The sequence below is a fragment of the Thermomonas flagellata genome, assembly GCF_022419185.1.
GTDB classification, from domain to species: Bacteria; Pseudomonadota; Gammaproteobacteria; order Xanthomonadales; family Xanthomonadaceae; genus Thermomonas; species Thermomonas flagellata.
The window spans coordinates 1-56,511 of the sequence record NZ_JAJOZK010000008.1 but is presented as its reverse complement, the minus strand read 5'-3'; the positions used below and the strand labels follow the sequence as shown (position 1 = coordinate 56,511).

Genomic DNA, 56,511 nt, shown 5'->3' with positions numbered 1-56,511 from the left:
CGGCTTGAGCTCGCCCTGCACGGCGTGGGCTGGCAGGCGGGGCACGGGGCTTTCTCGGACGCGGGCCGGCGCAGGCGCGGCCCGGACGTGGTGGGCGGGGCGTGCATCCTGCCGCCGGCGCGCGCCGGCGGCAAGCCCGGCCCGGCCTGCGCGGTTCAGGCGCGGTAGCGGGCGGCCATCTTCTCCAGCGGCACCGGCTTGATCCGGCTGGCCTGGCCGGCGCAGCCGAACGCCTCGAAGCGCGCCCGGCAGATGCCCTGCGCGGCGCGGGTGGCGGCCGCCAGCGCCTTGCGCGGGTCGAACTCCGACGGCTGCTCGGCGAACACCTTGCGCATCGCCCCGGTCATCGCCAGGCGGATGTCGGTGTCGATGTTGACCTTGCGCACGCCGCTCTGGATGCCGCGCACGATCTCCTCGACCGGCACCCCGTAGGTCTCCTTGATGTCGCCGCCGTACTGGCGGATCACCGCCAGCCATTCCTGCGGCACGCTGGAACTGCCGTGCATCACCAGGTGGGTGTTCGGGATCGCGGCATGGATCGCGGCGATGCGGTCGATGGCGAGGATGTCGCCGGTCGGCTGGCGGGTGAACTTGTAGGCGCCGTGGCTGGTGCCGATCGCGATCGCCAGCGCGTCCACCCCGGTCTGGGCGACGAAGTCGCGCGCCTCGTCCGGATCGGTCAGCAGCATGTCGTGGCTGAGCGTGCCCTCCGCGCCGATGCCGTCCTCCTCGCCGGCCTGGCCGGTCTCGAGCGAGCCCAGGCAACCCAGTTCGCCCTCGACCGAGACCCCGACCGCGTGCGCCATCTCCACCGCGCGGCGGGTGACGTCGATGTTGTAGGCATAGCTGGACGGGGTCTTGCCGTCCTCCAGCAGCGAGCCGTCCATCATCACGCTGGTGAAGCCGGAACGGATCGAGGCCTGGCACACCGCCGGCGAGGTGCCGTGGTCCTGGTGCAGCACGATCGGGATGTCCGGGTACGCCTCGACCGCGGCCAGCACCATGTGCCGCAGGAACGGCTCGCCGGCGTATTTGCGGGCGCCGGCGGAGGCCTGCAGGATCACCGGCGCGTCCACCTCGGCGGCGGCCTGCATGATCGCGTGGATCTGCTCCATGTTGTTGATGTTGAAGGCGGGTACGCCGTAGTCGTGCTCGGCGGCGTGGTCCAGCAGCTGACGCAGGGAGATCAGGGCCATGGCGGGGCTCCGTGGGTGGCGGTGGCAGGTTCGGGAAGGGAGGCGGCGGCATGCCAGGCCGCAAGATCGTCCAGGTCGACCGCGCCCTCGCGGCCGCCGGCGGCTGGCGGTGTCCAGCCGGCGCGGGTGTGCAGGCCGGGACCGACCGCGCAGGCACCGGGCACCGGCGCGTCGGCGAAATAGCGGCTGCGGGTGACGACCACCGCGATCCCGGCCGCGCGCGCGGCGGCGACGCCCGGCGGGGCGTCCTCGATCGCCAGCGCCGCGTCCGCGGGCAACCGCAGGCGCGCCAGCGCGATCCGGTACACCTCCGGGTCGGGCTTCTTGCGCGCCACGTCCTCGCCGCACACCACTGCGTCGAAGCGCCGCGCCCAGTCGGCACCGAAATGCGCGCGCAGCAGCGTATCCAGATTGGCGCGGCTGGTGGTGGTCGCGATCGCCTGGCGCCAGCCGCGCGCGGCAGCGGCGGCGATCAGCGCCGCGACCCCGGGCCGCAGCGGGATGCCGGGCGCGCGCACGCGCTCGGCGTATAGGCGGTTCTTGGTCGCATGCAGCTGCGCCGCCAGCGCCGCGCGCGCCGCCGGGTCGGCCGGCGCGTCCGCGCGCGCCTGCATGTCGTGCAGCAGGCGCTCGCGCCCGCCGGTGACCGCGAGCAGCCGGCCGTAGCGCGCGTCGTCCCAATGCCAGGGCAGCCCATGCGCGGCGAAGGCGGCGTTGAACGCGACCCGGTGACCCTCCGCCTCGGTCTCCGCGAGGGTGCCATCGACATCCCACAGCAGCGCCCGCAGCCGGCTCATGCGTGCAGCGCCACCTCCGGCAGCAGGCGCGCCTGCAGTGCGGGAAAGTCCGCGACCACCGCGTCCGGCCGCGCGTCCGCGACCGGCACCCCGCCGTTGTAGCCGTGCGGCAGCAGCCAGCAGGCGATCCCGGCGTTGCGCGCGGTGGCCGCGTCGATCGCCGAATCGCCGACCAGCAGCGCGCGGTACGGGCTGACGCTGAACCAGTCCAGGCAGTGCCGCGCCACCGCCGGGTCCGGCTTGCGCACCGGCAGGGTGTCGCCGCTGACCACCAGGTCCAGCAGCGGGCGCAGCCCGTGCGCGGCCAGCAGCGCATGGGTGTAACGCCCTTCCTTGTTGGTCAGCACCGCCAGCCGCACGCCGTCCGCGCGCAGCGCCTGCAGCAGCTCGCGCGCGCCGGGATAGACCCGGCTGCGGCTGCCGCAGCGGGCGGCGTAGTGGTGCTGGAAACGCGCCGCGACCGCCGGCAGGCGCGGGTCCGCGCGCACCGCCTCCAGCGGCAGGCCCCAGCCGGCCGCCAGCGCGCGCAGCAGCAGCACCCCAGTGCCATGCCCGATCCAGGCCTGCACCTGCGCCGGCGGCTGCGCCGGCAGGCCCAGCTCCTGCAGGGTGTCGTTGACCGCGTCGGCGATCTCCGGCGCGCTGTCCACCAGGGTGCCGTCGAGGTCGAACAGGATGAGATCGAAGCCGCAGTTCATGCCTCCGCCTCCGCTTCCGCCAGCCCGAGCAGCGCGCGCACCGCATCGCGCACCCGCTCCGGGGTGAACCCGAAATGCCGGAACAGCTCGGCCGCGGGCGCCGACTCGCCGAAGCGGTCGAGGCCGATTACGCAGCCGTCGCGGCCAACGTACTTGTGCCACAGGTCCGGGTGCGCGGCCTCGATCGCCACCACCGGCAGCCGGCGCGGCAGCACCGCCTCGCGCCAGGCGCGGTCCTGGCGGTCGAATACGCTGGTCGAGGGCATCGACACCACCCGCACCGGGATGCCGTCGGCCGCGAGCAGGTCGCGCGCCTGCAGCGCCAGCCCGACCTCGGAGCCGGTCGCCAGCAGCACCGCGCGCGCATCCTCGGCGTCCGCCAGCACGTAGCCGCCGCGGCGCGCCGCCGCCAGCCGCGCCGGGTCCGCCGGCAGGGCCGGCAAGGCCTGGCGCGACAGGCACAGCGCGCTCGGCCCGTCCCGGCGTTCGATCGCGTGCATCCACGCGACCCCGGTCTCCAGCGCATCGGCCGGGCGCCAGACGTCGAACTGCGGGATCAGGCGCAGGCTGGGCACGTGCTCCACGCTCTGGTGGGTCGGGCCGTCCTCGCCGAGGCCGATGCTGTCGTGGGTGAACACGTGGACCACCCGCAGGCGCATCAGCGCGGCCATGCGCAGGGCGTTGCGGCTGTAGTCGGAAAAGGTCAGGAAGGTGCCGCCGTAGGGCAGCAAGCCGCCGTGCAGGGCGATGCCGTTCATCATCGCCGCCATCCCGAACTCGCGCACGCCGTAGGACAGGTGGTTGCCGGGCCGGTCGCGTCCGGCGCTCACGCAGCCTTTGAAGTTGGTCAGGTTGGAGGCGGTCAGGTCGGCGCTGCCGCCGAACAACTCCGGCAGCAGCGGCGCCAGCGCGTCCAGCGCGAGTTGGCTGGCGCGGCGGGTGGCGACCGCACCGGCCCCGGCCGCCATCGCCAGGATGCGCGCCTCCGCCTGCGCCGCCCAGTCGGGCGGCAGGTCGCCGGCCATGCGCCGCTCGAACTCGGCGGCCAGCGCCGGATGCGCCGCGCGGTAGCGTGCGAATGCCGCCCGCCACGCGGCCGACTGCGCGGCGCCGCGCGCGCGCGCGTCCCAGGCGCGCGCGATCGCCTCGGGCACCACGAAGGGCGGGGCGTCCCAGCCGAGCGCGGCGCGCGTGGCGGCGACCTCCTGCGCGCCCAGCGGCGCGCCGTGCACGTCGTGGCTGCCGGCCTTGTTCGGCGCGCCCTGGCCGATCACGGTGCGGCAGCAGATCAGGCTGGGCTTGCCGTCCGGCGCGCGCGACTGCGCCAGCGCCGCGCGCAGCGCGGCCTCGACCGCGGCCGCATCGTGCCCGTCCACGCCGCGCAGGACATGCCAGCCCTGGGCTTCGAACCGGGCCGGGGTGTCGTCCGCGAACCAGTCGGCGACGTGGCCGTCGATCGAGATGCCGTTGTCGTCGTAGAACACCACCAGCTTGGACAGGCGCAGGGTGCCGGCGAGCGAGGCCACCTCGTGGCTGATGCCCTCCATCAGGCAGCCGTCGCCGGCGAACACATAGGTGTGGTGGTCGACGATGGCGTGGCCGTCGCGGTTGAACTCGGCCGCGAGCAGCTTCTCCGCCAGCGCCATCCCGACCGCGTTCGCCAGGCCCTGCCCGAGCGGGCCGGTGGTGGTCTCCACCCCCGGGGTGACGCCGTATTCCGGGTGGCCGGGAGTGCGGCTGTGCAGCTGCCGGAACGCCTGCAGCTCCGCCATCGGCAGGTCGTAGCCGGTCAGGTGCAGCAGCGCGTACAGCAGCATCGAGCCGTGGCCGTTGGAGAGCACGAAGCGGTCGCGGTCGGGCCAGCGCGGGTCGGCCGGGTCGTGGCGCAGGAACTGCCGCCACAGCACGCAGGCGATGTCGGCCATGCCCATCGGCGCGCCCGGATGCCCGGAACGCGCGCGCTCGACCGCGTCCACCGCCAGCATGCGCAGCGCATCGGCCAGTGCGCGCGGGCCCGGCTCCGCGGCGGCGGGCGCGGCCTGCGTCGCCGGCGCGCTCACAGCGCCCCCAGCGCGCGCCGGCGGCGCTCCATCATGCGCGCGATGAACGGGGTGAAGATCAGCTGCATCGCCAGCTCCATCTTGCCGCCGGGCACCACGATGGTGTTGGCGCGCGACATCCACGAGTCGTGGATCATGTTGAGCAGGTAGGGGAAGTCGATGCCCTTCGGGTTGCGGAAGCGGATCACGCAGATGCTCTCGTCTGCGGTGGGGATGTCGCGCGCGATGAACGGGTTGCTGGTGTCCACGCACGGCACCCGCTGGAAGTTGACGTGGGTCTGGGTGAACTGCGGGCAGATGTAGTTCACGTAGTCGGGCATCCGCCGCAGGATGGTGTCGGTCACCGCCTCGGTGCTGTAGCCGCGCTGCTTCTTGTCGCGCCACAGCTTCTGGATCCATTCCAGGTTGATCACCGGCACCACCCCGATCAGCAGGTCGGCGTGCCGCGCCACGTTGACCTCCGGGGTCACCACCGCGCCGTGCAGGCCCTCGTAGAACAACAGGTCGGTGTCCGCCGGCAGGTCCTCCCACGGAGTGAAGGTGCCGGGCGGCTGGCCGTAGGGCTTGGCCTCTTCGTGGTCGTGCAGGTACTTGCGGCAGCGCCCGGTCCCGGTCTCCGCGTAGGTGCGGAACAGCGCCTCCAGCTCCGCGAACAGGTTGTTCTCCGGCCCGAAGTGGCTGAAGTGGCGGTTGCCGTTGCGTTCGGCCTCGGCCATCTTCTCCTTCATCTCGGCGCGGTCGTAGCGGTGGAAGCTGTCGCCCTCGATGATCGCCGCCTTGATCGACTCGCGCCGGAAAATGGCCTGGAAGGTACGGGTGACCGAGGTGGTGCCGGCCCCGGAGGAGCCGGTGATCGCGATGATGGGATGGCGTTCGGACATGTCAGGCTCCGGGCGGTCGCAGGCTCAATCGCGGAACAGGCCGCGCTCGGCGAACAGCGGCTCGGGCAGTTCGCGCGAGGCGGGATCGGTGTGGTAGCGCTGGATGCGCTCGACCTCGTTGCGCGAGCCGAACACCACCCCGATGCGCTGGTGCAGCTCCCGCGGCTGGATGCCCAGCATCGGCTGACGGCCGGTGCTGCACAGGCCGCCGGCCTGCTCCATCAGGAACGCGATCGGGTTGGCCTCGTAGAGCAGGCGCAGGCGCCCCGGCTTGGATGGATCCTTGTTGTCGCGCGGGTACAGGAACACCCCCCCGCGCATCAGGATGCGGTGCGCTTCGGCCACCATCGAGGCGATCCAGCGCATGTTGAAGTCCTTGCCGCGCGGCCCGCTGCGGCCGGCCAGGCATTCGTCCACGTAGCGCTTGACCGGTGGCTCCCAGAAGCGGCTGTTGGAGCTGTTGATCGCGAACTCCTGGGTATCCGGGCGGACGCGCATGTCCGGGTGGGTGAGCCGGAACTCGCCGATGTTCGGATCCAGGGTGAAGCCGGCCACGCCGTTGCCGACCGTCAGCACCAACATCGTGCTCGGCCCGTAGATGGCATAGCCGGCCGCCACCTGCGTATGCCCGGGCTGCAGGAAATCGGCCTCGGTCACGTCCCGCCCGCTGGCGACCACGTCGTCGGGCGCGCGCAGGATCGAGAAGATGCTGCCGACGCTGACGTTCACATCGATGTTGGAGGACCCGTCCAGCGGATCGAACACCAGCAGGTACTTGCCGCGCGGATAGCCGGCCGGGATCTGGTAGGGCGCGTCCATCTCCTCCGACGCCATCCCCGCCAGATGCCCCGACCACTCGGTCTGGCGCAGAAACACCTCGTTGCTGGCCACGTCCAGCGGCTTCTGCGCCTCGCCCTGCACGTTCACCTCGCCGGCCGCCGGCAGTTCCGCCAGCGCGCCGGAGGCGACCTCGCGGGCGATCGTCTTGCAGGCGATCGCCACGTCCAGGATCAGCCCGTTGAGATCGCCGCTGGCCGAGGGGAAACGGCGGCGCTGGTCGATCAGGTATTGAGTGAGGGTGTGGCGGGTGGACACCGGCATGGCTGGCCTCGCTGCGATGGGGAACCGGTGCACGGCCCGCCCGCGCCCTGCGATCCCCGATGACCCCTGCCCCGGCTGCCGCATCGGCCGCCGCCCCGGGAGGGGCGTCATGCCGGGCCTATCGCCGACCCTACTGCGGGCCTCGAATAAGGTAAATTCAATTCGTATGAACCTATGATTCAGGGCTTCTGAATGAAGGGCCTGACCCTGCGCCAGCTGCGTACCTTCGCCGAGGTCGCCCGCCACCTCAGCTTCGTGCGCGCGGCCGAGGCCCTGCACCTGACCCCGCCGGCGGTCACCATGCAGATCAAGGAGTTGGAGACCCTGCTCGGGCTGCAGCTGCTGGTCCGGCGCGGACGCCAGGTCTCGCTGACCACCGCCGGCGAGTACCTCACCTTCCACGTCCGCAGGATCCTGGCCACGGTCAAGGACGCCGAGGATGCGATGGCACGCTTCCGCGGCGCCGACAGCGGCCTGCTCAGCATCGGCCTGGTCGGCACCGCCAAGTACTTCGTGCCGCAACTGCTGGCCCGCTTCCGCGAAGCGCATCCTGGCGTCGAGCTGCGCATGCGCATCGGCGGCAACCGCGAGCAGCTGGTGGCGATGCTGGCTGCCAACGAGATCGACCTGGCGATCATGGGCCGCCCGCCGCGCGAGCTGGCCACCCGCTCCGAGCCCTTCGCCGCGCACCCGCTGGTGTTCATCGCCGGCGCCGGGCACCCGCTGGCGACCAGCGGCGAGCCGGTCACCCCGCGCGCGCTGGCGCACTGGCCGTGCCTGGCGCGCGAGCCGGGCTCCGGTACCCGCAAGGTGATGGAGGACTACTTCGAGGCGCGCCGGATCGAGCCGCACCTGGCGATGGAGATGCCCAGCAACGAGATCATCAAGCAGGCGGTGATCGCCGGCATGGGCATCAGCTTCCTCTCGCTGCATACCCTCGGGCTGGAGCTGCGCACCGGCCTGCTGCGGATCCTCGACGTCGAGGGCACCCCGGTGGTGCGCACCTGGAACCTGGTACACCGGCTGTCCAAGGTGCTCTCGCCGGCGGCGGAGGCGTTCCGCTACTTCATGCTGAGCGAGGCCGAGCCGTTCCTGCGCGCGCAGGACGAGGCGCTGCTGGGCGCGCCGGCGATCGCACATGCGCGCGACGACGCCGACTGAATGGCCGCAGCGCGACGCGGCGGCGGCAACCGTCGGCACTTGACACCGCGCGTCGCATATCGGTCAGAACGCCACAGCACACGCTGCACTGCGAGCACATCCAACCGCACACGCGTCCGCGCGAATCCCGCGCAACCCGCACCAGCGCTTGCATCGCGACGCGGCAACCGGCGCGCGCCAGCTCGCGCCGTCAGGCTGGCATGCGATGAAAATCGCGTTGACGTCGGTGAACCTGCACTGAAACGCATGCCATTGCGCGCCATCGCACGCGACATGTGGAACGGCATGGGTTGGCGGCACGGTTAAGTTCTTGTTACGGTGCCGTGGGGGCTACATGCAGTGTCCGTTTCGCGCGGGCGCCATGCATGTGGCCCTTGTCTTTTCACAAGAACAGAAGGATTCCCCCATGCCCCACACGATTGCCCGCCGACTGCACCGCAATCCGCTGACCCTCGCGCTGGCCGCCGCGCTGCTGCTGCCGGCCGCCGCGCTGGCGCAGGATCAGGCGGCGCAGGCCGGCCAGACCAGCAAGGATCAGGCCGCCAACAAGGCCGACAGCAAGCCCAAGGACCTGGACAAGGTCGTGGTGACCGGCTCGCTGATCCCGCAGACCCAGATCGAGACCGCCACCCCGCTGACCGTGATCAGCGCCGAGGACATCCAGGCACGCGGCTTCAATTCGGTCGCCGAAGTGCTCCAGAAGAGCTCGTTCGCCACCGGCGGCGTGCAGAACAACCAGAGCTCGGCCTCGTTCACCCAGGGCGCGGAGACCCTCAGCCTGTTCGGGCTGTCGCCGAGCTACGTGAAGTACCTGATCAACGGCCGCCCGATGGCGAACTACCCGGCGCTGTACAACGGCACCGACGTGTTCAACAACATCAGCGGCATCCCGGTGGACCTGGTCGACCGCATCGAGATCCTGCCCGGCGGGCAGTCCTCGCTGTACGGCTCCGACGCGATCGCCGGCGTGGTCAACATCATCCTCAAGAAGAACGTGGACGGTGCCGTCCTCGCCGCGCGCCTGGGCGGCTACGCCGACGGCGGCGGCCGCAGCGGCCGCCTCAGCTACGCCGACAGCTTCAGCAGCAAGGACAACCGCTGGAACACCCTGGTCGGCATCCAGGCCGAAAAGAGCGATCCGGTGTGGGCCTACCAGCGCGAGCTGACCAAGCAGTTCAACCAGAACGCCTACAACGGCGCAGCGCCGATCGCCAGCCGCGACTGGCTGGTGTACAGCCCGTTCACCAGCTACAACTTCCTGGATCCTGCCAACTGCGCCAACGTGCAGGCCGGCTTCGGCGGCACCGAGGCCAAGCAGACCCGCCCGGGCTTCGGCGACACCCACTACTGCGGCTCGTTCTACACCCCGGGCTACCGCACGCTGAAGAACCAGAAGGAAGGCATCCAGCTCTATACGCACACCACGTACGAGCTGAACGACCTCGCCCAGGCCTATGCCGACGTGCTGCTCAACCACGAGAAGGTGAAGTACCACATCGGCTCCAGCTACACCTGGTGGGGCACCAGCGTGAAGTGGGGCTACTACTACGACCCGAACCTGGATGACTTCCTGAACCTGCAGCGCGCGTTCACGCCCGAGGACATGGGCGGCTGGAAGAACACCATGGAGGAGAACAAGAGCACCTCGTACGCCATCACGGTCGGCGTGAACGGCACCCTGAGCGAGGGCTCGAACTGGGACTACGACGTCAGCGTCAGCCGCACCCACTACAAGCTGGACGAGATCAGCCTGGCGCGCCTGGCCGATCCGATCAACGACTACTTCCAGCAGAAGGTGCTGGGCCCGCAGCTGGGGCTGGACCCCTACTACGGCGCCTACCCGGTGTTCACCCCGAACTACGCGGCGTTCTACACCCTGATGTCGCCGTCGGACTTCTACAGCTTCATGGGCCGCACGGTCTCGCGTAGCAGCACTTACGACAACCTGCTGCGCGCGCAGTTCACCAACAGCGCGCTGTTCCCGCTCAAGGGCGGCGACGCCGGCGCGGCGATCGCGCTCGAGGCCGGCACCGAGGGCTGGCGCTACGACCCCGATCCGCTGCTGCTGAACGGCCAGATCTGGGGCACCACCGCGGTCAGCGGCGGCGGCCAGCGCTCGCGCTATGCGCTCACCGGCGAGCTGCGCCTGCCGCTGCTGCAGTCGCTGACGGTGACCACCTCCGCCCGCTACGATGCCTACCGCGCGGCCGGCCGCACCATCGACAAGCCGACCTACAGTCTGGGCCTGGAGTTCCGCCCGGTCGAGTCGCTGCTGTTCCGCGGCAAGTACGGCACCGCGTTCAAGGCCCCGACCCTGGCCGACCAGTTCCAGGGCGTGAGCGGCTTCTATAGCTTCACCACCGACTACTACAACTGCGCCCTGCTCGGCTACGACGCCGGCAACGTGGACCAGTGCCCGCAGCGCTATTCCAGCCTGCAGTACTTCGGCCAGCAGTCCGGCAACCCGGACCTGAAGCCGATCAACGCCACGGTGTGGAGCTACGGCATGGTGTGGGCGCCGACCGCCAAGTTCTCGGTCAGCGCCGACTACTACCACTGGAACATCAAGGACGAGGTGGCGCTGCAGAACGTCGACCAGCTGATGCGGGACGAGGCCAACTGCCGCCTGGGCGCGCTGGACATCAACTCCGGCACCTGCCAGGCCGCGCTGAGCCAGATCCACCGCGGGCCGAGCGGGAACGTGCAGTCGATCGACGTGAAGAAGGTCAACATCGCCAGCGAGACGCTGAACGCGGTGTCGCTCGGGCTGAACTACCGCCAGGGCCTGGGCGCGTGGGGCGAGCTGAACCTGTCCGGCAACTGGACGCGCAACCTCAAGCACGACTTCCAGCAGTACCCGACCGACCCGGTGGTGGATCTGCTGAACGACCCGTACTGGAGCACGGACCCGAAGTACAAGGCCAACGCGGCCGTGGGCTGGAACATCGGGCGCTGGACCACCACGCTGTACGCCAACTACATCGGTCCGACCCCGAACTACCGCGCCACCCTCACTCCGGCCGGCTATGCCTATGCCGGGGCGGGCAAGATCGGCTCGTACACCACCTACAACGGCAGCCTCAACTTCGACGTCACCGAGGACCTGAAGCTGTCGCTGATGGTGACCAACCTCAGCAACCGGATGCCGAACATGGACGTGCGCTCGTATCCGGGCACCAGCGGGGCGCCTTACAACAGCAGCAACTTCGACGTGCTGGGCCGCGCCTACTACCTGGAAGCGAAGTGGAACTTCGGCCGGGCCAAGTAAGCATCCATTGCCCGTCCTTCGAAACCCCGCCGCATGGCGGGGTTTCTTTTTGCGCGGCACAGCGGTGCCAGTCCCCAAGGCGACCCTGGTCGGCGCCACGCCGACCAGCGGCGGACGAAGCCTGCACGCGCAACCCTCCGCCCTCCCGCAGCCCCAGGCCGCGGTCCGGCTGCAGGGGCGGCCGCGCGCAGGCTCACTCCACCTGCACGCCTGCCGCCTCCAGCAGGGCACGCAGGCCATCCAGCGCCGGGCCGTAGCGCTTCCAACGCGCCAGCGCCCGCCGATGCAGCGGCTCGCGCACCTGCACCGCACTGGCGGTGGCGACCGGCGCTGCGTTGTCGGTGAAGCGCAGGCAGGCCGGATCCCACTCCAGTCCGCAGTGCGCCAGCAGGCGCCGGGTCTGGCCCTCCTGGTCGTCCACCAGCGCCTCGTAGTGCAGCTCCAGTACGCGCCCGGGCAGCACCCGCTGCCAGTGCCGCATCAGCGCATCGAATTGCAGGTAGTAGCGCCCGGTGTCGAGCAGGTCGAACGAGTAGTCGTAGTACGGGCTGGTCTGCGCGAACAGCTGGCGGAAGTTGCCGAGGCAGGTGTCCATCGGGTTGCGCCGCAGGCAGACGATGCGCGCGTTCGGCAGCGCGCGCGCGATGTGGCCGAGGTAGAGGAAGTTGTGCGGCAGCTTGTCCACGAACCGCGGCCGCACCGCGGTGCCCGGCCGGGTGCTGGCGACGTAGGCCTCCCCGAGCGCACGCGGATCGACCGCCGCGCCACGGCGCAGGGTGTCCTGATCCAGAAGCTCCGGGGTGGCACTGCCCGACAGCCGCTTGAGCACCACCCCAAAGTTCTGCAGTTCCCCGGCCGAATGCACCTGCGGATGGCAGGACAGGATGCGGTCGACCAGCGTGGTGCCGCTGCGCGGCATGCCGACCACGAAGATCGGCGCCGGATCGGGATCCCCGGCCGTGGCATCGACCGGATCGGGGAACAGCGCGCGCAGGGTCTGGAACAGCGCGGCATCGCGGTCGCTGGTGTAGCGGCGTCCCTCGCCTCCCGCCGCCTTGCCCGCGACCAGGTGCCGGAAGGCCTGTGCATACTCGCCCAGGTCCTCCAACTCCTTGGCCAGCGCCAAGTTGAGGTACAGCCGCGCCTCCGCACTCGCTGCCTGCCGCAGCAGCGCGCGCAGGCGCGCGAGATGGTGGTGCTCCGGGGTCGCCTTGCGCAGCTGGGCCAGCGCCAGGTGCGCCTTCCAGAACGTGGGGTCGGCGGCGATGCAGGCCTCGTATTCCTGCTCGGCGCGATCCAGCGCGCCGCTGAAGGTCAGCGAGGTGGCGAAGTTGAAGCGTGCCGGCGCGTGCCGCGGCCAGTGCGCGGCCACCCGCTCGAACAGCCCGACCGCGCGCGCGTGTGCGTTCGCCTGGCTGTACACCACGCCGAGGGTGTCCAGCGTGGTCGGGTCCTGCGGGCCCATCGCCAGCGCGGCATCCGCCGCGACCAGCGACTCCCTGGTCAGGCGCGCCATCGCCAGTGCCCGCGCGAACTGCGCGGCATAGTCCGGCCGCCCCGGGCTGTGGTGGACCGCCAGCTGCAGGTGGCGCAGCCCCTCCGGGACGCGCTCCAACTGCAGGGCTGCCACTCCGGCCACGAAGTGCACCCCGCCATGGCCGGGGACCCGGGCCACCAGGCCGCTGGCGAGGGCATGGGCCTGCGCCCACTGGCCGCGGTTGAGCGCGTCCACCGCGCGCGCGTAGATTTCCGGGGGCGTCTGCATCCGTGCATGCTAGCGCGCCGCCTGCTACGCTTGTGTCGGGGAATTGCACGTTCACGAGGGGACCCAAGATGCCTTTGTCCACCCACGGCCGCCGGCTGGCCGTTTCCGTCCTATGCCTGGGCCTGGCCTTCACCGGCCGTCCGGCCCATGCCGTCGAGCCCATCCCGGCCGCGGTCGTGGCCAAGACCCCGGCCATGCAGTCGGTGTCGATGAGCAGCGACGGCAAGACCCTGGTCGCCCTGGTGGTCGCGCCCGGCAGCAAGGACGGCGACACCGCGCTGGCCAGCTGGGATCTCGACCACCTCGACGCCGGCTCGCGCATCACACCCTCGGCCGACCGCATGAAGTTCATCGCCGCCAGTGCGCTCAAGGCCGGGCGCATCCTCGCGGTGGCCCGCCAGGAGTGGACCGGCCAGCTCGGCGGCTGCGGCGAAGGCAAGCAGACCGGCGCGACCAAGACCTTCGTCACCAAGACCTACATCACCGACGCCGAGCACAAGAAGTTCTACGAGGCGTTCGCGGCCAAGACCAGCAAGCTCGACATGGACGAGCAGCTGCGCCGCTGCCTCGAACTCGTTGGCACCGCCTCGCTGGTGAGCACGCTGCCGCTGGATCCCGACAACGTCATCATCCGCCAGCTCGACACCGGCTCGATGGCCAGCAACTACCTGCTGTACAACCTGCGCACCGGACAGAGCAAGCTGCTGTTCAAGGGCGGCGGCCGCAGCGAGCCGGGGCTGTTCGACCCGCGCACCGGCGAGCTGCTGACCCGTACCCAGCTGGAACCGATCGGCGGCGGCGACTACGAGCAGCAGGTGCTGATCCGCGACCCGCAGAGCGGGCAGTTCGTGGTCCATCCGAACCTCACCCGCCGCCTCAGCGAGCGCTACACCGTCGACATCGTCGGCCGCGACGAGGCCAGCGGCAAGTTCTACGTGCTCACCGACCTGTTCTCCGACAAGGTGCAGGCGTGGATGTACGACCCGGCGACCCGCAAGTTCGACGACGAGCCCCTGCTGGCGCATCCGCAGTACTCGATCGCCAGCCTGATCTTCGGGCGCAACAAGGGCAACTTCGGCCGCGTGCTCGGCTTCGCCGTGGACGGGCCGCAGGTCGAGGTCACCTATGTCGATCCGTCGCTGAAGGCGGTGCAGGCCCTGCTGGAGAAGAACTTCCCCGGGCAGCGGGTGTCCCTGCTCGGCTACGACGAGGGCCTCGGCAAGGTGCTGTTTGCCACCTCCAGCCACCGCGACCCGCCGGCCTGGCACCTGCTGCTCGACCGCAAGCGGATCGTCACCCTGGGCAGCGCCAACCCGGACTTCAAGCCGGAGTGGGTGGGCGAGCAGCGCTGGGTGGAGTATCCGGCGCGCGACGGCCTGACCATCCCTGCGATCCTCGACCTGCCGGCCGGCTGGACCCCGGCGCAGGGCCGCCTGCCGGCGATCGTGCTGCCGCACGGCGGGCCGTGGGCGCGCGACTACATGGGCTGGGACGCCACCGGCTGGGTGCCGTTCCTGACCTCGCGCGGCTACGCCGTGCTGCGCCCGCAGTACCGCGGCTCCACCAACCTCGGGCGCAAGCTGTGGCTGGCCGGCGACGCCGAATGGGGCCAGAAGATGCAGGACGACCTCGACGACGGCGCCGCCTGGCTGGTGCGCGAGGGCATCGCCGACCCCAAGCGCGAGGCGATCTTCGGCTATTCCTACGGCGGCTTCGCCGCCGCTGCGGCGGTGGTCCGCCCCGGCGGGCCGTTCAAGTGCGCGATCGCCGGCGCGCCGGTGACCGATCTGGCCAAGCTGGGCTGGTCGTGGAGCGAAAACCGCCTGCAGCGCATCCTGCAGGGACGCACGGTGAAGGGCATGGATCCGATGCAGAACACCGCCAAGGCCAGCATCCCGGTGCTGCTGTTCGTCGGCGACCGCGACGTGCGCACGCCGTCCTTCCACGCCGAGGATTTCTACAAGGCAGTCAAGGACAAGGTACCGGCCAAGTTCATGCTGATCCCGGACATGCCGCACAGCATGCCCTGGTACCCGCGCCACCGGGTGCAGACCCTCGAGTTGATCGACGCGTTCCTGCGCCGGGACTGCGGTTCCGGCGGGCTGTGAGCCGCGCCGGGGGGCGGCCGGCACCCACAGCCTGGGGGATAGTTGCATCCGCATGACATCCGCCTTTACACTCAGTTAACGTTTTACCAACCGTGCCGGGAGGGGTCCCGGCACTCCACGAGGGGAACCATGAAGAAGACCACCCAGCGGGCGCAGCTCCGCAAGCTGCCGTTGTTCGTCGCCATGATCGGCTGCCTGTACGGGGCCCCGGTGCTGGCCGAGGAGGCCGCGCAGGCCAACCCGGACCAGGCCAAGCAGCAGGAAGAGGCCAAGAAGAAGGCCGAACCGAAGGAACTGGACAAGATCGTCGTCACCGGCTCGCTGCTCAAGCGCCTGGAGTACGACACCGCCGCCCCGGTACAGGTGATCACCGCCGACGTCAGCGTCGATGCCGGCCAGATCAACACCGCGGAGATGCTGCAGAAGTCCAACGTCGCCGCCGGCTCGACCCAGATCAGCAACCAGTTCGCCGGCTTCGTGGTCGAGGGCGGCACCGGCGTGCAGACGATCTCGCTGCGCGGCCTCGGTGCCCAGCGCACGCTGGTGCTGCTGAACGGCCAGCGCCCCGGCCCCGCCGGCACCCGCGGCCAGGTGCTCGCCTTCGACCTCAACGTGATCCCGCAGTCGATCCTGCAGCGGGTCGAGATCGTGAAGGACGGCACCTCGTCGATCTACGGTTCGGACGCGCTCGGCGGCGTGGTCAACCTGATCACCCGCAAGAACTTCAGCGCGCCGGAGTTCAGCTTCACCGCGCGCGCACCGCAGCACGGCGGCGCCGAGACGGTCAGCTTCTCCTTCTCCAACGGCTGGAGCTTCGGCAACGGCAGCATCGCCGCGGCCGCGGAGTACTACCTGCAGGAGCCGCTGCGCTTCGGCGACCGCGATTACCTGCGCTGCGCCCAGGACCGCGTGTGGGACCAGAGCGGCAACCGCATCGACCGCCAGGACCGCTCGATCCTCGCCGGCACCCCGCTCGGCGGTTGCAGTGCGGGCAACTTGTATGCGAACACCGTCATCGACGCAGTCACCGGCACGCGCTACATCCCCTCGCCGACCGGCAACACCATTGGCCTGCTGCCTGGCTACCGCCCGCGCACCAACGCCAACTATGGCCCCGGCAACACCGGGCAGGCCTACTTCGAGGACGTGCTGAACTTCGACTTCTTCGGCGAGCAGCAGCTGATCGACCGCCAGGAGCGCGCCAGCGTGTTCGCCACCGCCGACTTCAACTTCGGCGGGATCAACTGGAGCACCGACTTCCTGTACAACCGCCGCGGCACCGATACCCACCGCTGGCGTCAGTTCTTCCCGCTCACTGGCGGCACCACGGCGGTGTTGTCGGCCTACCGTTATACCGACGGCTCCAGCTTCGCCAGCCCGGTCCCGAGCGGGATTGCGCAGCCGGTGATGCCGTTCCCGTCCGACCAGAAGATCCGCATCAACTACTACTACCTGCGCACCGGGCTGGACGGCCTGATCGGCGGCACCGACACCTGGGCATGGTCGACCAACCTGTCCTACACCCGCTCGGACGGCGACTACAGCGTGCTGTCCATCCTCAAGTCCAAGTCCGGTGACATCGATCCCAACCTGCGCCCGTGGACCGGCGGGCGCTCGCCCCTGGTGAACTACTTCGACCCTGGCTTCCTGAGCGGGGCGCGGATGGCAGAGTTGGTGGCCGCGGTCGGCACTTGGCACACGGGTAATACCGTGTACGACCAGTACCTCGCCAATGCGGTCGTGACCGGCGAAGCCTTCGACCTGCCGGCCGGCCCGGTCGGGGTGGCGATCGGCGCCGAGTACCGCAACTTCGGCATCAACGACCAGCCCAGCCAGCAGGAGCGCAGCGGCGACCTCTGGGGCCAGAGCTCGGCGGTGGTGACCAAGGGCCGCGACCACGTGAAGGAGGTCTTCAGCGAGATCGAAATCCCGGTCCTGAAGGGCAAGACCCTGTTCGAGGACCTGACCTTCAACATGTCCGGGCGCGCCTTCAACTACGCCTCGGTCGGCAACTGGGAGCACGTCTGGAAGGCCGGCCTGAGCTGGCAGGTGATCCCGGCGGTGCGCCTGCGCGCCACCAAGGGCACCTCCTACCGCGCGCCGGGCCTGTACGAACTGTACCTGGGCAACCTGTCCAGCTTCATTTCGCAGGCCGCGATCGATCCCTGCATCAACTGGGGCCAGAGCACCAACACCTACCTGCGCGCCAACTGCGCTGCAGCCGGCATCCCAGACACCTATGCGGGCGCCGCGTCGTCGGCCACGGTGATCAGCCAGGGTGGCGCCGGCGTGGTCAAGCCGGAGACCTCCAACGCCAAGACCGCGGGCATCGTGTTCACCCCGGCCTCGATCCCGGTCAGCATCGCGGTGGACTACTTCGACTACACCGTGCGCGACCAGATCGCCCAGCTGACCGCCGCCAACATCCTGGGCGGCTGCTACGGCGCCGAGGTCTACCCGAACCAGTTCTGCACCCTGTTCGTGCGCAACCCGGGCAACCACCCGACCGCGCCGTACAAGATCGAGACGGTCTACCAGAAGTACGTCAACATCAACCGCCAGAAGGTGCGCGGCTACGACATCCTCGGCCGCTACGACGGCGACTTCGGATTCGGCAAGCTGGAGATGGAAGGCCGCGCCACCTACGTGCTGGAGGACTTCGAGAGCCTGTTCAGCACCGCCTCGGCCAGCGGCTTCGCCACCTCCGAGCGCCGCGGCGCGATCGGGCGTCCGAAGCTGGTCGGCGACTTCCGCACCACCCTCAAGCGCGGTGACTGGAACTGGACCTGGTTCATGCAGTACGTCGGCAAGACCCAGTCGCTGACCCTGTCGCCGAACTTCACCTACTTCGGCTGGACCAACGCAGTGCGCGACATCGTCGCCGAGGCGCGCCTGTACCACACCGTCTCGGTGCGCTACAACCAGCCCAAGTGGTCGGTGCTGTTCGGCATCCAGAACGTGCTGGACAAGGATCCGCCGATGATCTCCAGCGGCGTGGCCACCCGCTACGGCAACATCCCGGCGTTCGCGACCCAGTACGACCTGCTCGGCCGTACCTTCTACACCCGCGTGGACTTCAAGTTCTAAGCGGGCGATCGCCAAGCGCTGCCACGAAGGCCCGGTTCTGCCGGGCCTTCGTTTTTGCGGCCGCGGCCGGGTGCCGCCCGCGGGCGCGCACCGTGTCCGCGCCAGATGGCATCGGGCAAGCGCCGTGCGGCATGACCTTCGACGCTGCCGCCGGCCATCCGCCGCGCGCTACGCTGACTTTTCGATGCCTCCGGATCGCACGCAATGCCGCTGCCCCGCCCCCTCCTCCTGCTGCTGCCGCTGACGCTCGCCCTGGCGCCGCCGGCCATCGCCCAGCAGCGCGCCGCGCCCGATCCGATCAGCCAGGAGGCGCTGGTCGCCGCCGGCTTCCTCGACGGCCACCCCGACCTGCGCTACCGCACCGAGGGCTTGCAGGCCTGGGAGGCACAGGACTACCCGCGCGCGCTGGAGCGTTTCCGCCGCGCCGCGTGGTATGGCGACAAGCCGTCGCAGGCGGTGGTCGGCGAGATGTACTGGGACGGCACCGGCGTGCCGCAGGACCGCGTGCTCGGCCTGATCTGGATGGATCTGGCGGCCGAGCGCGGCTACCGCTTCTTCTCGCAAAAGCGCGACTACTACTGGAGCCAGCTCAGCGAGGACGAGCGCCGCCAGGCGCTGGCGCGCGGGCGCGCGGTCCAGGCCGAATACGGCGATGCCGCGGCCGAGCCGCGCCTGGCACAGGTGCTGCGTCGCGAGCGCAACCGCCTGACCGGCAGCCGGCTGGGGTCGCAGACCAGCGCGATGGAGATCGTCGTGCCCGGCTACGGGTCGATCGACGGCAGCCAGTTCTACGCCACCCGCTTCTGGGATCCCGTGCAGTACCGGCAATGGCAGGACGAGTACTGGACCGAGCTGCGCCCGGGGCGGGTCAGCGTCGGCGAGGCGGAGAAGGTGCCGGACGCGGCGCCTGCCGCGCCGAATCCGCCTGCCTCCAAACCGCCATCGCGCTGACCTGGCCCGCGCAGCCCGCGGCCGGGTGCCCATCGCGCGTGAACGCACGCCGTCCATCGCCGCGCATGCGTTCCCTACGCCGGCGAATGGCGGTATAACGCCACCGCGGGTGCATGTCGCACCCGGTTGCGCCCTGGGAGGGGACACACACATGCGCAAGTGGATGCTCACCGGACTGCTCGCCGGCCTCGCCTTCGCGGCCAGCGCGCAGGACCATGCCAATTCGCCGATCGGCAAATGGCGGACGCTGGACGACAAGACCGGCAAGCCGATGACGGTGACCGAGGTCTATGCCGCCAAGAACGGCACGCTGGCGGCCAAGATCGTCGAGAACCTCGGCCTGCCGGCGACCTGCAGCGAATGCAGCGGCCCGTACAAGGACAAGCCCTTCGTCGGCATCGTCACCCTGTCCAACCTCAAGCCGAACAAGGACGGCGGCTGGAGCGGCGACGGCTACAAGCCGTCCGAGGACCGCCACTTCAACGCCAAGTCGGTGAAGCTGATCGACGGTGGTAAGAAGCTGGAGATCAAGGGCTGCGTGGCCTTCATCTGCCGCACCGCGACCTGGGTGCGGGTGGACTGACCGCGCGGACGCCACCGCGGCAGCGCACGCGAACCCCCGGCCGGCCGGGGGTTCGCCGCTCCGGGCGGCGCGCGGGCGCGTGCGATAATCGCGCGCCCCCGCGATCCTGCCGCCCATGTCCCGACCCGCGCTCGTCACCAACGCCCTGCCCTATGCCAACGGCCCGCTGCACCTGGGCCACCTGGTCGGCTACGTCCAGGCCGACATCTGGGTGCGGGCGCGGCGCATGCGCGGCGACACGGTGCATTACGTCTGCGCCGACGACACCCACGGCACCCCGATCATGCTGGCCGCGGAGAAGGCCGGCACCACGCCCGAGGCCTTCATCGCCGCGATCCAGGCCGGGCACGAGCGCGACTTCGCCGCGTTCGGGGTGGCCTTCGACCACTACGATTCGACCCACTCGCCCGGCAACCGCGCGCTGACCGAGGCGATCTACGCCGCACTCGAGGCCGGCGGCCACATCCGCCGGCGCAGCGTCGCCCAGTTCTACGACCCGGCCAAGGGCATGTTCCTGCCCGACCGCTACGTCAGGGGGACCTGCCCGAAGTGCGGCGCTCCGGACCAGTACGGCGACAACTGCGAGGTCTGCGGCGCCACCTACGCGCCGACCGACCTCAAGGACCCGAAATCCGCGGTCTCCGGCGCCACCCCGGAGCTGCGCGAGTCTGAGCACTTCTTCTTCGAGTTGGCGGACTTCGCCGCGTTCCTGCGCCAGTGGCTGGCAGGCGATGTCGCTGTGCCCGGGGTCAAGGCCAAGCTGATGGAATGGCTGGACGCCGAAGGCGGCCTGCGCGCCTGGGACATCTCGCGCGACGCCCCCTACTTCGGCTTCCAGATCCCGGGCCATCCGGGCAAGTTCTTCTACGTCTGGCTGGACGCGCCGATTGGCTATTTGTCCAGCTTCCAGGCGCTGTGTGAGCGCGCCGGCCTCGACTTCGACGCCTTCGTGCGCGCCGGCGCGGAGGCGGACACCGAGCTGCACCACTTCATCGGCAAGGACATCGTCAACTTCCACGGCCTGTTCTGGCCGGCGGTGCTGCACGGCAGCGGGCACCGGGCGCCGACCCGCCTGCACGTCAACGGCTACCTGACCGTGGACGGCGCGAAGATGAGCAAGTCGCGCGGCACCTTCATCCTGGCGCGCACCTACCTCGATGCCGGGCTGGATCCGGAGGCGCTGCGCTACTACTTCGCGGCCAAGTCCGCGGGCGGGGTGGACGACCTCGACCTCAACCTCGCCGACTTCGTGGCGCGGGTGAACAGCGACCTGGTCGGTAAGTTCGTGAACCTGGCCAGCCGCTGCGCCGGGTTCATCGACAAGCGCTTCGCCGGCCAGCTGGCCGCGGCGCTGCCGGAGCCGGAGCGCTACGGGCGCTTCCTCGCCGCGCTGGAACCGGTGCGCGAGGCCTACGAGCGCAACGACCCGGCCAGCGCGATCCGCCAGGTGATGGCGCTGGCGGACGAGGCCAACAAGTACATCGACGACGTCAAGCCGTGGGTGCTCGCCAAGGACCCTGCGCGCGAGGCCGAGCTGCAGGCGGTCTGCACCCAGGGCCTGAACCTGTTCCGGGTGCTGGCCGCCGCGCTGGCGCCGGTGCTGCCGCGCACCAGCGCCCAGGCGTGTGCGTTCCTCGGCGCGCCGGTGCTGGCCTGGAGCGACCTCGAGGCGCCGCTGCTGGCGCGCGGCATCCAGCCCTACGCGCCGCTGTTCACCCGCATCGACCCCAAGCAGATCGACGCCATGATCGCCGCCTCCAAGGACAGCCTCGCCGCGCCCGCGGCCACCACTGCGCCCACCCCGGACAAGCCCGCCGCCGCTGCCGCACCCGCCGCTGCGCCGACCGTCGGCATCGACGACTTCGCCAAGCTCGACCTGCGCATCGGCAAGGTGCTCGAATGCGGCTTCGTCGAGGGCAGCGACAAGCTGCTGCGCTTCCTGCTGGATGCCGGCGAACTCGGCCAGCGCCAGATCTTCTCCGGCATCCGCGCCAGCTATGGCGAACCGGACAAGCTCGTCGGCCGCCACGTGGTGTTCATCGCCAACCTCGCCCCGCGCAAGATGCGCTTCGGCGTGAGCGAGGGGATGATCCTCTCGGCCGGGTTCGATGGCGGCGGCTTGTTCCTGCTGGATGCCGATGCCGGCGCCCAGCCCGGGATGCCGGTGCGCTGATTCCGTTCTGCCCCTCCGCGGCCACGTTGCCACCTCCGATGCATCCGTACCGGGCACGGCCTGCCCCCCACACGGGGATGCCGCGTTCGCTGCAGCGAACTCGAGGAGGAGATGCCGGCCAGCGGCCGGCATCGGGGGACATTCGCGGAAGCGAACGCGGCATCCCCGACGACGAATCCCGGCCATGACCGATCGCCGGCTCTCCGACCTCATCGAGCGCCTCGACCGCCTACTGCCGCAGACCCAGTGCGGGCAGTGCGGCTTCGCCGGCTGCCGCCCGTATGCGGAGGCGATGGCGCGCGGCGAGGCCGGACCGGAACGCTGCCCGCCCGGCGGCGATGCCGGCGCGCGCGCGCTGGCGCACGTGCTCGGCATGCCCGACGTGGCCGCCGTGCGCTACGACCGCGCGCGCGGCGCGCAGGCGCCGGCGCACGTGGTGCGGATCGTGGAGGCCGACTGCATCGGCTGCACCAAGTGCCTCCAGGCCTGTCCGGTGGACGCCATCATCGGCGCGCCGCGCGCGATGCACGTGGTGGTCGAACCGCTGTGCACCGGCTGCGACCTGTGCCTGCCGGCCTGCCCGGTGGACTGCATCGTGACCGTCGCCGGCGGCTGAGCTGCCGCCGGCAATCGCTTGGCAGCAATCGCTCCGCGATCGCTCAGGGCGCGCCCGGGGCGGCGCAGGCATCGCACACGCGCTCGACGGCGTAGCCCTTCGCGCGCAGCAATTCGACCAGGCCGTCCGGCCCGAGCAGGTGCAGTGCACCGACCACGACCAGGGTGGTGCCGCTGCCGGGCGCCTGCAGCCGCGCCTCCAGCTGCGGCAGCCAGGCCAGGTTGCGCTGCACGTCGAGCAGGCGGTAGGTCTGCGGGCTCTTGCGCTGCAGGTCCTCGCGCATGTGCGCATCCAGCGCGGCGACGTCGCCGGCGCGCCACCACGCGTGCAGCTCCTGCACCTGCTGCACCGCCTTGCGCGGGTCCTGCACGAACTCGTCCAGCGCGCGCACCTGCTCGTCCAGCGGGGCGGCGTCCAGCGCCTGCATCTGCGCGTCCAGGCTCTCCAGCCCCGCGGTCGGCTTGCCCGCCGCCGCCGCGCGCGCCATCAGCTGGCGGTCCAGCCCGAGGTCGGCGCGGAAGCCGAGCTGCTGGGTGACCCCGAGCACCAGCCCGAGGTTGACCGCCCACGGCTCCAGCGGCTCCAGCGCCTGCAGCGAGCCGCCGCTGGCCGCCACCAGGGTCTGCAGGCGTTCGCGGGTCGCCGCCGGCAGCACCGCCGACAGGTGCAGGCCGGGGTCGGCGTAGCCCATGTACGCCTGCGCGCGCGCGGCGGCGTCCGGGGCGTCCATCTCCGCCGGAGCGATCTCGAACACCACGGTCTGCGCCGCGGCGAACGCGCGCTCGGTCTCCGCCGGCAACGGCGCGTCCTCCGGCGTGAGCAGGTGGAAGCTGCCGAGCAGGTAGAGCACCTGGTCGCCATGGCGGACCTGCCACAGCAGCGGGCGCCGCGCGTCCGCGGCAGCGCCGGTCGGCGCCGACGCGGCGGGCGCACTCGCCGTGGCTTGGGCGCCGGCCGGCAGCGGGCGCAGCAGCAGGGCCAGGCCGCACAGCGCGGCCAGCAGCAGGTGGCGCAGCGGACTCATCGGGACGCGTCTCCAGCGGTGGCGGTGGCCGTGGCGGCATCGGCACGCGGGTGGTAGGCCATCTCGCCGGCGCGGATCGCCACGTCCAGCCGGTTCTCCGGCGGCGGCAGCGGGCAGGTCGCGAACGGGGTGAACGCGCACGGCGGGTTGTAGGCGCGGTTGAAGTCGAGCACCAGGCGGCCCTTGGCATCCGGCAGCGGCGCGTCCAGGAAGCGCCCGGCCGGGTAGCTGCCGTGGCCGCTGGTGCGGTCGGCGAACACCAGGAACAGGCTGCCCTCGCCCTGGTCCAGCGCCTGCAGGCGGTAGGGGGTGCCGGCGATGCGGAATTCCACTTCGCCGGGATTGCGGATCGGCTGGGTGTTGCCGGTGATGTCCACCACCGGCAGTGTGCGCACCGGATCGTGCGCGATGAAGCGCGCCGGGATCCGCCACTGCGGTCCGCCCGGCCAGTAGGCGATCCCGGCGAAACCCAGCCGGGTCGGCGCCTGCGCATGCCGCACCCGCAGTGCGAGGCGATCACCGCGCGCGATCACCAGCGCCTGGCCCTGGCCGTCGTCGAACCCGATCACGCTCGGCCCGGCCGGCGAGGCATCGCTGCGCAGCACGCCGCCGCGCGCGGGGCGGCCGTCGAGGGTGACCGGCACGTCGGCGACGAAGCTCACCCGCCCCTTGGCCACGGTGAACACGCCCAGGTGCGCCGGCCCCATCTGCAGGCGGATGCCGTTGTCGGTGTCGCGGCCGACGCGGTGGGTGCCCGGCTCCAGCCAGTGCAGGCCGACCAGGCTGGTCCAGCCGTCCGGGCGGGTCAGTTCGGCCCGCCGCTGCGCGCGCCAGGCCTGCTCGGAGGCGTCGAATTGCGCCTGCGCCCGGGCGCGCGCGGCCTCCGCCGCGGCATCCACGCCGGCGTCGCGCCGGCAGGCCGCGAGCAGCACCAGCGCGAGCAGGACCAGCGTCAGCGTCCGCGCAGGAACCATTTGTCGATCTCCGCCAGCGAGAACCGGGCCCAGGTCGGGCGCCCATGATTGCACTGCCCGGAGCGCTCAGTGGCCTCCATCTGGCGCAGCAGGGCGTTCATCTCCGGGATCGTGAGCCGGCGGTGCGCGCGCACCGCGGCATGGCAGGCCATGGTCGCCAGCAGCGTGTCGCGCTCCGCCCCGACCCGCGCGCTGCACCCATGCTCGCGCAGGTCCGCGAGCACGTCGCGCAGCAATGCCTCGACGTCGGTGTCCGCCAGCAGCGCCGGCACGCTGCGCAGCAGCAGCGACTGCGGGCCGCTGCGCTGCACCTCGAACCCCAGCTGCGCCAGGGTGCCGGCTTCGCGCTCGGCGAGCTCCGCTTCGCGCTCGGACACCGCCACCGGCTGCGGCACCAGCAGCGGCTGGGTGCGCAGGCCCTCGCCGTCGTGCGCGGCCTTGAGCCGCTCATAGCCGATGCGCTCGTGCGCCGCGTGCATGTCCACCACGACCAGGCCCTCGGCGCTCTCGGCCAGGATGTAGATGCCATGCAGCTGGGCGATGGCGAAGCCCAGCGGCGGCATGCCGCCCGCCGCGTCGGCCGGCAGCGTCGCTGCCGGCGGCGCGGAGACCGCCGGCTCCGCTGCGCGCGGTGCGTACAGGGCGGCGTAGGCCGCGGGCGCTTCCGCCACCCGCAGCCCGATCTGCCCCTGCTGCGGCGCCGGCGGCGGGGCCGCGCGCGGCGCTTCGGCGGGCAGCGCCGGCACCGGCACGCGGCCGGCGCGGGTCTCCGCCAGCGCGGCATGCAGGCTGCGATAGACGAAATCGTGGACCAGGCGCGCTTCGCGGAAACGCACCTCGTGCTTGGCCGGGTGCACGTTCACGTCGACGCCGCGCGGATCGAGCTCGAGGAACAGCACGTAGGCCGGGTGGCGGCCGTGGAACAGGACGTCGCTGTAGGCCTGGCGCACCGCGTGGGCGACGTTGCGGTCGCGCACGCTGCGGCCGTTGACGTACAGGTACTGCTGGTCGGCGCTGGCGCGGTGGTAGGCCGGCTGCGCGATCCAGCCGTGCAGGCGCAGCCCGGCGCCGGCGTGCTCGATGCGCAGCGCGTTGCGCACGAACTCCGCGCCCAGCGCCTCGTGCAGGCGCGCTTCCGAGAGCAGGTCGCCCTCGCCCTTCCAGCGCCGCGACGGCTTGCCGTTGTGGCTGACCCGCAGCTCCACGTCCGAGCGCGCCAGCGCCAGCGTGCGCAGCCACTCCTCGATGTGCATCAGTTCGGTGCGCTCGGCGCGCAGGAACTTGCGCCGCGCCGGCACGTTGTAGAACAGGTCGCGCACCTCCACCGTGGTCCCCGGCGGATGCGCCTGCGGCTGCACCGCGCCCGCCCGCCCGCCGTCGATCCGCAGTTCGGCGCCGTGCGCGGCCGCGGCCTGGCGCGAGGCGATCCGGAACCGGCTGACCGCCGCGATCGAGGGCAGCGCCTCGCCGCGGAAGCCGAGGGTCGCCACCGCCTCCAGATCCTCGAGCGAAGCGATCTTGCTGGTGGCGTGGCGGCTGACCGCGAGCGGCAGTTCCTCCGCCGCGATCCCGCCGCCGTCGTCGCGGATGCGGATCAGGCGGATGCCGCCGTCCTCGAGGTCGATGTCGATCCGGCGCGCGCCGGCGTCCAGGGCGTTCTCGACCAGTTCCTTGACCACCGAGGCCGGACGCTCGACCACTTCGCCGGCGGCGATCTGGTTGACCAGCACCTCGGGCAGCGGGCGGATGCTCATGCCGCGGCCGCCGCGTGCGTTGGCGCGGCCGCGATGCTGGCGGGGGTCGGCGTGGGCAGTGCGCGGGTCGTCACCGCGACAAGTGTAGCGCCGGCCCGCGCAGGCCGAGCCGTACGCGCGACCGGTGCCTACGGGCTGCCGCCGGCGGCGCTGGCGTAGCCGCCCTGCTCGCGCGCGCGGGCGCGCAGCGCATACAGCGTGCCGGGCGGCGGCTGGCGGGTGAAGTAGCGGTCCACCCCGTCCAGGATCGCGCCGGCGAGCAGGCGCTGGAACGCGGGGTCGGCCAGCCGCTTCTCCTCCTCCGGGTTGGAGATGAAGGCGGTCTCCACCAGCATCGCCGGCATCTTGTCGGAGGTGCGCAGGACCGCGAAGTTGGCGCGCTCGATCTCGTGCTTGTGCACGTTGCCGACCCGACGCAGGCCGCCGAGCACGTGCCCGGCGGCGTCCTCGGAGGCCTTCATGTTGCCGCTCTGGGTCAGGTCCAGCAGGACCGAGGTGAGGGTGCTGTCGGCCACCCGCACCCGCCCGCCGCCGATCACGTCGGCGGCGTTCTCCTTGTCCGCCAGCCAGCGCGCGCGCTGCGAGGACGCGCCGCGGGTGGACAGGATGTAGACCGAGGATCCGCGCGCGCCGCGGTTCTCGGCGGCGTCGGCGTGGATCGAGATGAAGATGTCGGCCTTGTGCGCGCTGGCCTTGCGCGCGCGCTGCTCAAGCGGGATGAAGTAGTCGTCCTCGCGGGTCAGGAACGCGCGCATGCCGGGGGTCGCATTGACCTGGCGCGCCAGTTCGCGCGCGATCGCGAGGGTCACGTCCTTCTCGCGGGTGCCGTTGGGGCCGCGGGCGCCCGGATCCTGGCCGCCGTGGCCGGCGTCGATCGCGATCACCAGCGGCCGGGTGCCGGCCGGCAGCGGCGCCGTGGGCACCGGCGGGGACGGGCCGTCGCCCGCCTCCGCGGCCGTCGCCGTGCGTGCGCTCGCGGCGGGTGCGGGGACGGATACCGCCGCGGGGGCGGGCGTGCCGGCAGCGATCGCGGCGACCTCGCCCGCGGCGCGCTCGGGCGCCGGCCGCGGCGCCGGGTCGGGTGCGGATGCCGACGCAGCCGGCAGGCCGGCAGCCAACACCGCGATCGGATCCGGCGCGCGCGGCGCGGCAGGCGCGGTCGCCGGGGCAGTCTCCGCCGCGGCCGGTGCCGGGCCATCGCCCGGCCATTCGATCACCAGCCGCGCGCCATCGGTTCCCTGCTCCAGCCGCGGCGGCAGCGGCCGCGCGCTGGCGGCCAGGTCGAACACGATCCGCACCGTGCCCGGCTGCGGCTGCCCGCTGCGCACGCCGCGCACGCTGCCGGCGGGGCCCGACAGGCGCAGGCCGCGCGCCAGCCGGCTGGCGCTGAAATCGACCGCCAGCCGCTCCGGCGCCTGCAAGTGCAGCAGGCGGTACGGGCCGGGCGCATCCAGCTGGATTTCGGCGCGGGTCCCGGTCGGGCCGCTCTGCACCTGCACCTGCTGGATCTCGGCGGCCGCCGCGGGCAGCCCCGCCAGCAGCATCGCCGCCAGCAACAGGCCGTGGATGCGGGTCCCCTGCGCGCGCATGCCGGGAGTAAACCATCGCCAGCGCCGGGTTGCAAGCCATTTTTCCTTGCAAATCCGCGCTCTGGAGGGGATTCCTCGCCCACGTGGCGAGAAGCGCGCGGCAAGCTGCGGTTTCAGCCCCCTGCGCCCTCCCCGCCAGCGGCCTGCAGCGCCCCCAGCCACGCCCGTCCCGCCGCGGAGTGCGCCTGCAGGCGCGCGCGCCGGCCGTCGCCGGCGAGTTCCAACGCGATGGCGAGGTCCGCCGGCGGCAGCAGGCCCTGCCCGCGCCGAGGCCATTCCACCAGCCACAGCCGCGCCGCCCCGGGGTCCAGGCCGAGATAGGCCAGTTCGCCGGGATCGGCGATCCGGTACAGGTCCAGATGCAGCGCCTCGCCACCATCGGCGAGGACATAGGGCTCGACCAGGGTGTAGGTCGGGCTGCGGATGGTGCCGCCGACCCCGAGCGCGCGCAGCAGCGCGCGTGCCAGGGTGGATTTGCCGGCCCCCAGGTCTCCCTCGAGGTAGACCACCACCGGCTGTGGCGGCAGTGCGGCGGCCAGCCCGCGGCCGAGAGCCTCGGTGGCGGCCGGCTCCGGCAGCAGGATCACCCGGCCGCCGGCATCCGCAGGCGCAGGCGCGCTCATGCCCGCGGCTCCGGATTGGCCAGCCGGCGCAGCCAGGGCAGCAGGTCCGTCGCCAGCAGCCCGCGCGGGCCGCCCTCGGCCGCCGCGGCGTCGCCGGCGGCCGCATGCAGCAGGGTGCCCGCCAGGGCGGCCTGCGCCGGCGCCAGCCCCTGCGCCAGCAGGCCGGCGATCGCGCCCGCCAGCAGATCGCCGATGCCGCCGCTGGCCATGCCTGGGTTGCCGGCGCAGACCACCGCGGGCAGCTGCCCGGCGGCGACCACCACGCTGCCGGCGCCCTTGAGCACCACGCTGCAGCCGTAGCGCGCCTGCAGGGCGGCCGCGGCGGCGAAACGGTCGCGCTGGACCTCGGCGACAGTGGTGCCGAGCAGGCGCGCGGCCTCGCCCGGATGGGGAGTGAGCACATCGCCGGGCGCCACCGGCCAGGCATTGGCGGCCAGCAGGTTGAGCGCGTCGGCATCCAGCACCTTCGGCAGTGGCTGGCCGAGGCTGGCCGCCAGCAGCGCATGGCCCCACGCGGCCTGGCCGAGACCGGGGCCGATCGCGAGCACGCTGGCGCGCTCCAGTGCCGGCAGCAGGTCGGCGACCTCGGCCACCGCGTGCGCCATGGTTTCCGGCCGCCGTGCGAGCAGGCCCGGCACGTGCAGCCCGCGGGTGGCGACGCTCACCAGCCCCGCCCCGACCCGGTGCGCCGCCTCCGCCGCCAGGGCGATCGCCCCGCCGCCGCCGGCATCGCCGCCGATGCACAGGACATGCCCGTAGCGGCCCTTGTGGCTGTCGCGCGCGCGCGGCGGCAGGAACCCGGCCAGGGCATCGGCGGCATAGCCCAGGGCCGCCGGCGGGACGGCCTCCAGCACGGCCGGCGGCACCGCGAGGGTGTCCAGCGCGATCTGCCCGACATGGTCCAGCGCCGGGCCGGTGTACAGGCCACGGTGGCGGGCGAGGAACTGCAGGGTGCGCGCCGCGCGCACCGCCGCGCCCGGCGCGCTGCCGCGGCCGGCATCGATCCCGCTCGGCACGTCCAGCGCCAGCACCGGCGCCGGGTGCGCATTGATGGCCGCGATCAGGGCGGCGTGCGCCGGCTCCGGCGCGCGGGTCAGGCCGATCCCGAACAGCGCATCCACGATCAGGTCGGCCTCGCCGAGGGCCTCGGCGAACGCACCGCCGGCCGCCGCATAGGCCTCGCGCGCGGCGCGCGCCGGTGCGCTGCGCGGCTCGGCCGCGGCCAGGGCCTGCACCACGCGCCCGGCCACGTGCGCATGCCGCGCCAGGACATAGCCGTCGCCGCCGTTGTTGCCCGGGCCGCACACCACCGCGATCCGCCCCGCCTGCGGCCAATGCGCCAGCACATGGCGCCAGCCGGCCTGCCCCGCGCGTTCCATCAGCACCCCGGGATCGCCGCCGGCATCGGAGATCGCGCGCGCCTCCAGCGCACGCACACCGGCCGAGTCGTGCAGGGGAACGGGACTGTGCATCCGGGCATTGTAGGCAATGCCTGTGCCGCCGGCCGGATGCGCGGCGCACGCGGTGTTCGCCATCGCTGCGGGCACGCAGCGGCCGTAGCGCGCGGCTGCCTATACTGGCCCGATGGCGACCGCGCCCTCGCCCACGCCCCACGCGCCCGGCCCCGGAGCGCCCGATCCGCACGCGCTCGCCGCGCGCATCCGCGCGCTGGCGCAGGCGGCCGGCTTCCAGCGGGTGGGGATCACCGATGTGCAGCTGTCCGCGGAGGACATCGCTCACCTGCGCGACTGGCTGGCACGCGGCCAGCACGGCGGGATGGACTGGATGGCGCGCCACGCCGACCTGCGCGCGGATCCGCGCGCGCTACAGCCCGGTACCCTGCGGGTGGTGTGCGTCGGGCTGGACTACGGCCAGGACCCGGACGCGGCATGGCAGGCGCTGGCCGACGGCGAGCGCGCCTATGTCGCCCGCTATGCGCTGGGCCGCGATTACCACAAGCTCCTGCGCAACCGCCTGCAGAAACTCGCGGAGCAGGTGCAGGCCGAGATCGGCCCGTTCGGCTACCGCGCCTTCACCGATTCCGCGCCGGTGCTGGAACGCGCGCTGGCGCGCAACGCCGGGCTGGGCTGGATCGGCAAGCACACCTGCCTGATCGACCGCGACGGCGGCAGCTGGTTCTTCCTCGGCGAGCTGTTCGTGGACATCCCACTGCCGGTGGACCCGCCGGCCAGCGCGCACTGCGGCAGCTGCACGCGTTGCATCGACATCTGCCCGACCCGGGCCATCGTCGCGCCCTACCGGCTGGACGCACGCCGCTGCATCGCCTACCTCACCATCGAGCACGACGGCCCGATCGACGAGGACCTGCGCCCGCTGATCGGCAACCGCATCTTCGGCTGCGACGACTGCCAGTTGGTGTGCCCATGGAACAAGTTCGCGCGCCGCACCGACGAACCCGACTTCCGCGCCCGCAACGGGCTGGACCGGGCCACGCTGGCGGAGCTGTTCGCCTGGGACGCGGACGAGTTCCTGCGCCGCACCGAGGGCAGCGCGATCCGCCGCAGCGGGCACGAGCGCTGGCTGCGCAACCTCGCGGTCGCGCTGGGCAACGCGCCGACCACGCCGGCCGTGCTGGCCGCGCTGGCCAGCCGCCGCGACCACCCTTCGCCGCTGGTGCGCGAACACGTGGCCTGGGCGCTGGCCCGGCACGCGGCGCGCGCGGATCAGGCCGCCGCGCGCCAGCCGAACGCGTCGTAGACCACCAGCCGGTGCGGCCCCAGCGGCCGCGCCCAGGCCGCACGCACCCGCGCCGGATCGACCGGCAGCTGCAGCCGTACCCGCCGCAGCCCGCGCTGCAGGCCGCCGCCGCGCGCGGCGATCGCGGCCGCGTCGAGGCGCGCGCCGTGCAGGCGGCCATGCGCGTCCTGCCACAGCCAGGCGATGTCCGGGGTGAAGCGCGCCGCCAGCGGCCAGCGCCCCTTCCAGTCCCAGGCGAGCACGGCCTGCGCGACCGGTGGCCACGGCCGCGCCGCGAGGAAGACCTCGCGCGCATGCACCAGCCGCAGCAGGTAGGCCTCGCCGTAGCGGGTCTGGGTCCAGTGGGCCAACGCCGCGCGGCGCTTGCGCGCGAATTCGTCCTCGCTCAGGGTCAACGCCGCGTCGGCCGCCGCGCCCGGCGGCGGGCCGTGCACCAGGTAACCGAGTGCGCGCAGCGGCGCCACGGTGCCCGCCAGCGCTGCTTCCATCAGCAACCCGAGCGCGGCATGGTCCGGGTGCGGATCGCGCACATGCGGATAGGCGACCATACTCGGCGCGAACGCCTCCACCTCCCGCTGCAGCCGCGCCTGCAGCGCCCCGGCGTCGGCCAGCAGCGCCGCGGTCAGGCCCTGGTCGGTCCAGCCGAGCGGCTGCAGGGTGCTCTCCGCAGCGCCTAGGCAGGCCAGCGCGGCACGCACTTCCTGCAGCCGGCGCGCGCCCCAGCGCGCGGGCGCCTCCGGGTCCAGCCGCCAGCGCCGCTCGACCCGCCGCTGCGGCCAGGGATTGCTGCCGCCGTCGGTGGCCAACAGGACCCGCACCTCGCCGCCGCCGGCCAGCACGCGCTGGATCAGGCCGCCGCAGGCCAAGGTCTCGTCGTCCGGATGCGGGGCCAGCACCAGCAGGCGCTCGCCGCGGCCCAGCGCCAGCGGGTCGGTCATGCCTGCGTCCGCTGCGCCTGCCACCAGCCAGCCGCCGGCGCCCACAGCAGCCAGTAGCGCCCGGCCTGCGGCACCTGCAGGCGGTGCCGGCCGGGCTCCAGCAGCACCTCGCCCGTCACTGGCTGTGCGTCGATCCTCGCCCCCTGCACCTCGCGCCCCTCCGCGTCCAGCAGGCGGTAGCCTCCGCCGATCGCCAGCGGGAAGGCAAGCCCCTGCGCCGGGTCGGCGATGTCCAGCTCGTGCCCGCTCACCCACAGATCCGGGCGCAGCGGCAGGTAATGGCTGCGCACGAAGGCCTCGGCCGCCGGGGTGAAACGGTGCGGCGCGACCACGTGGGTCTGCGATTCGCGCAGCGCCGCTACCAGCCCATCGGGCAGGTCGCCGCGCGCGATCCGCGCGCGGGTGAGGGTCTCCAGCACCGGGAAGTACGGACGCGGGCGGTACACCGCGGCGCCCTTGGCATCCAGCACCGGTTCGCCGGGCCGGGTGATCGCCAGCACCGCGCCGAGCCAGTCGCGGTAGCCGCGCAGCGGGTCCGACCACGGCAGGTGGAACAGCAGCTGCCAGGCCAGGGCGGTGGTGATCAGCGCGCCGAGCAGCCAGCGCTGGCGCCCGCTGCGCGGATGCGCATGCCACCAGGCCGCCAGCAGCAGCGCCAGCGGCGGCAGCAGCGGCAGCAGGTCCTGGCGGGTCAGCAGCGGCCACACGCCCAGGATGAGCGTAGCGGCCACGCCCGCGGTCGCCGCCAGCAGCACGCGCCGCGCCTGCCGGGCGCGCGCCTGCACGGGCACGCGCGCCAGCGCGCCGCGCAAGGGCCAGAAGGTCGCGGCCAGCAGCAGCGGCAGCAGCGCCAGCCGCAGCCAAGTGCCCTGCTCGTGTACGTGCGCGCCGAGGTTGAACAGCAGCGCGTCCTCGACCATCGCGCCGAGCGCGCCGCGCTGGTACACGATGCCCAGCACCACCGCGACCGGCAGCAGCAGCCCGGCCAGCCACCACCTCGCCGCCTGCCGCCATACCGCCGCCGGCGGGCGGTCCTGCGCCGGCCACTGCCACCAGGTCCAAGCCGCGGCCGCGCCCAGCGCCAGCAGCAGCGGCACGGTCTTGAGCGAGGTCATCAGGGCGATGCCCATGCACAGCCCGGCCAGGCCGGCCCGCCACGGCCGCCAGCGCCCCAGCAGCAGCGCGGCCAGCCCCGCGATCCAGGCCAGCCCCCACAGCGCATCCGCGCGGAACTCGGCCGCGACCAGGCTGTAGGCGGAGACCGCCATCAGCACCAGTACGGCGCCGCGCGCCACCTGCCGCCCCCACAGGCGCAGCCCGACCCAGGCGGTCAGGGCGACGCTCGCCAGCGCCAGCGGCAGCATCAGCGCGCGCGCCCACAGCAGCACGTCGGCGCGCTCGCCGAGCGCGCGCAGCCACGGCGCCAGCAGGATGTGGAACAGCGGCACGTGGTTGTCGAACACGTCGCGGTAGGGCACCAGCGCCTGCTGCGTCCATGCCCACACCACGTGCAGGTGCTGCGGCTCGTCGGAATTGAGCTTGGTCCCGGCCAAGAGCCACAGGCGCAGGCCGAGGTAGCCGAGCAGCGGCAGCAGCAGCGGCCAGCGCGCATCCCAGGCCTGCACGCGCGCCCACGGCCGCGCCGGCGCGGCCTCGAGCGGCAGCGGCGCGGCCTCGACCGCGAGCGCGGCCGGCGCGATGTCCTGCTGGGTCGGGTGTTCCAACGGCGCCATCCCCGGCCGTGCGGCCGTCATCGAGTCGTGCGCGAGTATCGGCAGCGCGTGTTAAAGCCGGCTTGGCCGAGGATGAAACTTTCGCCATCCGCGCGCGCCGGCGCGGCGCGGTTCAGTCCCCGCGCAGGCGCGCCAGCAGGGCGCGGGTCACCGGGTCGTCGGGCATGCCGGCGTCCTGCCCCTGCAACGCGGGCAGCAGCCGCTGCGCCAGTTGCTTGCCCAGCTCCACCCCGAACTGGTCGAACGCATTGACCTGCCACAGCACCGACAGCAGGTAGGTGGCGTGCTCGTACAAGGCCAGCAGGGCGCCGAGCGCGCCCGGATCGAGCCGGTCCAGCAGCAACAGGCTGCTCGGCCGCCCGCCCGGATAGGCGCGGTGCGGGTCGTCGCTGGGCTGGCCGTTCGCCAGCGCTTCGCCTTGCGCCAGCAGATTGGCCAGCAGCGCGCGGTGGTGGCCGGCATGCGCATGCGCCGCCTGGCGCACGCCGATGAAGTCGGCCGGCACCACCTGGGTGCCCTGGTGCAGGGCCTGGAAGAAGCTGTGCTGCACGTCGGTGCCGACGCCGCCCCACCACACCCGCACCGTGTCCAGCGCGACCGGGGTGCCATCCAGTCGCACCGACTTACCGAGGCTCTCCATCACCAGCTGCTGCAGGTAGGCCGGCAGCAGGCGCAGGCGCTCGTCGTAGGGCAGCACCGCTTGGGTCGCACGGCCGAGCAGGTTGCGGTTCCAGAATGCGGTCAGCGCCAGCCATGCCGGCAGGTTCTGGCGCAACGGCGCCTCGCGGACGTGGCGGTCGATCGCCGCGGCGCCGGCCAGCAGCGCGCGAAAGCCCTCCATCCCCAGCGCCAGCGCGATCGGCAGGCCCACCGCCGACCACAGCGAATAGCGCCCGCCGACCCAGTCCCACATCGGCAGGCTGCGCTCCGGCGGGATGCCGAAGGCGGCGACCCGCCCGGGGCTGGCGCTGACCGCATACAGGCGCGCGTCATCGCCAAGCCAGGCGCGCACCAGGCGGCCGTTGAGCAGGGTTTCCTGGGTGGTGAAAGTCTTGGAGATCACCACCGCCGCCGTGCGCGCCGGGTCCAGCCCGGCCAGCACGCGCTCGGCGGCGTGGGCGTCCACGTTCGACAAAAAATGCAGGCGCAGGCGCGGCGCGCGCGGCGCCAGCGCGTCCACCGCCAGCCGCGGCCCGAGGTCGGACCCACCGATGCCGATGCTGACCACGTCGGTCACGCCGCTGGCCTGGACCTGCTCGACCAGCGCCGCCATCCGCGCCTGCGCGGCGAGGGCCTGCGCATGCGCGGCGCGCGCCACCGGCGCCGGCGACACGTCCCCGCGCAGGGCGGTGTGCAGGGCGGCACGGCCCTCGCTGGGATTGACGATCTCGCCGTCCTGCTGGCGGCGCACCGCACCGGCAAGGTCGCACGCCTGCGCGAACGCGAACAGCGCTTCCAGCGCACGGCGGTCGTAGTGCTGGCGGGCGAAGCTGGCGTAGAGCGGGCCGACCTGCAGGGCGAAGTCGTCCGCGCGCGCCGGATCCTGCGCGATCAGGGTGCGCAGATGGACCGGGGCCAGCCGCGCGGCCTCGGCGCGCAGCGCGGCCAGGGCCGCCTCGCGCGCCATCTCAGGCCGCCTGCCGCGGCAGCGAGTGCTGGGTATGGGTGATGCGGTTGCCGGCGTCCACGTACACCAGCCGCGGACGGAACGCGGCGGCCTCGGCCTCGTCGCATTGGCCGTAGGCGCAGATGATGATCAGGTCGCCCACGTTCGCCTTGTGCGCGGCGGCGCCGTTGACCGAGATCACCCCGCTGCCCTCTTCGCCGCGGATGGCATAGGTGGCGAAGCGCTCGCCGTTGGCGATGTTGTAGATCTCGATGCGCTCGTACTCGCGGATGCCGGCGGCATCCAGCAGGTGGCCGTCGATCGCGCACGAGCCCTCGTAGTGCAGCTCGGCATGGGTCACGCTGGCGCGGTGGATCTTGGCCTTGAGCAGGGTCAGGTGCATGCGGGGAACCGGCGTTCGGGGCGGCCGCGGCCGCGACCGGCGCAGTATAGGCAGCCGATGGCGCACCGCAACATCCGCGCGCTGGCGGGCGGATCAGGCCTCGAATTCGAGGTTGTCGATCAGGCGGGTGCGCCCCAGCCGCGCGGCGATCAGCGCGACCTGCGGCCCGCGCTCGCCGGGCGCAGGTTCGCTGAGGTCCGGCCGGCGCAGCACCGCGTAGTCGGGCGCCAGGCCGGCCGCCTCCAGCGCGGCGCGCGCCTGCGCTTCGACCTGCGCCGGCGCCTGCCCGGCCTGCGCGGCCGCGCGCATCGCCTGCAGGGTGCGGTGGATCGCCGGCGCCAGCGCGCGCTCCGCCGGCGACAGGTACTGGTTGCGCGAGCTCATGGCCAGCCCGTCCGGCTCGCGCACGATCGGCGCGTCCACCACTTCCAGCGGGAACGCGAGGTCGCGCACCAGCCGCCGGATCACCGCCAGCTGCTGGTAGTCCTTGCGCCCGAACACCGCCAGGTCCGGCTGCACCTGCAGGAACAGGCGCGCGACCACGGTCGCCACCCCGTCGAAGTGGCCGGGGCGGTGCGCGCCCTCGAGCACGTCGCTGATCCCCGGCACGTGCATGCGCACGCACTGCGCCGGGCCGTCGGGGTACATCGTCTCCACCGTCGGCAGCCAGACCGCGTCGCAGCCGATCGCCTCCAGCCCGGCGATGTCCTGCTCGGGCGTGCGCGGGTAGCGCGCGTAGTCCTCGTGCGGGCCGAACTGGGTCGGGTTGACGAAGATGCTCGCCACCACCCGCGGCGCGTGGGTGCGCGCCAATGCCACCAGCGCGTGGTGGCCGGCGTGCAGGTTGCCCATGGTCGGCACCAGCGCGACCCGCTCGCCGGCCGCATGCCAGGCGCGCACCTGCGCGCGCAGCGCCGGCAGTTCGCGCAGCACCCGGATCATGCGTAACTGTGCTCGGCACCCGGGAACGCCCCGCTGCGCACGGCCTCGGCATAGGCGCGCACCGCGCCGGCGATGCTGCCGGCCTCGGCCAGGAAGTCCTTGACGAAGCGCGGCTTGCGATGGCCGGTGTCGACCCCGAGCAGGTCGTGCAGCACCAGCACCTGGCCGTCGCAGCCGGGCCCGGCGCCGATGCCGATGGTCGGGATCGGCACGTTGGCGGTGACCTGCGCCGCCAGCGCCGCCGGCACGCCCTCCAGCACCAGCAGCGCGGCGCCGGCCTCGGCCACCGCCTGCGCGTCCTTGCACAGCCGGATCGCGGCGGCGTCGCCGCGCCCCTGCACCTTGAACCCGCCCAGGCGCAGCACCGACTGCGGAGTCAGGCCGAGGTGCGCGCACACCGGGATCTCGCGCTCGACCAGGTAGCGGATGACATCCAGCTTGTGGCCGGCGCCCTCCAGCTTGACCATCGCCGCGCCGGCCTGGATGCAGCGCACCGCCGCGGCATGCGCCTGCACCGGGTCGGCGTCGCAGCCGAACGGCAGGTCGGCCACCACCAGCGCCTGGCGCACCCCGCGCGCGACCGCGGCGACGTGGTAGGCGATGTCGTCCAGCCGCACCGGCAGGGTGGAGGCATGCCCCTGCACTACCATGCCCAGCGAGTCCCCGACCAGGATCAGGTCCACCCCGTTGGCATCCAGCACGCGCGCGAAGCTGGCGTCGTAGCAGGTCAGCATCACCAGCTTGCGCCCTTCGGCGCGCGCCTGCGCCAGCATCGGCACGGTCCAGGGTCGGCGGTCGGCGGACATGGCGGGCTCCTCGCGCGGGGGCGGCTAAGGTAACGCCTCGATGCCCGCATCCGCCATGCCGGCGGCGAGCGCGGCGACCGCGCCGTGGCCGGGGATGCGCGCCTGCGGCCACGCCTCGGCCAGCGGCAACAGCGCGAACGCGCGGGCGTGCAGGTGCGGGTGCGGCACCCGCAGCCCGGGCGTGTCGATCACCGCCTCGCCGTACAGCAGCAGGTCGAGGTCGAGCACGCGCGGCCCCCAGCGTTCGCCCGCGCGGCGCACGCGCCCGGCGCGGCGTTCGATCGCGAGCAGCGCATCCAGCAGCGCGTGGGCGGACAGTCCCGTCTCCAGCACCGCCACCGCGTTGACGAAATCCGGCTGCGCAGTCACGCCCCAGGCCGGGGTGCGGTACAGCCGCGAACGCGCGAGCCCCCGGGTCTGCGGCAGCGCCTCCAGCGCGTCCAGCGCGGCGCGCACGCTGGCGGCGGCATCGCCGAGGTTGGCGCCGAGGCCGACCGCGGCGCGGATCATGCCGGCGCCGGGCCGGCGTCCGCCGCGCCCGGCCGCCGTCGGCGCCGGCGGCGCTTGCGTGGGCCGGCGCCCTCGGCCTCGCCCGGCTCCGGCTCCGGTTCCGGCTGCTCGAGCGGTGCCGCGGTCGCGACCCCGCCGGCCGCGGCCACCGCCTCCGCCGGATGCAACTGCGCCTCGCGCCAGAACGCCACGTCCGCGGCATGGCTGTCGGACGCGGCCTGGCGCAGGGTCAGGAAATCGAAGGCGGCGCGGAAGCGCGGATGCGCCAGCAGGCGGAACACGCGCTTGCGCTGGCGCTGCGCGAAGCGGGTCTGTAGCAGCCAGATCTCCTGCATCGGCAGCGAGAACCGCCGCGGCAGCGCGGTGCGCTCCAGCTGGTGCAGAGTAACCCGGTCGGCCGCGCGCCGCTGCGCCTCGGCCGCGTGCATGCCCTGCGCCTGCAGCTGCGCCAGGCTGCGGCAGTACGCCGGCCACAGCAGCAGCGCGTACAGGAACGCGGGCGATACCGGCTCCTCGCGCGCCACCCGCGCGTCGGTGTCGCGCAGCCCCTGCAGCAGCATCCGCCGCAGCGCGCCGGAGGTGTTGGCCGCCAGCGCCTGCGCGGTTTCGGGCAGCAGCGCCGGCAGCAGGCCGAGCCGTTCCAGCCACTCGAAGCTGGCCACTGCGTGCCCGGCCAGGAACAGCTTGAGGGTCTCCTCGAACAGCCGCGCCGGCGCCGCCTCCGCCAGCAGCGGCGCCAGCCGCGGGATCGGCGCCGCGGTCGCCGGGTCGATCGTGAACCCGAGCTTGGCCGCCAGCCTTGCCGCGCGCAGCATGCGCACCGGATCCTCGCGGTAGCGCGCCTCCGGCTCGCCGATCAGGCGCAGCACGCGCGCCTGCACGTCGGCGTAGCCGCCCACGTAGTCGCGCACCGAAAAATCCTCGATCGCGTAGTACAGCGCATTGGCGGTGAAGTCGCGGCGCACCGCGTCCTCCTCGATGCTGCCGTACACGTTGTCGCGCAGCAGGCGCCCGCCGTCGTCGGTCTGGCGGTCGCCGTCGTCGTCGCCGCCATTGGCGCGGAAGGTCGCCACCTCGATGATCTCGCGCCCGAACACCACGTGCGCCAGGCGGAAGCGGCGGCCGATCAGGCGGCAATTGCGGAACAGCGCCTTGACCTGCTCGGGGGTGGCGTCGGTGGCCACGTCGAAGTCCTTCGGATGCCCGCCGATCAAGAGGTCGCGCACCGCGCCGCCGACCAGGTACGCCCCGAACCCGCCCTCGCGCAGGCGGTACATCACGCGCAGTGCGTTCTGGCTCATCTGCCGGCGCGACAGCCCGTGCACCTCGCGCGGGATCACCTGCAACTGCGGGCCGGACGCCGCCGGCGGGGGGACGGACTCACTGCTCATGCGCGGGGATCGGACATCCTGTCGGGAAGGCGGAAGCAAACGTTGCCGGCGACGCCGGAAGCCCCCTATACTAGCAAGCTCGGCTGGCGGCCCGTCCGCAGCCGGCGGGGATGTCCACCCCGCGCAGCGTCACTGCTCCCTTCGTCTAGAGGCCTAGGACGTGGCCCTCTCAAGGCTAAAACACGGGTTCGAATCCCGTAGGGAGCGCCAATCCGGACCCCCGTGCCGCGCACGGGGGTCTTTTCGTTCCTGCCCCCCGCCCTGCCGCGCCAGCCGGACCGCGCGCCGGCGCTACACTAGCGCGATCGCAATCCGGACCCTGCCGTCATGCCCTTCGTCGTCACCGAGAACTGCATCAAGTGCAAGTACACCGACTGCGTGGAGGTCTGCCCGGTCGACTGCTTCCACGAGGGGCCGAACTTCCTAGTGATCGACCCGGACGAGTGCATCGACTGCACCCTGTGCGAACCGGAGTGCCCGGCCAAGGCGATCTACCCGGAGGAGGACGTGCCGGCCGGGCAGGAAGGCTTCGTCGCGCTCAACGCCGAGCTCGCCAAGGCCTGGCCGGTGATCAACACCCGCAAGGAGCCGCTGCCGGAGGCCGCCGAGTGGGACGGCAAGCCGGGCAAGCTGCCGCTGCTGGAGCGCTGACGCGCCGCTCCGCGCGCACGCCTCACGGCGCCCGCGCAGGTCGCCCCGGAACGACGCAGGGCGCCCGCGGGCGCCCTGCACGAGAAAGGCCTTCGGCGGCGCGCCGCGCGCACCGGGGCCGGCTCACGGCGCGATCGCGGCCTTGAGCGCGGCGATCAGCTTGGCCGGGGCCTCGCCGCTGGGCGGCAGCCCGCGCGCATCCACCGCGGAGACATAGCTGCCGTCGCCGGCCTTGGTCACCCGCACCAGGAACTTGGCGCCCATGTAATCGACGTCGTAGGTGCCGAGGATGGCGGCGCGGCTGGCGATGTTGACGCCAGGGGTGGCGGCCAGCGCCTCGCCGACGCGGGCGAACACCGCGTCGCGCTCGCCCTTGGCGGCGAACCCGAGCGGCGCCACGCTCGCCGGCGCGGCGGACAGGCTGGACGCGCTCACGCTGCCGCCGGCCGGCGGCAGCGCCATCGCGCGCTCGGCGGAGGGACGGTCCAGGTCCGGCGGCACTTCCAGCGGCCGGCTCTCGCTGCTCTGGGTGTACAGCTCGTTCTTCTTGCCGAACCAGTGGCAGCCGCTGGCGGCGGACACCGCCAGCAGGGCGAGGACGAGGGCGAGCGGGCGCACGGTCGCGGGACGGGGCATCGGGTTCTCCAGTCAGGCCGCGGGGACGCGGCAGCGTTCTTCCAGTTGGCGCAGGTCCGCGTGCAGGCGCTCGGCCTCGGCGGCGTGCGCGGATGATAGCGGCTGCAGCGGCAGCCGCAGCCCGCCGTGGCCGATGCCGTTCAGCGCCAGCAGGGCCTTGACCGGGATCGGGTTCGGCTCGACTCCGAGGAACCGGTACAGCGCGTGCAGGCGCTGGTCGAATTCGGCCGCGTCCTCGGCCGCCCCGGCGGCGGCCAGCGCGCACAGCCGGGCGAACGCGCGCGGCGCCACGTTGCTGGCGACCGAGATCACCCCGTCGGCCCCGGCCAGCAGCGAGCGCAGCGCGGTCGGGTCGTCGCCGCTGAGCACCGCGAAGCCGTCGCGGCGGAACGCCAGCAAGGCGTCCATGCGCTCGGCCTCCGGCCGCGCCTCCTTGATGCCGACGATCTGCGGATGCAGGGACAGCACCCCGACCGTCTCCGGCAGCAGGTCGCAGCCGGTGCGGGTGGGCACGTTGTAGAGCACCACCGGCAACCCGCCTTCGTCGGCGACTGCGCGGTAGTGCGCGAGCAGGCCGGCCTGGGTCGGGCGCACGTACGGCGGGGTCACCACCAGCGCGCCGTCGGCGCCGAGCTGCGCCGCGCGGCGGGTCGCCTGCACCGTCTTGGCGGTGTTGGACTGCCCGGTACCGGCCAGCACCGGCATGCGTCCGGCCACCCGTTCGACCGCGTGCGCCAGCAGGGTGTCGTATTCGGCCTCGGTCAGCGCCGGCGCCTCGCCGGTGGAGCCGGCGACCACCACGCCCGCGCTGCCGGCCTCGAGCTGGAGGTCCAGCAGCCGTTGCCAGGCGGGCCGGTCGAGCGCGCCGTCGGGCGTGAAGGGCGTCGCCAGCGCGGTGATGCTGCCGGATAGCTGCACGGGGGATCGGCTCGCCGATAGGGGGAGATGCGCGGGCCGCGGCCGCGCGGGACGTGCCGGGATGTTACTTGCGGGCGCGAACCGGCGACAAGTATCCTGCCCGGGCCCGGCGCGCCCGTTGCTGCCGCGCCCTCCCGAACCGTGCGGACCCCTGCCTTGACCGACACCCCCTCCCGGCCCGCGCCGAACGAAAACCACCTGCTGATCAACGCGTACACCACGCATCCGCAGTCGCCCCTGCTCGCCGTCACCCGCCGCATCGCCGATGCCGGCTGCAACCTGGTCGACACCCGCCTGGCCACGGTCGGGCGCGATGTCTCGGTGACTGCGCTGGCGACCGGCTCGTGGGACGCGGTGGCCAAGCTGGAGACCATGCTCACCCGCCTCGAGCGCGAGGAGGGCATCAAGCTGGTGTGGTACCGCACCGGCCCCAAGCCGGTGCAGTCCAACCTGCTGCCTTACGTGGTCGAGGTGATCGCCTCCGACAAGCCCGGCATCCTGTACCAGCTCGCGGACTTCTTCGACCGCCAGGGCATCACCATCGAGAGCCTGCACTGCACGCGCTACCGCGCGATGCAGACCGGCGCCGACATGTTCTCCGCGCAGCTGACCATCGGGGTGCCCGCGGACATGCACATCGCCGCCCTGCGCGACGACTTCCTGGAGTTCTGCGACCACCTCAACCTGGATGCCATCATGGATCCGATGAAGTACTGACGCGCCATGCTGGACGTCGGCGACCGCATCCCCGACCTGCCGCTGCAGCTGGCCAGCGGCGCCGCCGGCCACCTCGGCGGCTACGCCGGCCGCTGGCTGGTGCTATACTTCTACCCCAAAGATTCCACCCCCGGCTGCACCACCGAGGGCCGCGACTTCGACGCCCTGCTGCCGGAGTTCGAGCGCGCCGGGGCGGTGGTGCTCGGGGTGTCCCGCGACTCGCTCAAATCGCACCAGAACTTCCGCGCCAAGCAGGGCTTTCGCTTCGACCTCGCCAGCGACGCCGATGGCGCCATTTGCGAGGCGTTCGGCGTGGTGCAACCGAAGAAGCTGTACGGACGCGAGTACCTGGGCATCGTGCGCAGCACCTTCCTGGTCGATCCGTCCGGGGTGGTGCGCCGCAAGTGGCAGCCGGTGAAGGTGCCCGGCCATGCCCAGGCGGTGCTCGCGGCCCTCCGGGAAGAACGCGCCCGGTGACCGCGCCCACTCGCTCCCGCCGCGCGTGCCCCGCCCCGCGGGGCGCGCCGGCATCCTGCCGTCCACGCCACGGGAACCCGCCCGCATGACCCGCAGCAAGCGCATCTACGTGCTCGACACCAACGTGCTGATGCACGACCCGACCGCGCTGTTCAAGTTCGAGGAGCACGACGTCTACCTGCCGATGCAGGTGATGGAGGAGCTGGACAACGGCAAGAAGGGCACCTCCGAGGCCAGCCGCAACGCGCGCCAGGTCAGCCGCTTCCTCAACGAGCTGATCGAGGCGCACGGCAGCGCCGACGTCGGCGCCGGGATCCCGCTGGTGCGCCCGCAGGGCCTGCAACTGCGCGGCGCCGACAGCGCCGGCCTGCTGCGCTTCCAGACCGGCGACTTCGACGCCGGCAAGCGCTTCGGCACGGTGATCCCGGACAACCACATCCTCGGCGCGATCCTGGCGCTCAAGCAGGCCGAGCCGGACACCCCGGTGGTGTTCGTGTCCAAGGACATCAACCTGCGGATCAAGGCCTCGATCGCCGGGATCGCCAGCGAGGACTACGAGAACGACCGCGCGCTGGACGACTTCAGCCTGCTCTACACCGGCGCCACCGCGCTGCCGGAGGATTTCTGGCAGCGCCACGGCAAGGACCTGAGGTCGTGGACCGACAAGGGTCGCACCTACTACGAGATCGCCGCCGGCGAGGGCGAGGACTGGTACCCGAACCAGTACGTGTTCCTGCCCGGCGACGAGCAGTCGGAAATGAAGGTCGCGCGCCTGCTCGACGGGCGAGTGGTGCTGCAGATCGTGGACGACTTCCGCCATGCCCAGCACGCGGTGTGGGGCATCACCGCGCGCAACCGCGAGCAGAACTTCGCGCTCAACGCGCTGATGGACCCGGAGATCGACTTCGTCACCCTGCTCGGCACCGCCGGCACCGGCAAGACCCTGCTGGCGCTGGCCGCGGGCCTGGCGCAGACCATGGACGCGCAGCGCTACCGCGAGATCATCATGACCCGCGCCACCGTGAGCGTGGGCGAGGACATCGGCTTCCTGCCCGGCACCGAGGAGGAGAAGATGACGCCGTGGATGGGCGCGCTCACTGACAACCTCGAGGTGCTGACCCACAACCAGGACGGCGGCGCCTGGGGCCGCGCGGCGACCAACGACCTGCTCGCCAGCCGGATCAAGATCCGCTCGCTCAACTTCATGCGCGGGCGCACCTTCCTCAACCGCTGGCTGATCCTGGACGAGGCGCAGAACCTCACGCCCAAGCAGATGAAGACCCTGATCACCCGTGCCGGCCCCGGCACCAAGATCGTCTGCCTCGGCAACGTCGAGCAGATCGACACCCCCTACCTCACCGAGACCACCTCTGGCCTGACCTACGCGGTCGACCGCTTCAAGGCCTGGGCGCACAGCGCGCACGTCACCCTGCGCCGCGGCGAGCGCTCGCGGCTGGCGGACTTCGCCTCGGAGGCGCTGTGACGCCATCGCGGCGATGCGCATGGGCGGAGGAGGCGGCAGGAATGATGTTTCAAACATCACTATCGAAATATAAAGTTGAAATACTGGCGCACGGAAACTAATATCGGCGAATGATTTCCGCCGCCCAATTGCGTGCTGCCCGGGCCCTGCTCGGCATCGACCAGCGCACCCTGGCCGCCTGGGCCGGGGTCTCCCTGCCGACCATCCAGCGCATGGAAGCCAGTCCCGGCACCGTGCGCGGGGCCGTCTCGACCCTGACCCGAATCGTGGACGCCTTGGCGGCCGCGGGCGTGGAACTGATCGGCAATGACCAGCCGAGTCAAGGCCGTGGCCGCGGGGTGCGGCTGAAGGAGCCGGCATGAGCGTCCCGCCCTCGCCCTCCCTCCGGTCCTGGCGCCAACTGTACGAACCGAAGCTGCTGACCGTGTTGCGCGAGGGCTACAGCCTGGCGCAGCTGCGCGCCGATGCCATCGCTGGACTGACGGTGGCGATCGTGGCCCTGCCGCTCGCGATGGCGCTGGCCATCGCCTCCGGCACGACGCCGGAAAAAGGCCTGCAAACCGCCGTCGTGGCCGGCTTCCTGATCTCGCTGTTGAGCGGATCGCGGGTGCAGATCGGGGGCCCCACCGCCGCCTTCATCCCGGTCGTCTTCGGGATCATCCAAACCCACGGTTACGGCGGCCTGATCCTGTGTACCCTGCTGGCCGGGCTGATGCTGATCGCCGCCGGCCTGCTGCGGCTGGGCATGCTGATGCGCTACATCCCGCAGCCAGTAGTGACCGGGTTCACCGCGGGCATCGCGGTCAGCATCGTCTCCAGCCAGATCCCGGACGCGCTCGGCCTGCACATCGCCCACCTGCCCGGCGAATTTCTGCCGCGCTGGCAGGCCTATCTGGCGCACTTGGGGCAAACGCAGTGGCCGACGCTAGCGCTGACCGCGGCCGGCCTGACGGTCATCGTGGCGCTGCGCCACTGGCGGCCGCGCTGGCCGGGTTTCCTGCTGGCGCTGCTGGCCTGCACCGTCGCCACGTCGCTCCTCGGGCTGCCGGTCGAGACCATTGGCACCCGCTTCGGGCCGGTGTCCGCTGGGTTGCCGACCTTCACGATTCCGCACATCCCGTTCGAACGCACCTTAGAACTGCTTCCCAGCGCCTTCACGATCGCGTTCCTGGCCGGCGTCGAATCCCTGCTATCGGCCGTAGTGGCGGACGGCATGACCGGTGGTCGCCACCGCTCCAATGCCGAATTGGTGGCGCAGGGCGTGGCCAACGTCGGATCCGCGCTGTTCGGCGGCCTGCCAGCGACGGGCGCGATCGCACGCACCGCCACCAATATCCGTTCCGGTGGACGCACTCCGTTCGCCGGCATGCTGCATGCGCTTTTCCTGCTCGCGTTCATGCTGCTGCTGGCACCGCTGCTGGGTGCCATCCCGCTGGCCGCGCTGGCCGCGGTGTTACTGATGGTGGCCTGGAACATGAGCGAGATCGATGCCATTCGTGCCACCCTGTCGGCGCCGTACGGCGATCGCCTGGTGCTGCTGGCCACTTTCAGCCTGACTGTGCTGGTGGACCTCACGGTCGCGATCGAGACGGGGGTGGTGCTGGCCTCGCTGCTCTTCATGTACCGCATGTCCGAGAGCGTGACCGTGGATGCGGGGATCCGCGCCACCGACGACGACCTGCGCCCGGTGATGGCCGCGCCACCGGAGGAACTCGACCAGCGTACGCGCCTTCCGCAGGGCGTCGAGGCCTATCAGATCACCGGCCCACTCTTCTTCGGCGCCAGCAGCCGGATCGACAGCCTGCTGGATACCTTCGTGGTAGCCCCGCGGGTGCTGATCCTGCGCATGCGGCTGGTGCCTCTGATTGACGCCAGCGGCGTGCACGCCCTGCAGGCCCTGGCCGAGCGCTGCCATCGACGACGCATCACGCTGGTGATTTCCGGCCTGCAGGCCCAACCCAAGCAGGTGATTGCGCGCATGGGCTTGGGCGAGCATGCCACGGGCATCCATTACGCCGACAACTTCGACCATGCGTTGGCACTGGCAGCACGCCTGATCACACCAGCGGCGCCAGCGGCCTGACGCAGCCGGCGGCGGACAGGCACAATGCACCGGTCCGGTCGCGACCGGGCCATGCCTCCCCCACTGCCCACCGCCAACCTTGCCACGCTCCGCCGACCTCCCCGCCACAGCCTATGCAACCGCTGCCGGGCTGGCATCGCTGGCCGGCATGGTGAACGTGATCGGTGTGCTGGCGCTGGCACGCGAGGCCGTCAGCCACCTCACCGGTACCACTGTGCTGCTGGGCATGGCCATCGGGCATGCGGACTGGGCGTTGGCCCGGCTGCTGCTGGCCGTGGCCGCCGCGTTCCTGCTGGGCGCTCTGCTTGCCGGAGTGCTGCTGGCGGAGCCCACGCCGCAGGGGGAGGCACAGGCCGCCATGCTCACCCTGGAAGCCCTGCTCCTGGGGGCGGGTGCCGCACTCTTCGCCGCGCATCCGCTGACTGGGATGCTGATCGCCTCGTGCGCATGCGGCCTGCAGAATGGCACCAGCACCAGGCTCAGCAGCGGCCTGCTGCGCACCACCCATCTGACCGGCAGCTATACCGATCTTGGCCTCTGGCTTGGAAGCGCATTGCGCCGCCGGCAGGCATGCCAGCCTTTCCCATGGCCGCAGGCGCTGGTGATCGCGGGCTTTCTCGCGGGCAGCGTGGTTGCTGGCCTGGTTTACCGAGCCCATGCGGCTTCTGCGCTGTGGTTGCCGGCGGCAATGGCGACGGGCCTGGCGCTGTGGCTGCGCATTCATGCCTATGCCCTCCGCCGTCGCCCCCAATGACCCCCGCCCTTGATCCGCGTGCTCCCTGTGTCTTGACCATCGCCGGCAGCGACTCCGGCGGCGGCGCCGGCATCCAGGCCGACCTGAAGACCTTCGCCGCGCATGGTGTGCACGGCCTGTCCGCGATCGCCGCGCTGACCGCGCAGAACACCCGCGGGGTGACCGCGGTGCACGTGCCGCCGCCGGACTTCCTGCGCGCGCAGATCGCGGCCTGCTTCGACGACTTCCGGATCGTGGCGGTCAAGATCGGGATGCTGGCCGATGCCGCGGTGATCGCCGCGGTCGCCGATGAGCTCGTCGCCCGCCGCGATCACGGCTTCGCGCTGGTGCTCGATCCCGTGATGGTCGCCACCAGTGGCGCGCGTCTGCTCGCGGACGATGCGGTGGACACGCTGCGCACGCGCCTGCTGCCGCTGGCGGACCTGGTCACGCCCAACGTCCCGGAGGCGGAGGTGCTGACCGGCCGCGCGATCGCCGACGCGGCCGCGGCCGAGGCTGCGATCGCGCAGTTGCGCAGCTTGGGCGCGCGCGCAGTGCTACTCAAGGGCGGACACCTGCCGGAAGGCGAAGCGGTGGTTGACCGCTACCGTGACGGTACGCAGGCGCTCGACTGGCGGCATCCGCGGCTGGCGGTGGAGGCGCACGGCACCGGCTGCACCCTGGCGGCCGCCATCGCCGCCGGGCTGTGCCGCGGCCAGGCACTGGCGGACGCGACCGCCGCCGCCGTGGCCTACGTCGGGCGCGCCCTGCAGGCCGGCACCCGGCCCGGCCGCGGCGGGTTGGTGGTGCTGGACCACTTCGGGGCCGCGCGCGATGGCTGAGGGCGAGGGCCTGCTGACGGTCACCAGCGCGGACGGCCACCGCGCCGATCTGCTGCTGCGCTTGCCGCCGGCGCCACGGGCGGCGCTGCTGTGGCTGCCGGCCCTCGGCGTCTCCGCGCGCCACTACCTGCCGTTCGCCGAGGCCCTGGCCGCACGTGGCGTCGCCGTGTTCCTGCATGAATGGCGCGGCCACGGCTCCAGCACGTGGCGCGCCGGACGCGACTGCGACTGGGGCTACCGCACACTGCTGACGGACATCGCCGCCAGCCGCGCGGCGCTGGAGACAGCGCTGCCGGCGGACGCGGCCACGCAACCGCGCGTGCTCGGTGGCCACAGCCTGGGCGGCCAGCTGGCCGGCTGCCACCTCGCCCTACAGCCGGGCGCGGCCCAGGCCCTCTGGCTGGTGGCCAGCGGCGCGCCCTACTGGCGCGTCTTCCCGCGCCCGCGGCGCTGGCTGCTGCCGCTGGCCTACCGCTTCCTGCCGTGGCTGGCCGACCGCGTCGGCCACCTGCCCGGGCGCCGGATCGGCTTTGCCGGCAACGAAGCGCGTGGCGTGATCCACGACTGGGCGCGCAGCGGGCTGAGCGGGCGCTACGCCGCCGCCGGCCTGGAGGCCGACCTCGAGGCCGGGATGGCGCGCTGGCGGGGGCGTGCCTGCGGACTCGTCCTGGCCGACGACTGGCTCGGACCGCCGTCCTCGCTCGCCTACCTCCTCGGCAAGCTGGTGCAGGCCGAGTGCCATGCCGGCGTGCTGTCGGCCCGGCAGCTCGGCACCCGCGCCGACCACTATGCCTGGATGCGCCAGCCGCAGGCGGTGGTGGAAGCCCTGCTGGCCGACGGGCTGCCGGGCTGAGGACAGCCCGCTCTCGGCCCGCGAACGCCGCGCCCCCTCCCGCTACCGCCCACTGGCCGCGCGGCGCCGGAGCGGATGGAGCACGTCAGCGCGCGTACGCGCGGGCGTCCTCACTCCCCCGGCGGTCGCAGTGCGCGCGCGAGCGCGGGACGCAACTCCCACGCGGCCAACCCGCGCCCGCCGAGGTGATGCTGCAAGAGCGCGCGCAGCGGCAGCCGCAGGCTGGCCAGATCAGCCGCCGCCGGCGGATGGTCGCCGCCGAGGGCGAGCAGGGCGCGGCCGCTCGCGCTGTCGCGGCGGTCGCCGGGCTGCGCGGGATGCAGGCGCAGCAAGCCGTGCTGCGGATCCAGCCGGTAGCGCGCGTCGGCCGCGAGCGGCTGCCCGGCCGCGTCGTGGCCCCAGTCCGGGGCGAGCCCGAGCGCCTCCAGCAGGTCGCGTTCGAACCGGCGCAAGGTCCAGGCCAGCGGCTCGCCGCTGCGCAGGCGCTCGCGCACCTGGGCATAGGCCAGGAACAGCGCCGGCAGCGGCGCCTGCCGCGGCGCCAGGCGCAGGCACAGCTCGTTGACGTAGAACCCGGCCAGCGCGGCGTCGCCGTGCAGGCGCGGCGCCACGTCCACCGCCTCGGCCACCCCCAGTTGCGCCAGTTCCCCCTTCTGCACAGCATCGAAGCGGATCGCCTGCAGCGGCTGCAGCGCCGCGCGCAGCGCCTGCCGCTTGGCTCCCTGCAGCCCGCGCGCGACCAGGCCGAGGCGCCCGTGGCCGGCGCTGAGGACCTCGACCAGCAGGCTGGTTTCGCGCCACGGGCGGGCGTGCAGGACGAACGCGGGCTCGGCGGCGTAGCGCATGGCGGCATTGTAGGAGCGGCAGGTGGATCACCGCCTCGTGCCCGCGCCGACCCGTCCCCGGCGCCCGCCGACTCAGTCGTGGTAGCCGAGGGCGCGCAGCGCGGCCTCGTCGTCGCTCCAGCCCTCGCGCACGCGCACCCAGGTGCGCAGGAACACCTTGGCGCCGAACAGGCGCTCCATCTGCGCGCGCGCGCGGGTGCCGATGGCGCGCAGGCGCTCGCCGCCCTTGCCGATCACGATCGCCTTCTGGCCCTCGCGCTCGACCCAGATCACCGCGTCGATGCGGTACATCACCCCGGCCTGCGGCGAGGGTTCCTCGGCGAACTTCTCCACCTCCACGGTGGTGGCGTAGGGCAGCTCCGCGCCGAGCTGGCGCATCAACTGCTCGCGCACCAGTTCGCCGGCGAGGAAGCGCTGGCTCTTGTCGGTGATCTCGTCCTCGGCATAGGCCGGCGGCGCCTCCGGCAGCAGCGCCAGCAGGCTGGCGACCAGCGGCTCCAGCCCACTGCGCTTGAGCGCGGACACCGGGTGTACGGCGGCGAAGTCGCGCCCTTCCGTCACCTTGGCGATGAATGGCAGCAGCGCGGCCTTGTCCTTGAGCCGGTCGACCTGGTTGATCGCCAGGACCACCGGCAGGCCGGCTTCGCGCAGGGCGGCGTAGGCCAGCTCGTCCTCCGCGTCCCAGCGGCCGGCCTCGATCACCAGCAGCGCCGCGTCCACGCCCTCCAGGGCGCCGCGCGCCGCGCGGTTGAGCACGCGGTTGAGCGCCTTGCCGGACCGCCGGCCCTGGGCGCCGTGGATGCCGGGGGTGTCCACCAGCTGCAGCTGGCCGCCGGGGAAGGTGGCGATGCCCAGCAGGCGGTGGCGGGTGGTCTGCGGGCGGTTGGAAGTGATGCTGACCTTGGCTCCGACCAGGGCGTTGACCAGGGTGGATTTGCCGACGTTGGGGCGGCCGATGACGGCCACCGCGCCGCTGTGGAGGCCGGCCGCGCTCATGCACCCAGTTCCGCCAGCACCGCCTCGGCGGCCTGCTGCTCGGCGGCGCGCCGCGAGCCGCCCTCGCCGTCCGCGGCCAGCGGCGGATCGGCCAGTGTGCAGCGGGCGCGGAAGCGCGGGGCGTGCTCGCTGCCGGCGGTCTCCAGCAGCAGGTAGCACGGCAGCGGCTTGCCGCGCGCCTGCAGCCATTCCTGCAGGCGGGTCTTGGCGTCCTTGCCGATCCGCTCCGGCGGCGGCAGCGCCGCGATCAGCGGCGCGAACCACGGCAGCACCGCCGCGCGGCAGGCCTCGAAGCCGGCATCCAAGTAGATCGCGGCCACCAGCGCCTCCAGCGCGTCGGCGAGGATGGAATCGCGGCGGCGGCCGCCGCTCTTGAGCTCGCCCGGCCCGAGCGCCAGTTGGGGACCGAGGTCCAGCCCGCGCGCAATGCCGGCCAGCGCGGATTCGCGCACCAGCTCGGCGCGGGCGCGGGTGAGCACGCCCTCGTCGGCGCGCGGCCAGGCCTGGTACAGGGCCTCGGCCACGATCAGGTTCACCAGCGCGTCGCCGAGGAATTCCAGCCGCTCGTTGTGGGCGCCGCCGGCACTGCGGTGGGTGAGCGCCTGCGCGCGCAGGGCCGGGTCGCGGAACGCGTGCTCCGCCCCCGGCCGCAGGCGTGGCTCACTGCCCGCCGCCACGCCCGATCGCCTGCTCCGCATGGAACTTGCCGACCACGTCGAGGTTGGCGATCAGCGGCACCCGCTGCTCGTAGTCCACCACCAGGTTGTAGCCGTCGCCGGTACTCTCGATCCGCAGCGGGTCGAGCTTCTTGACGTCCAGCGCATAGCTCATCTCCATCCGGCGCAGGAACATCGTATGGATCTTTTCCTTGGAGGCGTTGGCAATGTCCGGCTCCGCCGCAATCGTGGACAGCCCCTTCTTGACCGAATAGAACTCCAGGTACATCGGCACGATCTTCATGCCGCAGTAGACGAAGAAGATCACCACCGCCAGCGTGATCAGAAAGCCGATCATCGTCATGCCGCGCTGCATACGCTTCATCTGAGCTCTCCCCAACTCCAGTCGCCGGTCACGGAATGCGCATGCCGATCCGCGAGGTGTCGATCCACGGATCCGCGCTGCGGTCGAAGTTCATCCACACCATGAACGCCTTGCCGCGCAGGTTGGCCTCCGGCAGGAACCCCCAGAACCGGCTGTCCTCGCTGTTGTCGCGGTTGTCGCCCATGACGAAATAATGCCCGGGCGGCACCACCCAGTCACCTTCCCCCTGCCCCTGGGGCAGGAACGGCAGGTCCGGGTGCTCCAGCACCCGATGCGGGCGGCCGGGCAGTTCCTCGGTCAACTCGGTGGCGCCGCTGGCATCGGCGCCCTGGCCGACCCCGGTGTAGATGCCGTCCACCACGTACGGCAGCGGCTTGCCGTTCAGCCACACCCGGTTGTCGTGGTAGCCGATGCGGTCGCCGGGCAGGCCGATGATGCGCTTGATCCAGTCCTCGCGCGGGCGCATCGGCGGGCGGAACACCACCACGTCGCCGCGCTGCGGCTCGCCGATGGCGAGGAACTTCTTGTTGGTGATCGGCCAGCGCAGGCCGTAGGCGAACTTGTTGACCAGGATGAAGTCGCCGATCAGCAGGGTCGGCATCATCGAACTGGACGGGATCCGGAACGGCTCGGCCACGAAGCTGCGCAGCCCCAGCACCAGCACCAGGATCGGGAAGAACGCCTTGGAATAATCGACCAGCAGCGGCTCCTTGGCCGGCCCCTGCGGTCCCGCCGCAGCGGCCCGGCGCTTGGCCAGCACCAGCCGGTCCAGCAGCCAGACCAGGCCGGTGAAGGCGGTGAGCGCCACCAGGATCGTCTCGAACCACACCATCATCCCGCGATCTCCCTGTGCGGACGGTCCGGCCGCACACGCCCGTCCCCGGCAAGCAACGCCGGGACGCAGCCGCGCCGGCCAGGCGCCGTCACTTGTTGTCCACCTGCAGCACGGCGAGGAAGGCCTCCTGCGGGATCTCGACCCGCCCGACCTGCTTCATCCGCTTCTTGCCTTCCTTCTGCTTCTCCAACAGTTTCTTCTTGCGCGTGGCGTCGCCGCCGTAGCACTTGGCCAGCACGTTCTTGCGCAGCGCCTTGACCGTGGTGCGGGCGATGATCTGGCTGCCGATCGCGGCCTGGATCGCCACGTCGAACATCTGCCGCGGGATCAGGTCCTTCATCTTCTCGCACAGCTCGCGGCCGCGGCGGTCGGCGTGGCTGCGGTGGACGATGATCGACAGCGCATCCACCCGGTCGCCGTTGATCAGGGTGTCCACCCGCACGAACGGACCGGCCTGGAAGCGCAGGAAGTGGTAGTCCAGCGAGGCATAGCCGCGGCTCACCGACTTGAGCTTGTCGAAGAAGTCAAGCACCACCTCCGCCATCGGCAGCTCGTAGCTGACCTGCACCTGGCTGGCCATGTAGGTGATGCCGATCTGCACCCCGCGCTTCTCCTCGCACAGCTTGATCACGTTGCCGATGTAGTCCGGCGGGGTGAGGATGTTGGCGCGGATGATCGGCTCGCGGATTTCCTGGATGTGATTCACCGGCGGCAGCTTGGCCGGGTTGTCGATCGGCACCACGCTGCCGTCGGTCTTGAGCACCTCGTACACCACGGTCGGCGCGGTGGTGATCAGGTTCAGGCCGTATTCGCGCTCCAGCCGCTCCTGCACGATCTCCATGTGCAGCATGCCGAGGAAGCCGCAGCGGAAGCCGAAGCCCATCGCCTCGGAGCTCTCCGGCTCGAAGCGCAGCGCGGCGTCGTTCAGGCGCAGCTTCTCCAGCGCCTCGCGCAGCGCCGGGTAGTCCTCGGCATCCACCGGGAACAGGCCGGCGAACACCCGCGGCTGCATCTCCTGGAAGCCGGGCAGCGGGCTGGGCGCGGGATCGCCGGCCGCGGTCAGGGTGTCGCCCACCGGCGCGCCGTGCACGTCCTTGATGCTGGCGGTGACCCAGCCCACCTCGCCGGCGCCGAGGCGCGGCAGGATCTTGCGCTTGGGGGTGAACACGCCGACCTGGTCGACCTGGTGCACGCGGCCGGTGCTCATCACCAGCAGCTTGTCGCCGGGCTTGATCTCGCCCTGCATCACCCGCACCAGCGAGACCACGCCGAGGTAGTTGTCGAACCAGGAGTCGATGATCAGCGCCTGCAGCTTGTCGGTGTCGCGCGGCTTCGGCGGCGGGATGCGCTGCACGATCGCCTCCAGCACCGCGCCGACGTTGAGCCCGGTCTTGGCGCTGATCGCCACCGCGTCGGAGGCGTCCAGGCCGATCACCGCCTCGATCTCCTCCTTCACTTTGTCGATGTCGGCGGTGGGCAGGTCGATCTTGTTCAGCACCGGCACCACCTCCAGCCCCTGCTCGACCGCGGTGTAGCAGTTGGCCACCGACTGCGCCTCCACCCCCTGCGCCGCGTCCACCACCAGCAGCGCGCCCTCGCAGGCGGCCAGCGAGCGGCTGACCTCGTAGCTGAAGTCCACGTGGCCGGGGGTGTCGATGAAGTTGAGCTGGTAGGTATGGCCGTCCTGCGCGGTGTAGGGCAGCGACACCGACTGCGCCTTGATCGTGATCCCGCGCTCGCGCTCGATCGGGTTGGAGTCGAGCACCTGCGCTTCCATCTCGCGCTCGGCCAGGCCGCCGCACAGCTGGATGATGCGGTCGGCCAGGGTCGACTTGCCGTGGTCGACGTGGGCGATGATCGAGAAGTTGCGGATGAACCGCATCGGGTCGTGCTGCATGGGCGCGGGCGGGACGGGCGGGGGAGCCGGCCGCGCTGCTGCGCGGCCGGCACGTGAACGTGGGATTATCGCACAGGCCCGCCGCCGCCCCGCCGGCGCGCGGCCGTCAGTCGCCGCCGCCGACCGTGAGGTACGAGGTCGCGCTGCCGCGCCGCACCAACAGCATCACCGGCTTGCCGCCGGCGCGGGCCTCGCGCAGCCGGGCCTCGAACGCGGCGACGCTGCCGACGTCCTGGCGGCCGACCGCGAGGATCACGTCGCCCGCGCGCAGGCCGGCATCGCGCGCGGCCTCGCCCTGCACCCGGGCCACCAGCACGCCCTCGCCCGGGCGCAGCCCGAGCCGCTGGCGCTGGGCGGCGTCCAGCTCCTGGGCCACGATCCCGAGCGGCGCGGCCTGCGCCGGCGCGCCGGGGCCGCTGCCCGGCGTGCGCGCCTCGCCGCCGGGCGTGCCGGCGTCGGCGGTGAGCGCATCCAGGGTCGCGGTGACGCTGCGCGGCTTGCCGTCGCGCAGGATCTCGAGGGTGACCCGGCTGCCCGGGGCCATCCCGCCAATGATCGGCGGCAGGTCGGAGGAATCCACGATCGGCTGGCCGTTGACGCTGCGGATCACGTCCAGCCGCTCGATCCCGGCGCGCTGCGCGGGGCTGCCCGGCAGCACCTCGCCGACCAGTGCGCCGCGGGTGTCGGGCAGGCCGAGCGCCTTGGCGTTGTCGCGGTTGACCGCCTGCACCTGCACCCCGAGCTGGCCGCGCTCGACCTTGCCGGTGGCCTTGAGCTGCTTGACCGCGTTCATCGCCACGTCGATCGGGATGGCGAAGCTCACCCCCATGTAGCCGCCGGAATTGCTGAAGATCTGCGAGTTGATGCCGACCACCTGGCCGCGGGTGTCGATCAGCGGCCCGCCGGAATTGCCGCGGTTGATCGCCACGTCGGTCTGGATGAAGGGCACGTAGCGCTGGTTGGCGTACGGGTTGGCGCGGCCGACCGCGCTGACGATGCCCGCGGTCACCGAATGGTCGAGCCCGAACGGCGAGCCGATCGCCACCACCCACTGCCCCGGCTTGAGCGTGCGCGAGTCGCCGATCCGCACCACCGGCAGGTTCTTGGCGTCGATCTTGAGCAGCGCCACGTCGGACTGCTCGTCGCTGCCGACCACCTTGGCGGTGAACTCGCGGCGGTCGGCCAGGCGCACGCGCACGCTGTCGGCGCCGTCCACCACGTGGTGGTTGGTCAGCACGTAGCCGTCGGCGGAGATGATGAAGCCGGTGCCCTGCGAGACCCCGCGCGGGCGCCCGCCCTCGGGCATGCCCGGCATCCCCGGCATCGGCATGCCGGGGCCGAAGAAGCGGCGGAAGAACTCCGGGATCTGCTCGTCATCGTCCGGCGCCTGCTGCGGGCGCTGGCGCCCGGCGGCGGGCTTGCCGCCGATCTCGGCCTCCACGCTCACCACCGCCGGGCCGACCTGCTCGACCAGGCGGGTGAAGTCCGGCAGCGCGACCACCACCTCGGGCAGCGGCGCGGCGGGCGCCTGGGCCTGCGCACGCGCGGACGAGGAATACCAGCCGGCGGCCCCGCCGAGGGCGGCGGCAAGGGCGGCGGACAGCAGCACGGGGCGCAGCAGGGCGGGACGGGAGGGTGCAGTCATCGGCGACTCCTAGCGAAGAAGCGGAACAGGATCAGGTGAGGCGCAAGATGGGGATGCGCCGTAGGGGCGCCAGCCGGCGGCGGGCGCCGCATTCAGCGCGCGGACGGCGAATCCGGCGCGTCCGCCGCCGGCAGCAGCCGCGGCGGCGGCAGCGCCTGCAGCGCGCTGGCGGACGCATCGAACGGCGCGGCGGCAGGCGCCATCGGCAGCCCGAAGCCGACGTTGAAGGCCGACGGCGGCGCCGGCAGCACGCTGCGCGGCCACGGCCGTGCGACCAGCACCGATTCGGGCGAAGCAACGGCCACGGCCGCATCCGCGGGCGCCGCCGGGCGTTCGCGGCGGGGGGCGGCGCCGGCGGCGGCCGCGATGGCCGCCTCCCGCCGCGGCGCGCGGGCGGGACGCA

General features: G+C 72.4%; 49 protein-coding genes, 1 tRNA gene and 1 pseudogene (1 of these 51 only partly in view). 19 read left to right on the top strand and 32 right to left on the bottom strand.

All coding sequences use genetic code 11. From position 1 onward, the window contains the following. From apbC to ML340_RS08665, 7 genes are all read right to left on the bottom strand, one after another. Positions 1-45, bottom strand: partial view of an iron-sulfur cluster carrier protein ApbC gene (gene apbC, locus ML340_RS08695; RefSeq protein ID WP_240098760.1) — the 5' portion only. 804 nt of this gene lie to the left of the window's left edge; 45 of the gene's 849 nt are visible here — the first part of the coding sequence; it begins with the start codon at positions 43-45; its stop codon lies off the left edge, out of view. A gap of 110 nt (positions 46-155) precedes the next feature. Continuing rightward, positions 156-1,196: a class II fructose-bisphosphate aldolase gene (gene fba / locus ML340_RS08690; RefSeq protein ID WP_240098758.1), complete on the bottom strand. Its 1,041-nt coding sequence runs from the start codon at positions 1,194-1,196 to the stop codon at positions 156-158. Further along, positions 1,187-1,993 carry an HAD-IA family hydrolase gene (locus tag ML340_RS08685; protein ID WP_240098755.1) on the bottom strand — a complete coding sequence of 269 codons (807 nt, stop codon included), beginning with the start codon at positions 1,991-1,993 and terminating at the stop codon, positions 1,187-1,189. The genes fba and ML340_RS08685 overlap by 10 nt, the downstream gene beginning before the upstream one ends. After that, complete coding sequence (gene gph / locus ML340_RS08680; protein ID WP_240098753.1) at positions 1,990-2,691, bottom strand: phosphoglycolate phosphatase; 702 nt, start codon at positions 2,689-2,691, stop codon at positions 1,990-1,992. Before gph ends, ML340_RS08685 begins: the two co-directional genes overlap by 4 nt. Continuing rightward, a complete protein-coding gene (gene tkt, locus ML340_RS08675; protein ID WP_338064424.1) occupies positions 2,688-4,751 on the bottom strand; it encodes a transketolase in 2,064 nt (687 codons plus the stop codon). The genes gph and tkt overlap by 4 nt, the downstream gene beginning before the upstream one ends. Next, complete coding sequence (locus ML340_RS08670; RefSeq protein WP_240098751.1) at positions 4,748-5,632, bottom strand: phosphoribulokinase; 885 nt, start codon at positions 5,630-5,632, stop codon at positions 4,748-4,750. Before ML340_RS08670 ends, tkt begins: the two co-directional genes overlap by 4 nt. Positions 5,633-5,656: 24 nt before the next feature. Further along, positions 5,657-6,733, bottom strand: a complete 1,077-nt coding sequence (locus ML340_RS08665) for a class 1 fructose-bisphosphatase (protein WP_240098749.1) — start codon at positions 6,731-6,733, stop codon at positions 5,657-5,659. 192 nt (positions 6,734-6,925) lie between these two features. On the opposite strand from ML340_RS08665, the gene ML340_RS08660 reads away from it, so the two are divergent. Together ML340_RS08660 and ML340_RS08655 are read left to right on the top strand one after the other, a co-directional pair. Continuing rightward, entirely contained in the window at positions 6,926-7,894 is a 969-nt protein-coding gene (locus ML340_RS08660) for a LysR family transcriptional regulator (protein ID WP_240098747.1), read from the top strand. A 406-nt stretch (positions 7,895-8,300) separates the two neighbouring features. Next, entirely contained in the window at positions 8,301-11,162 is a 2,862-nt protein-coding gene (locus tag ML340_RS08655; protein ID WP_240098745.1) for a TonB-dependent receptor plug domain-containing protein, read from the top strand. A 193-nt stretch (positions 11,163-11,355) separates the two neighbouring features. Here the strand turns inward: ML340_RS08655 and ML340_RS08650 are convergent, their stop codons facing one another. Further along, a complete protein-coding gene (locus tag ML340_RS08650) occupies positions 11,356-12,927 on the bottom strand; it encodes a tetratricopeptide repeat-containing sulfotransferase family protein (protein WP_240098743.1) in 1,572 nt (523 codons plus the stop codon). A 68-nt stretch (positions 12,928-12,995) separates the two neighbouring features. On the opposite strand from ML340_RS08650, the gene ML340_RS08645 reads away from it, so the two are divergent. The 6 genes from ML340_RS08645 (at position 12,996) to rnfB (ending at position 22,445) form a co-directional block, all read left to right on the top strand. Then, positions 12,996-15,035, top strand: coding sequence for an alpha/beta hydrolase family protein (locus ML340_RS08645; RefSeq protein ID WP_240098742.1), 2,040 nt, complete (start codon positions 12,996-12,998; stop codon positions 15,033-15,035). Positions 15,036-15,164: 129 nt separating this feature from the next. Continuing rightward, positions 15,165-18,122 carry a TonB-dependent receptor plug domain-containing protein gene (locus ML340_RS08640; RefSeq protein ID WP_240098741.1) on the top strand — a complete coding sequence of 986 codons (2,958 nt, stop codon included), beginning with the start codon at positions 15,165-15,167 and terminating at the stop codon, positions 18,120-18,122. Between the two features lie 204 nt (positions 18,123-18,326). Further along, entirely contained in the window at positions 18,327-19,073 is a 747-nt protein-coding gene (locus ML340_RS08635) for an SEL1-like repeat protein (protein ID WP_240098740.1), read from the top strand. A gap of 151 nt (positions 19,074-19,224) precedes the next feature. Further along, on the top strand, positions 19,225-19,656 hold the full coding sequence (locus ML340_RS08630; protein WP_240098738.1) for a DUF2147 domain-containing protein: 432 nt from the start codon (positions 19,225-19,227) through the stop codon (positions 19,654-19,656). Between the two features lie 115 nt (positions 19,657-19,771). Further along, on the top strand, positions 19,772-21,829 hold the full coding sequence (gene metG / locus ML340_RS08625; RefSeq protein WP_240098736.1) for a methionine--tRNA ligase: 2,058 nt from the start codon (positions 19,772-19,774) through the stop codon (positions 21,827-21,829). Positions 21,830-22,013: 184 nt separating this feature from the next. Beyond that, the gene (gene rnfB, locus ML340_RS08620) at positions 22,014-22,445 is read left to right on the top strand and encodes an Rnf electron transport complex subunit RnfB (protein ID WP_240098734.1); all 432 of its coding nucleotides are present in this window, start codon (positions 22,014-22,016) and stop codon (positions 22,443-22,445) included. 43 nt (positions 22,446-22,488) lie between these two features. On the opposite strand, the gene ML340_RS08615 is transcribed toward rnfB, so the two are convergent. The 6 genes from ML340_RS08615 to ML340_RS08590 form a co-directional block, all read right to left on the bottom strand. Next, positions 22,489-23,469 carry a TraB/GumN family protein gene (locus ML340_RS08615; RefSeq protein WP_240098732.1) on the bottom strand — a complete coding sequence of 327 codons (981 nt, stop codon included), beginning with the start codon at positions 23,467-23,469 and terminating at the stop codon, positions 22,489-22,491. After that, positions 23,466-24,443, bottom strand: coding sequence for a DUF1684 domain-containing protein (locus tag ML340_RS08610; protein WP_240098730.1), 978 nt, complete (start codon positions 24,441-24,443; stop codon positions 23,466-23,468). Before ML340_RS08610 ends, ML340_RS08615 begins: the two co-directional genes overlap by 4 nt. Beyond that, positions 24,422-26,197 carry a DNA mismatch repair endonuclease MutL gene (gene mutL / locus ML340_RS08605; RefSeq protein ID WP_240098728.1) on the bottom strand — a complete coding sequence of 592 codons (1,776 nt, stop codon included), beginning with the start codon at positions 26,195-26,197 and terminating at the stop codon, positions 24,422-24,424. The genes ML340_RS08610 and mutL overlap by 22 nt, the downstream gene beginning before the upstream one ends. A 128-nt stretch (positions 26,198-26,325) precedes the next feature. Then, positions 26,326-27,786 (bottom strand): N-acetylmuramoyl-L-alanine amidase, encoded by a 1,461-nt coding sequence (locus ML340_RS08600; RefSeq protein WP_240098726.1) that lies wholly within the window; start codon positions 27,784-27,786, stop codon positions 26,326-26,328. A gap of 113 nt (positions 27,787-27,899) precedes the next feature. Next, entirely contained in the window at positions 27,900-28,409 is a 510-nt protein-coding gene (tsaE, locus tag ML340_RS08595; protein WP_240098724.1) for a tRNA (adenosine(37)-N6)-threonylcarbamoyltransferase complex ATPase subunit type 1 TsaE, read from the bottom strand. Next, positions 28,406-29,881, bottom strand: a complete 1,476-nt coding sequence (locus ML340_RS08590; protein WP_240098722.1) for an NAD(P)H-hydrate dehydratase — start codon at positions 29,879-29,881, stop codon at positions 28,406-28,408. The genes tsaE and ML340_RS08590 overlap by 4 nt, the downstream gene beginning before the upstream one ends. A 112-nt stretch (positions 29,882-29,993) precedes the next feature. Between ML340_RS08590 and queG the strand changes: the two genes are divergently transcribed. After that, complete coding sequence (gene queG, locus ML340_RS08585; protein WP_240098720.1) at positions 29,994-31,127, top strand: tRNA epoxyqueuosine(34) reductase QueG; 1,134 nt, start codon at positions 29,994-29,996, stop codon at positions 31,125-31,127. On the opposite strand, the gene ML340_RS08580 is transcribed toward queG, so the two are convergent. The 8 genes and pseudogenes from ML340_RS08580 to pcnB all read right to left on the bottom strand — a co-directional run. Then, positions 31,094-32,065, bottom strand: coding sequence for a PIG-L deacetylase family protein (locus ML340_RS08580; RefSeq protein ID WP_240098718.1), 972 nt, complete (start codon positions 32,063-32,065; stop codon positions 31,094-31,096). The genes queG and ML340_RS08580 overlap by 34 nt on opposite strands. Further along, entirely contained in the window at positions 32,062-33,819 is a 1,758-nt protein-coding gene (locus ML340_RS08575; RefSeq protein WP_240098716.1) for an ArnT family glycosyltransferase, read from the bottom strand. The genes ML340_RS08580 and ML340_RS08575 overlap by 4 nt, the downstream gene beginning before the upstream one ends. A 91-nt stretch (positions 33,820-33,910) precedes the next feature. Next, entirely contained in the window at positions 33,911-35,425 is a 1,515-nt protein-coding gene (gene pgi / locus ML340_RS08570; protein ID WP_240098714.1) for a glucose-6-phosphate isomerase, read from the bottom strand. A gap of 1 nt (position 35,426) precedes the next feature. Further along, on the bottom strand, positions 35,427-35,807 hold the full coding sequence (gene panD / locus ML340_RS08565) for an aspartate 1-decarboxylase (RefSeq protein ID WP_240098712.1): 381 nt from the start codon (positions 35,805-35,807) through the stop codon (positions 35,427-35,429). Between the two features lie 93 nt (positions 35,808-35,900). After that, the gene (gene panC, locus ML340_RS08560; RefSeq protein WP_240098709.1) at positions 35,901-36,749 is read right to left on the bottom strand and encodes a pantoate--beta-alanine ligase; all 849 of its coding nucleotides are present in this window, start codon (positions 36,747-36,749) and stop codon (positions 35,901-35,903) included. Then, entirely contained in the window at positions 36,746-37,555 is an 810-nt protein-coding gene (gene panB, locus ML340_RS08555) for a 3-methyl-2-oxobutanoate hydroxymethyltransferase (protein ID WP_240098707.1), read from the bottom strand. The genes panC and panB overlap by 4 nt, the downstream gene beginning before the upstream one ends. Positions 37,556-37,579: 24 nt before the next feature. Further along, positions 37,580-38,065 carry a 2-amino-4-hydroxy-6-hydroxymethyldihydropteridine diphosphokinase gene (folK, locus tag ML340_RS08550; protein ID WP_240098705.1) on the bottom strand — a complete coding sequence of 162 codons (486 nt, stop codon included), beginning with the start codon at positions 38,063-38,065 and terminating at the stop codon, positions 37,580-37,582. Beyond that, positions 38,062-39,414: pseudogene (gene pcnB, locus ML340_RS08545) on the bottom strand (polynucleotide adenylyltransferase PcnB); the annotation flags it as partial. The pseudogene pcnB and the gene folK, both read right to left, overlap by 4 nt. A 176-nt stretch (positions 39,415-39,590) precedes the next feature. Here pcnB and ML340_RS08540 point away from each other — a divergent pair. Further along, positions 39,591-39,666, top strand: a tRNA-Glu gene (locus ML340_RS08540). Positions 39,667-39,783: 117 nt separating this feature from the next. Continuing rightward, the gene (gene fdxA, locus ML340_RS08535) at positions 39,784-40,107 is read left to right on the top strand and encodes a ferredoxin FdxA (protein WP_240098701.1); all 324 of its coding nucleotides are present in this window, start codon (positions 39,784-39,786) and stop codon (positions 40,105-40,107) included. 123 nt (positions 40,108-40,230) lie between these two features. Here fdxA and ML340_RS08530 read toward each other — a convergent pair whose 3' ends face one another. Continuing rightward, positions 40,231-40,743: a hypothetical protein gene (locus tag ML340_RS08530; protein ID WP_240098699.1), complete on the bottom strand. Its 513-nt coding sequence runs from the start codon at positions 40,741-40,743 to the stop codon at positions 40,231-40,233. A gap of 12 nt (positions 40,744-40,755) precedes the next feature. Then, complete coding sequence (dapA, locus tag ML340_RS08525; RefSeq protein ID WP_240098697.1) at positions 40,756-41,661, bottom strand: 4-hydroxy-tetrahydrodipicolinate synthase; 906 nt, start codon at positions 41,659-41,661, stop codon at positions 40,756-40,758. Positions 41,662-41,817: 156 nt separating this feature from the next. Between dapA and ML340_RS08520 the strand changes: the two genes are divergently transcribed. From ML340_RS08520 to ML340_RS08485, 8 genes are all read left to right on the top strand, one after another. Beyond that, positions 41,818-42,378, top strand: coding sequence for a glycine cleavage system transcriptional repressor (locus ML340_RS08520; protein WP_240098695.1), 561 nt, complete (start codon positions 41,818-41,820; stop codon positions 42,376-42,378). A gap of 6 nt (positions 42,379-42,384) precedes the next feature. Beyond that, complete coding sequence (locus ML340_RS08515) at positions 42,385-42,855, top strand: peroxiredoxin (RefSeq protein ID WP_240098694.1); 471 nt, start codon at positions 42,385-42,387, stop codon at positions 42,853-42,855. An 85-nt stretch (positions 42,856-42,940) separates the two neighbouring features. Beyond that, the gene (locus ML340_RS08510; protein WP_240098692.1) at positions 42,941-44,338 is read left to right on the top strand and encodes a PhoH family protein; all 1,398 of its coding nucleotides are present in this window, start codon (positions 42,941-42,943) and stop codon (positions 44,336-44,338) included. 128 nt (positions 44,339-44,466) lie between these two features. Beyond that, on the top strand, positions 44,467-44,700 hold the full coding sequence (locus ML340_RS08505) for a helix-turn-helix domain-containing protein (protein ID WP_240098690.1): 234 nt from the start codon (positions 44,467-44,469) through the stop codon (positions 44,698-44,700). Further along, positions 44,697-46,421 carry a SulP family inorganic anion transporter gene (locus ML340_RS08500; RefSeq protein ID WP_240098688.1) on the top strand — a complete coding sequence of 575 codons (1,725 nt, stop codon included), beginning with the start codon at positions 44,697-44,699 and terminating at the stop codon, positions 46,419-46,421. The genes ML340_RS08505 and ML340_RS08500 overlap by 4 nt, the downstream gene beginning before the upstream one ends. Positions 46,422-46,500: 79 nt before the next feature. Further along, on the top strand, positions 46,501-47,175 hold the full coding sequence (locus ML340_RS08495) for a YoaK family protein (RefSeq protein ID WP_240098686.1): 675 nt from the start codon (positions 46,501-46,503) through the stop codon (positions 47,173-47,175). Further along, a complete protein-coding gene (thiD, locus tag ML340_RS08490; protein ID WP_425608303.1) occupies positions 47,172-47,996 on the top strand; it encodes a bifunctional hydroxymethylpyrimidine kinase/phosphomethylpyrimidine kinase in 825 nt (274 codons plus the stop codon). The genes ML340_RS08495 and thiD overlap by 4 nt, the downstream gene beginning before the upstream one ends. Beyond that, complete coding sequence (locus ML340_RS08485) at positions 47,989-48,849, top strand: alpha/beta hydrolase family protein (protein WP_240098682.1); 861 nt, start codon at positions 47,989-47,991, stop codon at positions 48,847-48,849. The genes thiD and ML340_RS08485 overlap by 8 nt, the downstream gene beginning before the upstream one ends. 110 nt (positions 48,850-48,959) lie before the next feature. On the opposite strand, the gene recO is transcribed toward ML340_RS08485, so the two are convergent. The 8 genes from recO to ML340_RS08445 all read right to left on the bottom strand — a co-directional run bounded on the left by recO (position 48,960) and on the right by ML340_RS08445 (position 56,413). Beyond that, positions 48,960-49,694, bottom strand: coding sequence for a DNA repair protein RecO (gene recO, locus ML340_RS08480; RefSeq protein ID WP_240098680.1), 735 nt, complete (start codon positions 49,692-49,694; stop codon positions 48,960-48,962). 72 nt (positions 49,695-49,766) lie between these two features. Then, positions 49,767-50,690, bottom strand: a complete 924-nt coding sequence (gene era, locus ML340_RS08475) for a GTPase Era (RefSeq protein WP_240098678.1) — start codon at positions 50,688-50,690, stop codon at positions 49,767-49,769. Then, positions 50,687-51,367, bottom strand: coding sequence for a ribonuclease III (gene rnc, locus ML340_RS08470; RefSeq protein ID WP_425608302.1), 681 nt, complete (start codon positions 51,365-51,367; stop codon positions 50,687-50,689). Before rnc ends, era begins: the two co-directional genes overlap by 4 nt. After that, positions 51,351-51,731, bottom strand: a complete 381-nt coding sequence (locus ML340_RS08465) for a DUF4845 domain-containing protein (RefSeq protein ID WP_240098676.1) — start codon at positions 51,729-51,731, stop codon at positions 51,351-51,353. Before ML340_RS08465 ends, rnc begins: the two co-directional genes overlap by 17 nt. A 28-nt stretch (positions 51,732-51,759) precedes the next feature. Further along, complete coding sequence (gene lepB / locus ML340_RS08460; RefSeq protein ID WP_240098907.1) at positions 51,760-52,563, bottom strand: signal peptidase I; 804 nt, start codon at positions 52,561-52,563, stop codon at positions 51,760-51,762. 91 nt (positions 52,564-52,654) lie between these two features. Further along, complete coding sequence (gene lepA, locus ML340_RS08455; RefSeq protein ID WP_240098905.1) at positions 52,655-54,448, bottom strand: translation elongation factor 4; 1,794 nt, start codon at positions 54,446-54,448, stop codon at positions 52,655-52,657. 121 nt (positions 54,449-54,569) lie between these two features. After that, entirely contained in the window at positions 54,570-56,108 is a 1,539-nt protein-coding gene (locus ML340_RS08450) for a DegQ family serine endoprotease (RefSeq protein ID WP_338064422.1), read from the bottom strand. A gap of 92 nt (positions 56,109-56,200) precedes the next feature. After that, positions 56,201-56,413, bottom strand: coding sequence for a hypothetical protein (locus ML340_RS08445; RefSeq protein ID WP_240098674.1), 213 nt, complete (start codon positions 56,411-56,413; stop codon positions 56,201-56,203). Positions 56,414-56,511 lie beyond the last annotated feature (98 nt).

Excerpts from the sequence above, each read along its gene's own strand:
- fba (WP_240098758.1), bottom strand. The coding sequence starts at position 1,196 with ATGGCCCTGATCTCCCTGCGTCAGCTGCTGGACCACGCCGCCGAGCAC.
- ML340_RS08685 (WP_240098755.1), bottom strand. The coding sequence starts at position 1,993 with ATGAGCCGGCTGCGGGCGCTGCTGTGGGATGTCGATGGCACCCTCGCG.
- gph (WP_240098753.1), bottom strand. The coding sequence starts at position 2,691 with ATGAACTGCGGCTTCGATCTCATCCTGTTCGACCTCGACGGCACCCTG.
- ML340_RS08670 (WP_240098751.1), bottom strand. The coding sequence starts at position 5,632 with ATGTCCGAACGCCATCCCATCATCGCGATCACCGGCTCCTCCGGGGCC.
- ML340_RS08665 (WP_240098749.1), bottom strand. The coding sequence starts at position 6,733 with ATGCCGGTGTCCACCCGCCACACCCTCACTCAATACCTGATCGACCAG.
- ML340_RS08660 (WP_240098747.1), top strand. The coding sequence starts at position 6,926 with ATGAAGGGCCTGACCCTGCGCCAGCTGCGTACCTTCGCCGAGGTCGCC.
- ML340_RS08655 (WP_240098745.1), top strand. The coding sequence starts at position 8,301 with ATGCCCCACACGATTGCCCGCCGACTGCACCGCAATCCGCTGACCCTC.
- ML340_RS08650 (WP_240098743.1), bottom strand. The coding sequence starts at position 12,927 with ATGCAGACGCCCCCGGAAATCTACGCGCGCGCGGTGGACGCGCTCAAC.
- ML340_RS08645 (WP_240098742.1), top strand. The coding sequence starts at position 12,996 with ATGCCTTTGTCCACCCACGGCCGCCGGCTGGCCGTTTCCGTCCTATGC.
- ML340_RS08640 (WP_240098741.1), top strand. The coding sequence starts at position 15,165 with ATGAAGAAGACCACCCAGCGGGCGCAGCTCCGCAAGCTGCCGTTGTTC.
- ML340_RS08635 (WP_240098740.1), top strand. The coding sequence starts at position 18,327 with ATGCCGCTGCCCCGCCCCCTCCTCCTGCTGCTGCCGCTGACGCTCGCC.
- ML340_RS08630 (WP_240098738.1), top strand. The coding sequence starts at position 19,225 with ATGCGCAAGTGGATGCTCACCGGACTGCTCGCCGGCCTCGCCTTCGCG.
- metG (WP_240098736.1), top strand. The coding sequence starts at position 19,772 with ATGTCCCGACCCGCGCTCGTCACCAACGCCCTGCCCTATGCCAACGGC.
- rnfB (WP_240098734.1), top strand. The coding sequence starts at position 22,014 with ATGACCGATCGCCGGCTCTCCGACCTCATCGAGCGCCTCGACCGCCTA.
- ML340_RS08615 (WP_240098732.1), bottom strand. The coding sequence starts at position 23,469 with ATGAGTCCGCTGCGCCACCTGCTGCTGGCCGCGCTGTGCGGCCTGGCC.
- ML340_RS08610 (WP_240098730.1), bottom strand. The coding sequence starts at position 24,443 with ATGGTTCCTGCGCGGACGCTGACGCTGGTCCTGCTCGCGCTGGTGCTG.
- mutL (WP_240098728.1), bottom strand. The coding sequence starts at position 26,197 with ATGAGCATCCGCCCGCTGCCCGAGGTGCTGGTCAACCAGATCGCCGCC.
- ML340_RS08600 (WP_240098726.1), bottom strand. The coding sequence starts at position 27,786 with ATGCGCGCGCAGGGGACCCGCATCCACGGCCTGTTGCTGGCGGCGATG.
- tsaE (WP_240098724.1), bottom strand. The coding sequence starts at position 28,409 with ATGAGCGCGCCTGCGCCTGCGGATGCCGGCGGCCGGGTGATCCTGCTG.
- ML340_RS08590 (WP_240098722.1), bottom strand. The coding sequence starts at position 29,881 with ATGCACAGTCCCGTTCCCCTGCACGACTCGGCCGGTGTGCGTGCGCTG.
- queG (WP_240098720.1), top strand. The coding sequence starts at position 29,994 with ATGGCGACCGCGCCCTCGCCCACGCCCCACGCGCCCGGCCCCGGAGCG.
- ML340_RS08580 (WP_240098718.1), bottom strand. The coding sequence starts at position 32,065 with ATGACCGACCCGCTGGCGCTGGGCCGCGGCGAGCGCCTGCTGGTGCTG.
- ML340_RS08575 (WP_240098716.1), bottom strand. The coding sequence starts at position 33,819 with ATGACGGCCGCACGGCCGGGGATGGCGCCGTTGGAACACCCGACCCAG.
- pgi (WP_240098714.1), bottom strand. The coding sequence starts at position 35,425 with ATGGCGCGCGAGGCGGCCCTGGCCGCGCTGCGCGCCGAGGCCGCGCGG.
- panD (WP_240098712.1), bottom strand. The coding sequence starts at position 35,807 with ATGCACCTGACCCTGCTCAAGGCCAAGATCCACCGCGCCAGCGTGACC.
- panC (WP_240098709.1), bottom strand. The coding sequence starts at position 36,749 with ATGATCCGGGTGCTGCGCGAACTGCCGGCGCTGCGCGCGCAGGTGCGC.
- panB (WP_240098707.1), bottom strand. The coding sequence starts at position 37,555 with ATGTCCGCCGACCGCCGACCCTGGACCGTGCCGATGCTGGCGCAGGCG.
- folK (WP_240098705.1), bottom strand. The coding sequence starts at position 38,065 with ATGATCCGCGCCGCGGTCGGCCTCGGCGCCAACCTCGGCGATGCCGCC.
- fdxA (WP_240098701.1), top strand. The coding sequence starts at position 39,784 with ATGCCCTTCGTCGTCACCGAGAACTGCATCAAGTGCAAGTACACCGAC.
- ML340_RS08530 (WP_240098699.1), bottom strand. The coding sequence starts at position 40,743 with ATGCCCCGTCCCGCGACCGTGCGCCCGCTCGCCCTCGTCCTCGCCCTG.
- ML340_RS08515 (WP_240098694.1), top strand. The coding sequence starts at position 42,385 with ATGCTGGACGTCGGCGACCGCATCCCCGACCTGCCGCTGCAGCTGGCC.
- ML340_RS08510 (WP_240098692.1), top strand. The coding sequence starts at position 42,941 with ATGACCCGCAGCAAGCGCATCTACGTGCTCGACACCAACGTGCTGATG.
- ML340_RS08500 (WP_240098688.1), top strand. The coding sequence starts at position 44,697 with ATGAGCGTCCCGCCCTCGCCCTCCCTCCGGTCCTGGCGCCAACTGTAC.
- thiD (WP_425608303.1), top strand. The coding sequence starts at position 47,172 with ATGACCCCCGCCCTTGATCCGCGTGCTCCCTGTGTCTTGACCATCGCC.
- ML340_RS08485 (WP_240098682.1), top strand. The coding sequence starts at position 47,989 with ATGGCTGAGGGCGAGGGCCTGCTGACGGTCACCAGCGCGGACGGCCAC.
- recO (WP_240098680.1), bottom strand. The coding sequence starts at position 49,694 with ATGCGCTACGCCGCCGAGCCCGCGTTCGTCCTGCACGCCCGCCCGTGG.
- era (WP_240098678.1), bottom strand. The coding sequence starts at position 50,690 with ATGAGCGCGGCCGGCCTCCACAGCGGCGCGGTGGCCGTCATCGGCCGC.
- ML340_RS08465 (WP_240098676.1), bottom strand. The coding sequence starts at position 51,731 with ATGAAGCGTATGCAGCGCGGCATGACGATGATCGGCTTTCTGATCACG.
- lepB (WP_240098907.1), bottom strand. The coding sequence starts at position 52,563 with ATGGTGTGGTTCGAGACGATCCTGGTGGCGCTCACCGCCTTCACCGGC.
- lepA (WP_240098905.1), bottom strand. The coding sequence starts at position 54,448 with ATGCGGTTCATCCGCAACTTCTCGATCATCGCCCACGTCGACCACGGC.
- ML340_RS08450 (WP_338064422.1), bottom strand. The coding sequence starts at position 56,108 with ATGACTGCACCCTCCCGTCCCGCCCTGCTGCGCCCCGTGCTGCTGTCC.